This window comes from Alteromonas australica (assembly GCF_000730385.1).
GTDB lineage: Bacteria > Pseudomonadota > Gammaproteobacteria > Enterobacterales > Alteromonadaceae > Alteromonas > Alteromonas australica.
Genome location: NZ_CP008849.1, coordinates 2,649,513 through 2,707,183 on the forward strand (window position 1 = coordinate 2,649,513; position 57,671 = coordinate 2,707,183).

The 57,671-nt window shown below is 45.7% G+C and carries 51 protein-coding genes (2 of these 51 cut by a window edge); 15 read left to right on the forward strand and 36 right to left on the reverse strand.

The features are described from left to right. Together EP13_RS11695 and EP13_RS11700 are read right to left on the reverse strand one after the other, a co-directional pair. Positions 1-363 carry the start of an aspartate-semialdehyde dehydrogenase gene (locus tag EP13_RS11695; RefSeq protein ID WP_044057444.1) on the reverse strand. 654 nt of this gene lie to the left of the window's left edge, so only the first 363 of its 1,017 coding nucleotides appear in the window; its start codon is at positions 361-363; the stop codon falls past the left edge of the window. Between the two features lie 35 nt (positions 364-398). Beyond that, a complete protein-coding gene (locus EP13_RS11700; protein WP_044057445.1) occupies positions 399-1,601 on the reverse strand; it encodes a 4-phosphoerythronate dehydrogenase in 1,203 nt (400 codons plus the stop codon). Between the two features lie 127 nt (positions 1,602-1,728). Here EP13_RS11700 and EP13_RS11705 point away from each other — a divergent pair, with 127 nt between their 5' ends. Next, complete coding sequence (locus EP13_RS11705) at positions 1,729-2,421, forward strand: Crp/Fnr family transcriptional regulator (RefSeq protein ID WP_044057446.1); 693 nt, start codon at positions 1,729-1,731, stop codon at positions 2,419-2,421. Between the two features lie 67 nt (positions 2,422-2,488). Here EP13_RS11705 and fabB read toward each other — a convergent pair whose 3' ends face one another. Further along, positions 2,489-3,703, reverse strand: a complete 1,215-nt coding sequence (fabB, locus tag EP13_RS11710; protein WP_044057447.1) for a beta-ketoacyl-ACP synthase I — start codon at positions 3,701-3,703, stop codon at positions 2,489-2,491. A gap of 309 nt (positions 3,704-4,012) precedes the next feature. Between fabB and mnmC the strand changes: the two genes are divergently transcribed. Further along, positions 4,013-6,049, forward strand: a complete 2,037-nt coding sequence (gene mnmC, locus EP13_RS11715; protein WP_044057448.1) for a bifunctional tRNA (5-methylaminomethyl-2-thiouridine)(34)-methyltransferase MnmD/FAD-dependent 5-carboxymethylaminomethyl-2-thiouridine(34) oxidoreductase MnmC — start codon at positions 4,013-4,015, stop codon at positions 6,047-6,049. On the opposite strand, the gene EP13_RS11720 is transcribed toward mnmC, so the two are convergent. The 3 genes from EP13_RS11720 to EP13_RS11730 are packed head-to-tail and all read right to left on the reverse strand — an operon-like array spanning position 6,046 to position 8,150. After that, positions 6,046-6,768, reverse strand: coding sequence for a FlgO family outer membrane protein (locus EP13_RS11720; RefSeq protein WP_044057449.1), 723 nt, complete (start codon positions 6,766-6,768; stop codon positions 6,046-6,048). The genes mnmC and EP13_RS11720 overlap by 4 nt on opposite strands. 1 nt (position 6,769) lies before the next feature. Then, positions 6,770-7,531 carry a FlgO family outer membrane protein gene (locus EP13_RS11725; RefSeq protein WP_044057450.1) on the reverse strand — a complete coding sequence of 254 codons (762 nt, stop codon included), beginning with the start codon at positions 7,529-7,531 and terminating at the stop codon, positions 6,770-6,772. 4 nt (positions 7,532-7,535) lie between these two features. After that, positions 7,536-8,150, reverse strand: a complete 615-nt coding sequence (locus EP13_RS11730; RefSeq protein WP_052364379.1) for a FlgO family outer membrane protein — start codon at positions 8,148-8,150, stop codon at positions 7,536-7,538. 372 nt (positions 8,151-8,522) lie between these two features. On the opposite strand from EP13_RS11730, the gene EP13_RS11735 reads away from it, so the two are divergent. Continuing rightward, positions 8,523-10,685: a winged helix-turn-helix domain-containing protein gene (locus tag EP13_RS11735; protein WP_044057451.1), complete on the forward strand. Its 2,163-nt coding sequence runs from the start codon at positions 8,523-8,525 to the stop codon at positions 10,683-10,685. A 12-nt stretch (positions 10,686-10,697) separates the two neighbouring features. Here EP13_RS11735 and EP13_RS11740 read toward each other — a convergent pair whose 3' ends face one another. The 5 genes from EP13_RS11740 to EP13_RS11760 all read right to left on the reverse strand — a co-directional run bounded on the left by EP13_RS11740 (position 10,698) and on the right by EP13_RS11760 (position 17,985). Beyond that, positions 10,698-11,510: a mechanosensitive ion channel family protein gene (locus EP13_RS11740; RefSeq protein ID WP_081869575.1), complete on the reverse strand. Its 813-nt coding sequence runs from the start codon at positions 11,508-11,510 to the stop codon at positions 10,698-10,700. 134 nt (positions 11,511-11,644) lie between these two features. Further along, positions 11,645-15,778: a hybrid sensor histidine kinase/response regulator gene (locus tag EP13_RS11745; protein WP_231497858.1), complete on the reverse strand. Its 4,134-nt coding sequence runs from the start codon at positions 15,776-15,778 to the stop codon at positions 11,645-11,647. A gap of 179 nt (positions 15,779-15,957) precedes the next feature. Then, the gene (locus EP13_RS11750) at positions 15,958-16,257 is read right to left on the reverse strand and encodes a YfcL family protein (RefSeq protein WP_044057453.1); all 300 of its coding nucleotides are present in this window, start codon (positions 16,255-16,257) and stop codon (positions 15,958-15,960) included. Between the two features lie 52 nt (positions 16,258-16,309). After that, a complete protein-coding gene (locus tag EP13_RS11755; RefSeq protein WP_044057454.1) occupies positions 16,310-17,440 on the reverse strand; it encodes an ATP-NAD kinase family protein in 1,131 nt (376 codons plus the stop codon). Next, positions 17,437-17,985: an elongation factor P hydroxylase gene (locus EP13_RS11760; protein ID WP_052364380.1), complete on the reverse strand. Its 549-nt coding sequence runs from the start codon at positions 17,983-17,985 to the stop codon at positions 17,437-17,439. The genes EP13_RS11755 and EP13_RS11760 overlap by 4 nt, the downstream gene beginning before the upstream one ends. 161 nt (positions 17,986-18,146) lie before the next feature. Between EP13_RS11760 and EP13_RS11765 the strand changes: the two genes are divergently transcribed. From EP13_RS11765 to EP13_RS11775, 3 genes are all read left to right on the forward strand, one after another. Beyond that, on the forward strand, positions 18,147-18,857 hold the full coding sequence (locus EP13_RS11765; RefSeq protein WP_044057455.1) for an FFLEELY motif protein: 711 nt from the start codon (positions 18,147-18,149) through the stop codon (positions 18,855-18,857). A gap of 62 nt (positions 18,858-18,919) precedes the next feature. Beyond that, entirely contained in the window at positions 18,920-19,360 is a 441-nt protein-coding gene (locus tag EP13_RS11770) for an acyl-CoA thioesterase (RefSeq protein ID WP_408605305.1), read from the forward strand. A gap of 4 nt (positions 19,361-19,364) precedes the next feature. After that, positions 19,365-20,558: a retropepsin-like aspartic protease family protein gene (locus tag EP13_RS11775; protein ID WP_052364381.1), complete on the forward strand. Its 1,194-nt coding sequence runs from the start codon at positions 19,365-19,367 to the stop codon at positions 20,556-20,558. A 47-nt stretch (positions 20,559-20,605) separates the two neighbouring features. Here EP13_RS11775 and EP13_RS11780 read toward each other — a convergent pair whose 3' ends face one another. Together EP13_RS11780 and EP13_RS11785 are read right to left on the reverse strand one after the other, a co-directional pair. Next, a complete protein-coding gene (locus tag EP13_RS11780) occupies positions 20,606-22,648 on the reverse strand; it encodes an NADPH-dependent 2,4-dienoyl-CoA reductase (RefSeq protein ID WP_044057457.1) in 2,043 nt (680 codons plus the stop codon). Positions 22,649-22,752: 104 nt separating this feature from the next. Beyond that, on the reverse strand, positions 22,753-23,592 hold the full coding sequence (locus EP13_RS11785) for a crotonase/enoyl-CoA hydratase family protein (RefSeq protein ID WP_044057458.1): 840 nt from the start codon (positions 23,590-23,592) through the stop codon (positions 22,753-22,755). Between the two features lie 137 nt (positions 23,593-23,729). Between EP13_RS11785 and EP13_RS11790 the strand changes: the two genes are divergently transcribed. Continuing rightward, positions 23,730-24,335, forward strand: coding sequence for a TetR/AcrR family transcriptional regulator (locus EP13_RS11790; protein ID WP_044057459.1), 606 nt, complete (start codon positions 23,730-23,732; stop codon positions 24,333-24,335). Between the two features lie 9 nt (positions 24,336-24,344). Here the strand turns inward: EP13_RS11790 and EP13_RS11795 are convergent, their stop codons facing one another. Then, positions 24,345-25,970 (reverse strand): GMC family oxidoreductase, encoded by a 1,626-nt coding sequence (locus tag EP13_RS11795; protein WP_044057460.1) that lies wholly within the window; start codon positions 25,968-25,970, stop codon positions 24,345-24,347. A gap of 235 nt (positions 25,971-26,205) precedes the next feature. Here EP13_RS11795 and EP13_RS11800 point away from each other — a divergent pair, with 235 nt between their 5' ends. Beyond that, on the forward strand, positions 26,206-26,940 hold the full coding sequence (locus tag EP13_RS11800) for a DUF1439 domain-containing protein (protein ID WP_231497859.1): 735 nt from the start codon (positions 26,206-26,208) through the stop codon (positions 26,938-26,940). Between the two features lie 25 nt (positions 26,941-26,965). Here EP13_RS11800 and EP13_RS11805 read toward each other — a convergent pair whose 3' ends face one another. The 3 genes from EP13_RS11805 to EP13_RS11815 are packed head-to-tail and all read right to left on the reverse strand — an operon-like array spanning position 26,966 to position 30,292. After that, positions 26,966-28,405, reverse strand: a complete 1,440-nt coding sequence (locus EP13_RS11805) for a wax ester/triacylglycerol synthase domain-containing protein (protein WP_044057461.1) — start codon at positions 28,403-28,405, stop codon at positions 26,966-26,968. Positions 28,406-28,416: 11 nt separating this feature from the next. Continuing rightward, the gene (locus tag EP13_RS11810) at positions 28,417-29,082 is read right to left on the reverse strand and encodes a TetR/AcrR family transcriptional regulator (RefSeq protein ID WP_044057462.1); all 666 of its coding nucleotides are present in this window, start codon (positions 29,080-29,082) and stop codon (positions 28,417-28,419) included. A gap of 1 nt (position 29,083) precedes the next feature. Further along, the gene (locus EP13_RS11815; RefSeq protein WP_044057463.1) at positions 29,084-30,292 is read right to left on the reverse strand and encodes a DUF445 domain-containing protein; all 1,209 of its coding nucleotides are present in this window, start codon (positions 30,290-30,292) and stop codon (positions 29,084-29,086) included. Between the two features lie 184 nt (positions 30,293-30,476). On the opposite strand from EP13_RS11815, the gene EP13_RS11820 reads away from it, so the two are divergent. Then, a complete protein-coding gene (locus EP13_RS11820; RefSeq protein ID WP_044057464.1) occupies positions 30,477-31,934 on the forward strand; it encodes a DUF3336 domain-containing protein in 1,458 nt (485 codons plus the stop codon). A 57-nt stretch (positions 31,935-31,991) separates the two neighbouring features. Further along, the gene (locus tag EP13_RS11825) at positions 31,992-33,425 is read left to right on the forward strand and encodes a hypothetical protein (RefSeq protein ID WP_044057465.1); all 1,434 of its coding nucleotides are present in this window, start codon (positions 31,992-31,994) and stop codon (positions 33,423-33,425) included. Between the two features lie 23 nt (positions 33,426-33,448). Here EP13_RS11825 and EP13_RS11830 read toward each other — a convergent pair whose 3' ends face one another. From EP13_RS11830 to fadR, 4 genes are all read right to left on the reverse strand, one after another. Then, positions 33,449-34,150 carry a hypothetical protein gene (locus EP13_RS11830; RefSeq protein WP_052364382.1) on the reverse strand — a complete coding sequence of 234 codons (702 nt, stop codon included), beginning with the start codon at positions 34,148-34,150 and terminating at the stop codon, positions 33,449-33,451. A gap of 71 nt (positions 34,151-34,221) precedes the next feature. After that, the gene (locus EP13_RS11835; RefSeq protein ID WP_044057466.1) at positions 34,222-34,581 is read right to left on the reverse strand and encodes a phasin-related domain-containing protein; all 360 of its coding nucleotides are present in this window, start codon (positions 34,579-34,581) and stop codon (positions 34,222-34,224) included. A gap of 164 nt (positions 34,582-34,745) precedes the next feature. Next, positions 34,746-36,923 (reverse strand): S9 family peptidase, encoded by a 2,178-nt coding sequence (locus EP13_RS11840; RefSeq protein ID WP_044057467.1) that lies wholly within the window; start codon positions 36,921-36,923, stop codon positions 34,746-34,748. Between the two features lie 181 nt (positions 36,924-37,104). Further along, entirely contained in the window at positions 37,105-37,815 is a 711-nt protein-coding gene (fadR, locus tag EP13_RS11845; RefSeq protein ID WP_044057468.1) for a fatty acid metabolism transcriptional regulator FadR, read from the reverse strand. A gap of 390 nt (positions 37,816-38,205) precedes the next feature. Here fadR and nhaB point away from each other — a divergent pair, with 390 nt between their 5' ends. Genes nhaB through EP13_RS11860 form a run of 3 tightly spaced genes read left to right on the forward strand, consistent with a single transcriptional unit; the run spans position 38,206 to position 40,870 of the window. Then, the gene (gene nhaB / locus EP13_RS11850; RefSeq protein WP_044057469.1) at positions 38,206-39,789 is read left to right on the forward strand and encodes a sodium/proton antiporter NhaB; all 1,584 of its coding nucleotides are present in this window, start codon (positions 38,206-38,208) and stop codon (positions 39,787-39,789) included. A 20-nt stretch (positions 39,790-39,809) separates the two neighbouring features. Continuing rightward, the gene (dsbB, locus tag EP13_RS11855) at positions 39,810-40,325 is read left to right on the forward strand and encodes a disulfide bond formation protein DsbB (RefSeq protein ID WP_044058954.1); all 516 of its coding nucleotides are present in this window, start codon (positions 39,810-39,812) and stop codon (positions 40,323-40,325) included. Then, positions 40,322-40,870: a GNAT family N-acetyltransferase gene (locus tag EP13_RS11860; RefSeq protein ID WP_044057470.1), complete on the forward strand. Its 549-nt coding sequence runs from the start codon at positions 40,322-40,324 to the stop codon at positions 40,868-40,870. Before dsbB ends, EP13_RS11860 begins: the two co-directional genes overlap by 4 nt. A 55-nt stretch (positions 40,871-40,925) precedes the next feature. Here the strand turns inward: EP13_RS11860 and EP13_RS11865 are convergent, their stop codons facing one another. The 13 genes from EP13_RS11865 to EP13_RS11925 all read right to left on the reverse strand — a co-directional run bounded on the left by EP13_RS11865 (position 40,926) and on the right by EP13_RS11925 (position 53,297). After that, positions 40,926-41,420, reverse strand: coding sequence for a YcgN family cysteine cluster protein (locus tag EP13_RS11865; RefSeq protein ID WP_044057471.1), 495 nt, complete (start codon positions 41,418-41,420; stop codon positions 40,926-40,928). Continuing rightward, on the reverse strand, positions 41,420-42,082 hold the full coding sequence (locus tag EP13_RS11870) for a fumarylacetoacetate hydrolase family protein (RefSeq protein WP_044057472.1): 663 nt from the start codon (positions 42,080-42,082) through the stop codon (positions 41,420-41,422). The genes EP13_RS11865 and EP13_RS11870 overlap by 1 nt, the downstream gene beginning before the upstream one ends. Before the next feature lies 1 nt (position 42,083). Beyond that, positions 42,084-43,070, reverse strand: a complete 987-nt coding sequence (locus EP13_RS11875) for a lytic murein transglycosylase (protein WP_156026816.1) — start codon at positions 43,068-43,070, stop codon at positions 42,084-42,086. After that, entirely contained in the window at positions 43,070-43,363 is a 294-nt protein-coding gene (locus EP13_RS11880) for a YcgL domain-containing protein (protein ID WP_044057474.1), read from the reverse strand. Before EP13_RS11880 ends, EP13_RS11875 begins: the two co-directional genes overlap by 1 nt. Before the next feature lie 70 nt (positions 43,364-43,433). Then, positions 43,434-44,594 (reverse strand): ribonuclease D, encoded by a 1,161-nt coding sequence (gene rnd, locus EP13_RS11885; RefSeq protein WP_044057475.1) that lies wholly within the window; start codon positions 44,592-44,594, stop codon positions 43,434-43,436. Positions 44,595-44,645: 51 nt separating this feature from the next. Further along, positions 44,646-46,298, reverse strand: a complete 1,653-nt coding sequence (gene fadD / locus EP13_RS11890) for a long-chain-fatty-acid--CoA ligase FadD (protein WP_044057476.1) — start codon at positions 46,296-46,298, stop codon at positions 44,646-44,648. A gap of 129 nt (positions 46,299-46,427) precedes the next feature. Continuing rightward, on the reverse strand, positions 46,428-47,261 hold the full coding sequence (locus EP13_RS11895; protein WP_044057477.1) for an alpha/beta fold hydrolase: 834 nt from the start codon (positions 47,259-47,261) through the stop codon (positions 46,428-46,430). 123 nt (positions 47,262-47,384) lie between these two features. After that, positions 47,385-48,065: a Slp family lipoprotein gene (locus EP13_RS11900; protein ID WP_044447908.1), complete on the reverse strand. Its 681-nt coding sequence runs from the start codon at positions 48,063-48,065 to the stop codon at positions 47,385-47,387. A 255-nt stretch (positions 48,066-48,320) separates the two neighbouring features. Continuing rightward, positions 48,321-48,626, reverse strand: coding sequence for a hypothetical protein (locus tag EP13_RS11905; RefSeq protein ID WP_044057478.1), 306 nt, complete (start codon positions 48,624-48,626; stop codon positions 48,321-48,323). 172 nt (positions 48,627-48,798) lie between these two features. Next, positions 48,799-49,500: a tRNA (adenosine(37)-N6)-threonylcarbamoyltransferase complex dimerization subunit type 1 TsaB gene (gene tsaB / locus EP13_RS11910; RefSeq protein WP_044057479.1), complete on the reverse strand. Its 702-nt coding sequence runs from the start codon at positions 49,498-49,500 to the stop codon at positions 48,799-48,801. A 7-nt stretch (positions 49,501-49,507) separates the two neighbouring features. After that, positions 49,508-51,427, reverse strand: a complete 1,920-nt coding sequence (locus tag EP13_RS11915) for an ATP-dependent DNA helicase (protein ID WP_044057480.1) — start codon at positions 51,425-51,427, stop codon at positions 49,508-49,510. Positions 51,428-51,539: 112 nt separating this feature from the next. Further along, the gene (locus EP13_RS11920) at positions 51,540-51,872 is read right to left on the reverse strand and encodes a hypothetical protein (RefSeq protein ID WP_044057481.1); all 333 of its coding nucleotides are present in this window, start codon (positions 51,870-51,872) and stop codon (positions 51,540-51,542) included. Positions 51,873-51,992: 120 nt separating this feature from the next. Beyond that, a complete protein-coding gene (locus tag EP13_RS11925) occupies positions 51,993-53,297 on the reverse strand; it encodes an alpha-amylase family glycosyl hydrolase (RefSeq protein WP_044057482.1) in 1,305 nt (434 codons plus the stop codon). Positions 53,298-53,548: 251 nt separating this feature from the next. Between EP13_RS11925 and EP13_RS11930 the strand changes: the two genes are divergently transcribed. Together EP13_RS11930 and EP13_RS11935 are read left to right on the forward strand one after the other, a co-directional pair. Beyond that, complete coding sequence (locus tag EP13_RS11930; RefSeq protein ID WP_044057483.1) at positions 53,549-54,409, forward strand: TraB/GumN family protein; 861 nt, start codon at positions 53,549-53,551, stop codon at positions 54,407-54,409. Positions 54,410-54,525: 116 nt separating this feature from the next. Continuing rightward, positions 54,526-55,098 carry a lipid-binding SYLF domain-containing protein gene (locus EP13_RS11935; protein WP_044057484.1) on the forward strand — a complete coding sequence of 191 codons (573 nt, stop codon included), beginning with the start codon at positions 54,526-54,528 and terminating at the stop codon, positions 55,096-55,098. Between the two features lie 38 nt (positions 55,099-55,136). On the opposite strand, the gene EP13_RS11940 is transcribed toward EP13_RS11935, so the two are convergent. Together EP13_RS11940 and EP13_RS11945 are read right to left on the reverse strand one after the other, a co-directional pair. After that, on the reverse strand, positions 55,137-56,204 hold the full coding sequence (locus tag EP13_RS11940; protein ID WP_231497860.1) for an MBL fold metallo-hydrolase: 1,068 nt from the start codon (positions 56,202-56,204) through the stop codon (positions 55,137-55,139). After that, a protein-coding gene (locus tag EP13_RS11945) for a TonB-dependent receptor domain-containing protein (RefSeq protein ID WP_044057486.1) crosses the window boundary here: on the reverse strand, positions 56,192-57,671 show its 3' portion. Its footprint extends 431 nt past the window's final position; 1,480 of the gene's 1,911 nt are visible here — the last part of the coding sequence; its start codon lies off the right edge, out of view; its stop codon occupies positions 56,192-56,194. The genes EP13_RS11940 and EP13_RS11945 overlap by 13 nt, the downstream gene beginning before the upstream one ends.

The window sequence follows — 57,671 nt, forward strand, 5'->3', positions numbered from 1 at the left end:
AAAATCGGCCAATGCGTGTGCATTCACTTCAGGTACAACTAACGGAATATCATAGTCGTAACGGTAGTGAGAGGTATTGTCGATAACAATACAGCCCGACTCGGCAGCTAAGGGGGCAAACTTAGCAGAGATATCACCACCCGCTGAAAAGAAACCAAATTGTACCAGGCTCCAATCGAAGGTATCTGCGTTTAACACTTCAATATCTTCGCCTTTAAACGTCACTGTGGTGCCTGCAGAACGTTCACTTGCCAATGGGTACAAACGGCCTATCGGAAAGCCTCGTTCGGCTAAAAGCTCTATCATGGTCTGCCCAACGAGACCTGTCGCTCCTAATACGGCAACATCAAAGGCTTGTGACATAGTGGTATAACTCCTAACTGGTTTACGTCTTTAATTTATTGATGTATCGCGAAACCCAATGCCATTAGCTGCTGCTTAATGCCATTGCTTGTGCCTTCCGGCAAAATGAGGGTATAAGCGCTGCATTCTCGGCGCACGCGATACTGCTTTCTCAGTGTTGAAAATTGGCTTGCTAGTGCAGGTGCTGGGTCATCGGTAGCTCCGCGAGTGTCATTTGACAGTGTAGAAAGCGGGCTAAGTGCATCACGCATGGCGGCGTCGTCTATTTTCACGTCGTACACCGATAAAAATAACGCCGTCAAGTCTTCCGTAGTAAGCGAATCTGCATCTTTGTTTGTCAATGCCACCGTTGTAGGTGCAAGAACCTCCAACACATCGCTCAGCTTTTTCTGTACGGGCTTGCCCGCTATAGCGCAAATTTGTTCGTAAATAATTTGGGTACCGCGCACCTTCCCTTCAACCGAGTGCCCCGCAATGTGCGGCGTTACCTGCCAGCACAGTGCTAACAGCTCCCTATTTATGTTTGGCTCATTAGCAAATACGTCAAGCGCTACGGTAGGTGGGTTTTCTTGGCTTAAGCGAGCGATAAGGGCAGCTTCGTCTACCACTTCCCCTCGACATGCGTTGATAAACAATTGCGATGACGACATTTGAGCTAACGCGTCGGCGTCAATGAGATGCTCCGTTGCAAAAGGCCCTGACTTCACAAATGGCACATGTAGCGAAATCACGTCACAGGTTAGAATATCTTGAAGCTTATAAAACTCGCGACTATCACCTTGAGCTTCCAGAGGCGGATCGCACAATTTATAGTGTATGTTAAGTGCATCTAGTAGGTTGCTTAACGCCGTGCCCACATGGCCTGCACCTACAATACCTACGGTACACTGTTCAATATTGATGATATTGGCTTTGTGCGCTTGCAACACGGTGCTCACCACATATTCAGCCACAGCCACGGCGTTGCAGCCTCCAGCCGAGCCCCACGTTATCCCCTGTGAGTCTAACCAATCAGTATCCATATGATTGGTGCCAGCCGTGGCTGTGGTCACAAAGTTAAGTTGAGGGCAAGGGGCAATAGATTGCTGGTTAATTTGCGTGGTAGAACGAATGGCCATAATGTCGGCCTGCTTTATCGCGTCTTTACTGAGCGTTTGCCAAGCGTAAGTTGTTACCTCTCCTAATGGGGCAAGGTATTCACATCCAAATGGGATCGTGTCTTCAAGAAGTATTTTCATGGGCGTAAGTTTAACGCAAACGCAATGAATAGTAACCTTGGCAAAGCAATTTCTTAGCGGGAAATATTTCTCTACCCCAATAAGATATTTGTCGCTACACTGCCATAAAAATCGCCTTGTAAGCAATATGTTAAAAGAAGAATATAAACGTCGATTATCACGGGCAACCTGGTTCGCGTCCATCCCGGTTGAATTGCAAACTGTGGTGTTTGAAAATATGCGTTGCAGACATTTTGACGCTGGCCATTTATTGCACGGAAAAGGCGATGAAGGTGTGGGGTTTTACGGCGTTTGTGAAGGAAGGATTCGGGTAATGAATACCAGCAACGACGGTAAAGCCCTTCTTCTTGCCCTATTGGGCCCGGGTACCTGGTTTGGTGAAATATCTTTGTTTGATGATTTACCCCGTACCCATGACAGTTATTGTGATGTAGACACTTGGGTAGGCATTATTCCTAAAACCGCGTTTAAGCGTATGTTGGAAAGCCACCCTCAACTTTACCCGCACTTTACCCGCTTACTGTGCTCCCGCGTGCGCAGTGCATTTCAGTTTATTGATTCCAGTGCAGGGTTAAGTTTGAAGCAACAATTGGTGAAACGGTTACTTATGCTGTCTACCAGTTTTGGGCAATATCAACCTACCCAAAACAGCGTTGTATTGCGGTTGTCTCAGGAATCGCTAGCGCAAATGATTAATAGTAGTCGCCAAACGGTGAATCAATTGCTTCAAGGTTTACAAGCTGAAGGAGTGGTTCGTGTCCACTACGGACAAATTACCGTAATGGACATGAATGGAATGTTTGCCCTACTTAACGAGTAAGCACAGCGCCTATGGCTTAGCGCTGTGTTTTTTTTCGTAGCGCTGCGCTATTTCTCGTAGCGCTGCACTATTTCTCGTAGCGCTGCATTACCAAGGTCGCATTGGTGCCGCCGAAACCGAAGCTGTTAGACATGACGGTATTTAGCGTGGCTTGGCGGGTCTCAGTAACGATATCAAGCCCTGCTGCAGCCTCATCAAGTGTATCTATGTTAATAGACGGCGCAATAAAGTCGTTTTCTAGCATTAACAAACTATAAATCGCTTCATTGACACCCGCTGCACCTAGGGCATGCCCGGTCAATGACTTTGTCGCGCTAATAGGCACACCCGATTGACCAAAGACTTCCTGAATCGCTGCCAGCTCTTTCACGTCACCCACCGGTGTTGAAGTGCCATGCGTGTTAAGGTAGTCAATAGGGGCGTCAACGTTTTGCATGGCCATCTTCATGCATCGAATGGCGCCTTCACCTGATGGTGCAACCATGTCAAATCCATCAGAGGTCGCGCCATAGCCAACCACTTCACCATAAATTTTTGCACCACGGGCTAAGGCATGCTCCAGTTCCTCAACCACCACCATGCCACCGCCACCAGAGCTAACAAAACCATCTCGTGCGGCATCATAGGTACGAGACGCTACAGCTGGATTGTCGTTGTATTTAGAGCTGAGTGCACCCATGGCGTCAAATTGACTGGATAGCGACCAATGTAGCTCTTCGCCACCACCGGCGAATACAACATCTTGCTTGCCAAGTTGAATAAGCTCTAATGCATTACCAATACAGTGAGCACTGGTGGCACACGCAGAAGCAATCGAGTAATTAACACCACGAATTTTAAATGGCGTAGCCAAACATGCTGATACCGTTGATGCCATACAACGAGGAACCATATAAGGCCCTACGCGTTTTACACCTTTTTCACGAAGAATATCTGCAGACAATACCTGGTTTTCAGAAGATGCACCGCCAGAACCGGCAATAATACCTGTGCGATCATTTGAAATATCTTTTTCTTCAAGACCCGAGTCTTCAATCGCTTGCTGCATTGCAACATACGCGTAGGCCGCTGCATCGCCCATAAAGCGCATTGCTTTGCGGTCGATATGTGCTTTAAGGTCAATATCAATATTGCCCCAAACTTGGCTTCTAAGGCCCATTTCGGCAAATTGTTCTGAAAACGTAATGCCAGATTTTCCTGCTTGCAAAGAAGCAAGCACTTCTTGTTTATTGACGCCGATACTTGAAACAATGCCAAGCCCGGTGATTACTGCTCTCTTCATAGTTTACCCTTTGCGTTGATGCGGCCTATGGTAACGATTTTACGTCATGAAGTGGTCTGCTTTGCGCCACTACACACCCCAAACATACCGCTTCGCTATTATTGATAGTTATATTTGCGCATTTTGTAGAATACTTTAGCCAATGTATCACGAAACAAATAGTGTATTGGCACCAGAATGTGCGAACTTCATAAAATCTTCACAGGTAACCTGTAGCAAAAATTCTGTTTTTCACTCAAGCACTCTTGGTGGGTTTTTAGTAAAATGCGCTCAGCGTATCCATTTGAATGTACAGAGTAGTGTAAAAACGTGAAATCTAAGCAGGCAGAAGTTCATTTTAACGACAAAGGCACCCCTATTGCGTCACACTTTGATGATGTTTACTTTTCAAATGATAGTGGTGTTGATGAAACCCTGCACGTTTTTGTGGCTGGAAATGACTTACTCACCCGATGGGAAAACTGGCAAGCCCCCTATTTTGTGATTGCTGAGACCGGATTTGGTACTGGCCTTAATTTCTTAGTGGCCATGAAGGTATTTAGCGAGTTTCGTCAAAATAACCCATCGCACCCACTGAAGCATCTGTATTTTCTCAGTACCGAAAAATACCCGCTGCCGCTACCGGATATGCAAAAAGCCCTTGACGCCTTCCCTACACTTCAGGCTCAAGCTAATGCACTTAAAACAGCCTATCCTCTAGGTTTAGAAGGCTGTCATCGCAGGCACTTTGAGGCCTTTTCAACCACCTTAGATTTGTGGATAGGTGATGTTCATGAACGCTTACCGCAATGGTCTTCCCCTATTTCTGGCTTGGTAGACGCTTGGTTCTTAGATGGGTTTGCGCCGAGTAAAAACCCCGAAATGTGGACCGACGATTTGTTTCGCCAAATGGCAAGGCTGTCCAAACAAGGCGCCACGTTTGGCACCTTTACAGCAGCGGGCATCGTCAAACGCGGTTTAGCGAATGTGGGCTTTACTATTCAAAAACGGAATGGCTTCGGGCGTAAGCGCGATATGCTCACCGGTACTTACAGTGAGGAAAAAGCACAAGGCCGCGACTTTGAAGGCCCTTATTATCGCTATAATAGACGCAAGTTATCGCCGGGTGACGAGGTTATTGTGGTGGGGTCTGGACTTGCCGCGGCTACCGCCACGTTAGCCTTGGCGAAGCAAGGCTTGAAGGTGACTGTGTGCTTTGATGATGAGAATTTAGCCTCAGGCGCGTCTGGTAACCCCCAAGGTGGATTTTACCCGCAGCTTCATGCTCAAGAAAGCATTGCCAGCCGCTTACAAGCCCATAGTTTTTTGTTTTCCCGCGCATATTACAACCAGGTGATTGCAAGCCAAGAAGGGCAACGTATTGCGCATAATTTCTGTGGCGTTGTACAGCTAAACTTTAACGAAAAAGTTGCCGAGCGCCAGCGCAAATTAATTGAAAATGATGTATGGCCTTCGGCACTTGTCCATGCTGCCACACCCGAGTTTATTAGTGAGCGCGCGAAAATCCCCTTGCCATTTGATGGGCTGTTTATTCCTCTTGGAGGCTGGATTTCGCCGCCTGACTTAGTGACAGCTCTGCTAACCTTAGCCCAAAATTACGGCCAGGTTACCCTAAAACCTCACCACCGATACGGCGACCATGAGGTTATGCAATCATCACAAGGAATGAAAACGGTTCGCGTGAATTTTGACACAGGTGAAACATTAACAGCGAAGCACCTGATACTCGCGTTAGGTGCGGGGGCAGTTAACTTGCCCGCGTTTGCTTCACTTCCACTTCGCCCCGTAAGAGGCCAAGTTGAAGCCATACCTAGCCAATCGCCGCTAAAGCCACTTGCCACTGTACTTTGCCATAAGGGTTATATGACACCCGCGCATCTGGGTCGTCATGCACTTGGCTCAACGTACGGTAAAGACGATTTAAACACAGATGTAAATACACAAGACACTGAACAAAACTTACAAACCCATAAAAAGGCCATGTTAGGTGCACAACTGGTAGAACAACTGCATCACGATGGTACTGCCCGTGCTGCAACGCGTTTAGGCTCACCGGATCACCAGCCTGTGTGTGGTGTACTCACGCACTTTACCAATTTGAAGCCCCATTACGTCGATTTATCACTGGGCAAACCTATCAGTCAGGCATCACCCATTGAGAACATTCCGGTGAGTACATTATGCTGTTTGGGATCTCGCGGGTTAACCACGGCGCCTTTAGCCGCTGAATTGCTCGCAAGCGAGCTTACTCACAGCCCGCTTCCTTTAACCAAAGATTTGTGTCACGCACTGCACCCAGCGCGATTTATGGTAAGAGAGTGCATAAGAGGAATATTAGAAGATTAATTTGCCAGCGCCGTGGTAGAAACGATTTTATTTAAATCCATTACAATAAATGCAGGAATATAAACATTCGCACTGGCCACCACGTGTTTATTTTGCATTGACACAATACGGGCGTTAACACGCACGCCACGGTCATCTTCAATGATGGTGCCGGTTACCACATGATCGATAGCCACCTGCTTTGCCAACGCATTCGCTTTGCGCGAGAGTACAAAATCGCCGTAGGGCGTAACTGTCACCCCACCGGCTAATTTAAAATCCACAATGGCCAAGCCAAAATCTTGTAATTCAGCTATAAGGTACTCAGAAAGCTGATTACCCAGCACGGTTCCATCTTCTAACGATTGATTAAGCCTAACAAAACTGGTGATACCCACCCTGTCTTCTAAGGTTAATCGCGTGGCATTTTCCATAAGGTTCATGGCCAACTGAGAGGCGTAATCGTTCAGGCGTTTATGGGTTTGTGAAGGGAAAAAGCCGTGATGCAAAGGGTCTCGGTAGCCTGGCTCAACCGTCACATACTGCTGATATTCGCGGTCTCTAGAATCAGGTGTATAGACCAGCCCCGAACCACGAGGCACAGGTACGGGTTTTTCGTCGTGGGAAATTTCACCATCGTCACCTAGCCAAAACGACCCCATGGATTCGGTGCTAGTGCAGCCGGCGAGTGTGAAAGCCAGTAAGACAAACATCACCGCCCAAAGACGCTTATTTTCCATGTTAACCTCGGCTTAATCTTACGCCATCGCGCATGCCATTTTGCTGGCTACCATCACTAGGAATAAGTGCATCTACCACGTAAAACGGCACCAGCATTTGTGCGCTGGCCACCACTGCGCGAGACTCTATGCCTAAAATTCGCGCGTTCACGAGTACACCACCTTGGTGTTTCGCCATGGTGCCTGTTAGCACATACTCAATGGGTAAACTACTGCTTAACTCTAGGTAGTCTCGACTTAATACGAAGTCGCCATCAGTGGTAATTCGAATGTAATCTGTGGCTTTAAAATCGATAACAGGAACACGAAATTTATGCAATTCATGTACAAAAGATTCGGCCATTTGCCTACCGAGTAAATCCGTAGTTTGTAGGTCGGTATCAATTAATGCGAAGTGCGTTACACCAATGGGCGTTTTTTCGTTCACATACTCCATGTTAGCAATAAGGTCTTGGGTCATGTTTTTCACATAATCGCCAATATGCTTAGTGAGTGGTCGGCCCTTGTAAGCGCCTTGCACGCTTGAATAGAGTGGCGGTTGGCCAATGGCACCATAGGCATCCATACCTTGACTTGCGCTTTCATCATCATCGTCTGGCTCCACCGGAGCACGGTCGATGGCCGTAATATCGATGACATTCATAGGTTGACTAACAGGCTCGGCTTGCGCCGTTTCGTCATCACCTTTCATCATAGAACAGCCACTTAGGGAAACTGCTATCCCTGCTACCATTAAGGCTATTCGCTTGTTAAATGCACTCATCCCGTTACCTCGTACTCTCGGTTCTGTACAAACGCCCATTGCGGCTGGTTACCTGCTCGGTTTCCCAAAATAATTCTGAAGGGAAAAAGCGCGTCGCAGCGGCCACCACGTCTTTGTTTCTTGCATTAATAATGCGCGCGTTAACCATAGCGCCCGCCTGTTGATATACAAGGGTGCCCGTTATATAAAAGTCTACGCGTTCAATGTCTGACAACTGTTCAATATCTCTTGTTAGTATTCTGTCACTGTTGTCGTTTAACATTATATCGTTCGATAACTTAAATTCTTGAGTAGTAAAACCTCTTTTTGACGCTTCGGTAATCATACCTTGCTCTAATTGGTGGCCTAAAAGCATAAGTGGATGCTGATTGTCAGGGTTATATTTCATGGTGTCGGCGGGAACAAAACCTACCACGGCGTAACGGGTTTGCCGTGAAGGACGCACGCCCGCAAAAAGCTCATTGGCTAGAATATAAGTGTGGTATTCAACATTACCCAACGCCGGCACATTAGGGGTTTCTGCTTGAGACATTGATTGTTGCTGTTCGGATGAACTGCAGCCCACTTGCATTAATGCAATAACAACCCATGCCAGCAATGGCTTTTTGATAGCAATCATAAAATAACCTAAATCTAGCGAAACAAGAGATTTGCACAATTCATGCAACGTCTACCGCAGGTCTGCAATCTTCGCACCACCTAACTAAACTTCAAGTGTATTTTTAACAAACCCCAATAAAATCTGTGCATTAGACAAATACACGCTGGATAGATTACAGGCAATATACGCGAACTCATCCCAAAATGCGGAAGCCCTTTGCCGTTTACTATTGCCGCTTGCCTTGTGCTGCTAAACCGTAACAAAGATGATGAAAAGGTGATATTTCACAAAAGCAGCAAAGATTGCACAGGCAACTATTTGTTCTTTATGTAAATATTCCCTTACTGTATAGTTGAATGCTACTTGTACTTTGCGTCAATGCAGTAGGCTATGATTTATATTGGCAGTCACATATTCGACATTGAGAAGCGACAGCTTCTGCTTAATCAGGGCGAAAGCATTGTTCACCTTGAGCCCAAAATATTCGATCTGTTACTGCTATTTACCGAACAACCTAATCGCATACTTACAAGAGACGATCTGCTAGCCCATTTATGGCCTGGTACCTTGGTTACCGATAATGCGGTGAACAAGCTAATAGGCAACCTTCGCAAAATATTAGGCGACGACGCTAAAAGCCCCCGCTATATTCAAACTATCCCTAAGCAGGGCTATAGGTTTGTTTGTTCCCTATCTGCGGTAGAAAAAGAAGCAGTTGTCCCCTCCATAGGTTCGTCTGTAAGTGCCTCAAAACTACCATCAACAAACCTCTACGCCGCCGGTGGTGGAGCCCTGCTACTGATAATCGCGCTGGTGGCGCTGTTTAGCTGGGGGGCGGGCAATAACGCACCTGATACAGGTACATCTGTTGCTTTAACCCGTGCGTCCGGTGTTGAGATTTCGCCGTCCGCACACCCAAACGGTGAGCATCTTTTGTTTTTGCGACAACATCAGACAGGCAAGCACTATACACTTTGGCTTAAACATCTAAAGTCGTCCGTTACCCAACAGATTGCATTGCCTACAGGCATTACTCACATTATTGATGTCACCCAAAACACCAACACATCAGCCACCCAGCTTTTTTATATCAACAAAACATCCGCAACCTGTACGGTATACGAAGGAACATTAACCTCTCTTTCTATTCGCCCGTTGCGCATTGAGCATAGCGAGAAGCACTTCGATTGCAGTAATAAAAAGTTAAAAGATATAGCGTATCACCAAGAGGAAAAGGCGTTTTATTATACCGCTCAGCCGCAAAACTATTGGCCCAATCACATCTATCGTTTCGACATAAAGCATCAAACTCACCAACTGGTCGCGCAACCCGAACCAACAGGTTGGGGACACCACAGCCTTGATATTTCTCCTGATGGAAAAAAGCTGCTTATCATGAGTACAGCTAGCGATCACAAGACGCAATTACTCGCGCTACAACTTAACAACAACAAGATGACACAGGGCATAACATTCTCTCACCCTGTGTATGAAGCAATATGGCACCATAATTCACAGCAGGTTTTCTATTTTTCTGCGCCCCCGTCAAATCAAATCATTACCAGTAATTTCGACGGCAGTCATGCCGTCACCGTGGTGAATTCTTCACAACCATTGTCGGCACATCTATCCCGCTTTCCCGAGGGAAAAAACATCCTTTTTAGCACCTATCAAGAAAATATGAGCCTTCGTTGGTTGGCCTCTTCTGATGGCTTCCAAAAGGGCAAGAGCGACCATCTCGCCTCTGTAGACAATTCAGCGGTTATGGACACCTACCCTGCACTTTTTCACACAAAAAATAAGTACTTATTTTTGTCGAAACGCAGTGGGAAAAGCCAAGTTTATCTGGCTGATGCAACCCAACCCTACGCACACATCGTGACTAACTTCCCCCAAGCACACTCACTGTCCTATTTATCCCTATCTGGCGATGACAAAAACCTACTGCTGAATGTGGAAAATGACGTTTACCTTGTGCCAACGAGTGCATTGGCCTTTGAGGCCCCCCTGTCTGCCCTTGCCCCAGAGCAACGTATATACGGCGCGGGCAACCCTATTATTGCGCTAGACTGGCTAACTGGCACTCACATTGGTATCACCGAAGTTCAAGATGGCGTACCACGCCTGCGGGTGCTATCAATCAACGGTTCGGATACGCGCAGCTTGTCTCGCCGATGGGGATTTGGGCTGCGCGATGTTGAAAACCCTCGCTATGTTTACCTTATAGAGCAACATAGCCATAAGCTTTACCGCCTTGATGGTCTTCACCTGGAAAAGAAACAACTCGACTACGCGCCATTCCTCGAAGATATGCAAATCAGGTTACCTGAGGGGTTTTATCACGTAAAAATCGATAATGGCGTTGTGTATTACGTGACCACCGTGGGAGAAAGGGAATACATAAACAGCGTCCCGATAGCTGAGAAAGGCAGTGCTGACGTGTTGCCCCTTAACGCCTTTTCTAGCTATGACGTACATCAGGGGCAGGTTTTAGTTAGCGATCTTGAAAGCCTAGAAGGCGACATTCATAGCACGGTAAATTTAGCCCACTAACATAAAGCAGGCTTAACGCATTTTCACTTCCCGTTGTGGGAAAGGTATTTCGATACTGTCGTTTTTAAGTGCTGCAAATATGGCGTTATTTAGCGCATAACGAACTTCATAATGACGGGTAGTAAGCGCCCATACCCGTACACCGAAATTAATACTGCTATCACCAAAGTTATCCACGCCAACTGCAGGCTTTTTGGTGCTATCCACGCCGTCTACCTTTGCAATGGCGTTTTCTATGAGCGCGGTGACCTGATTAACATCACTGTGATAGGCCACACCAACCTCAAGTTCAATAAGCATTTGTTCAGCAGAATTATGCAAAATTTCGCCAACAATTAACTTATTTGGAATTTGGATCTGTACGTTGTCTTCGTCAATTAATATGGTGTAAGGCAGCATGACTTTATCCACTACGCCAGACACACCGCGAACTTGAATAGTGTCACCCAAAACAAATGGACGGGTAATAATAATGGTAAAACCAGCGGCATAATTCGCCAGCATTCCCTGAATAGCCAGGCCTGCCCCCAATCCCACTGCGCCAATTGCGGCAATCAATGGCGTCACGCTAATGCCTATATTGCCAAGAGCAATAATAACGACAAGGGCAAGAATAAGGATTTTACAGGCGCCACCGGTAAAACGACTCAGCGTTATATCGATATTGCGGCCAATCATTAAGTTTTCGACCACATTGCCAATTTTACCGGCGAGCCACCACCCCACAAATAAAATGAACAAGCCGCCGACAATTTGAAAACTGTAGGCCACAGCAAATTCTATCAGGATGTCGTAAAGCGCCTGTGCTTGTTGTAGTTCGTCTATCATTTATTGTTTAATTACGCTGGAGGGGGATGTGACTGAGAGCATAAACAACGGTAAGTGCCTTATTCAAGTACAAATTCAATCTTATTGCGTTTATCATCAACAATACGCTGCTACGCCATGTGATTTTAGGCCTACTTAACCCAATGGGCGAGTTTATCAACCAGCTTCTCACGATCGACCGGCTTGGTTAAAAAGTCACTCATACCCGCTTGTAAACACTTTTCTTTGTCACCTTGCATGGCATTAGCCGTCATTGCGATGATGGGAATGTTAATATTCTCGTTACCCGCTTTTCCTTGTCGAATCTGCTTGGTCGCTTCGTAACCGTCCATTTCAGGCATCTGGCAATCCATAATAACTAAGGTAAATGCCCGGCCGCCTTCGTTGGACTTACGCAATACATCGAGCGCTTCTTTACCATTGCTCGCCACCGTAACAGCTAGGCCTATACTTTCAATAACATTCACGGCCACCATTTGATTGATGGCATTGTCTTCTACCAACAGTACCTGTACACCGTTTGGGGCGTGCGCGTCATTCATTTTGCCTTGATTTGTTGCCCCGCATTTCTCATCAAGGTGATAATTAGCCTGCCTAGGCGAATTCACCTGTTTGGCTATAAATGGCTGAAGATTTTCTTCTCCGCTTAGCATGGCCCGCATATCGTCGGTTCTAAACGGTTTAGGATAAACCGCTGACACCCCTAACTGCTGAAAATAATGAGCTTCACCCACATCTCCCAACTGGGTTAACAGTACCAGCTTAACAGCGTTGTTCACTTTATCTTCCCGTATCGCCTTTATGGTATCGGTGCCACTCATCCCTGGCATGTGCCTATCAATTATCACAATATCGCATTTATCACTGCTAGACTGTTGCTGAAGTAGCGTTAGTGCCGACGCTCCGTCTTTTGCGGTTAAAACGTGAGCGCCCATTGCACTAAGCTGCTTCTGTAATGCACATAGGTTAGCGCTGTTATCATCTATCACTAAACAACGTTTAATTTCGCCCTCAAGCACAGCGTTGAGTGGCGTGGCCGTGCTAGCGTGCTTCACTTGGCAATGCACTTTAAAGCAACTGCCCTCACCTAACTGGCTAACAACTTTAATATCACCTTGAAGTAAGTTGCAGAGCTTTTTCGTTATACTCAAGCCTAACCCTGTGCCACCGTAGCGCCGGGTGGTAGACGCATCCACTTGGGTAAAAGCATCAAACAAGTGCGCTAGCTTATGTTCAGGTATGCCAATACCGGTGTCTTTAACCGTACACTGGAATATTTGGGTTCCTTTGGGTTCAGAAGGCTGAAGACTGGCGGTAATCTTAATCTCACCGTGCTCGGTAAACTTAATGGCGTTGCTTAGCAGATTGGTTATTATTTGACGAAGTCGGTTTGGGTCTGTTTTTATCGTAGAAACACGGATGGCAGAGACATCGACGATTATCTCTATGCCTTTTTCCTGAGCAATATGCGCAACCGATTGCACGAGGTCTTCCACAAGACTTCGGATGTCAACGTCTACGCTTTCGAGTTCAAGTTTATCGGCTTCAATTTTTGAAAAGTCTAAAATATCGTTGATGAGGTTTAACAGAGCGTTGGCGCTGGTACTTGCAATATTCACCCGCTGGGCTTGCTCGTTTGTTAAGCCTGTATCTTTAAGTAGCGTTAACATGCCAATGACGCCATTCATTGGGGTTCTTATTTCGTGGCTCATGTTGGCAAGAAACTCAGATTTAAGCTTAGTCGCTTCTTCGGCTTTGCTTACCGCTTCTTTTAAATCACAGGCTTGCGCTTCTAATGAGGCAGTTTTTTCAGACACCTGCTGCTCCAAGGCAACAACAAATTGTTTTTGCTTTGTGATCTCTGTTTGATGTAGCCGAGTTCGCAGATAAATAACCAAGTAAACTAAGGCTGCCAAAAAGAGGGTATATAAGGTGTATGCCCACCAGGTTTTCCACGGCGGAGAAGAAACATGCAAGCGTAAATTGAGGATGCTACTCCCCCATTCACCTTCATGGTTCATTGCTTTTACGAGTAAGCGATAATGCCCACCGTTTAAATTAGAGAAAGAAACGCTATTCCGATTGCCTATGTCAATCCAGTTATTATCGTAGCCTTCTAACTTGTAGGCGTACCGCGCCTTACTGGGCGCCGTATAATCAAGTACAGCAAATTCAAGAGTAAAGAAGTAATCGAGATAACTTAACTCGATTTCAGAAACATAGGGAAGCGGCTTGTCTAGCGGGGTTTCTTGCCCCATCTTTGTAAACCCTGTTAATACAATATTCGATTGCGCCATTTCCGTGTCGCTTTGCACATAGCTAAAGTATTCAACCCCTCGCTGACTGCTAGCAAAAAAAGTATTATTGGCTGCTCGAAATAGGCTATTAGGGTAGTAGTTTTTGCCACTTAAATTCGTATTTAATTTATAATTCAGTGTGCTTTTATTTAGGGGGTCGTAAGAGAAGATTCCCTTATTGGTGGTTAACCAAAGCGTGCTGTCTTTGCCATCACTCACGGCGCGTATTAATGATGCGGGCAAGCCGTCATCTTCACTAAAGGGCTGAAATGAAGCGCTGTCAGGTACGTAGAGATTTAATCCCATTTGGGTCGCTACCCAAATTTTTCCATCTGCGCTTTGATGAATGTCATCAACAATGTTGCCTAAAAGGCTGCCCGAGTCCTTTTCATCGTAAACAAAGTTGATAAAGCGATCCTCACCTTTAGGCCAGATATTGACCCCTCTGCCCGTACCCACCCACATGTTACCCTTATCGTCTTTGGTAACATCGAGCACTTCAGGGTGCGACAACCCCTGGGCGTGATTGAGATGCGTAAAGGCATGATCAGTTTCGTCATACACATAAACACCATTTTTATAGGTGCCAATCCAAAGTCGATTGTCGTCATCTAGCGCCAGCGCCCTAAATTCTCTAAATTGCCTAAAGCGCTCGTCTGAATGAGGGTAAGTCACCGGGGTAGAAACGCCGGTTTCTAGATTAAATTTAACCAGAAAATCATCCTGCGCTATCCACAAATAGGCCTCACTGTCTGGCAGCACAATAGGACGCTCTATAACGCCATCGTCCACGTACCCCTCGAAAGCATTAAACACAGAGTCTGCAATTTTAGTGAGGTTTTGATTGTCGACTTGCCATCGATAAACATCGCCGCTGGCATTCACGATGATGACATCACCTTCATCATCTAACGCAATGCCATTGGGTGGTGTTAACTCATCACTGTTAATCAACTTAACTTTTTTGCGAGGCGTTAGCTTGAAAATGCCATGAACTTCGCTGGTAACCCATTTGGTATGAGTATGATCTTCAAAGATAATACGAAGGCCATTATTGTAATCAAAATCCAGTTTTTCGACGGCATGCTCATCCATGGCTTGTCGATAAATGCCGTTGGTCGTCACAAACCAAATATAACCTTCGTGATCTTCTATCATCGAATTCACTTGGCCTAACGTGGTGCCGTTCACCGTTAACTGCCGGGTGAATTCACCGGTATCGGGGTGGAAGATGAAAGGCCCTTCTTGGGTAGCCACGTAAAAGCGCCCATTAGAGGCAATGAGAATGCTCCGAATTTCGTTGGCGCCCGTTCCTGTTTTATTGTCAGGTTCAGGAAAGAAATGTGTGGCGGATAACGTGCGTTTATCTAATAGGTTGAGGCCAAAACTGGTGGCTACCCATAAGCTATGCTCATCGTTGTCTTCAATATCCCATATTCGGTTATGCGAAAGGCTATCGGCTTTACCCTCAATGGCTTGAATACGGGCGAACGAATTGCCCCCTAGGTACTTATTTAACCCTTCCGCATAAGACCCTAACCAAATATCACCACTCGCGTCATGAAATAGCGACTGAATACGATTTGACGATAACGCGTCATCTCGTGTGGCATCATGGGCAAACCGCGTAAACTCGCCGGTCGCCGGATTGTACTTGTTTGCGCCGCCGCCCCAGGTCCCCACCCAAATATTGCCGTTTTTATCGAGCATGAGATTGCCAGCATCATTATGTGATAGCCCACTGGCTGTTGATCTATCGTACTCAAACAGGGTGACGTTTCTACCATCGTACCGCATGACCCCGTTTTCAGCGGTACCAAACCATAAAAACCCCTTACGATCCTGAATAATGGAATAAATCTCTGAGGAAACGAAGCCTTCTTCTAACGTGAGTTTTTCAATGGCATATTCATTCATCAAGGTATCGCTACCAACAGCGAACGAAGAACACGCACAACAAAAAAACATAAACACCACCGCTATCAAGCGCGTGGCTATGTTCAAAGGGTTACGATGATATGCGCAATTTGCCGTCATTGAATATGAAAAACGTATAGGTAAGGAAGGGTAATGATTGAATTACCTCCTAATGTAGAGCATTTACCCGCGTATATCCATTCGACAAAAGAAGCATGAAGTCTGCGAGATTAACGACTTTCAGACATAAGCTTTGCCCACAAAGCAGAAACCCGAGCGGCGTCGTCACCTTCTAATTCATTGTTAGCGAAAGCTTGCTGAAGGCTTTCTTGCATCTTTTCATCAAGCAGCGTAATCGTGGCATTTTCTTGCATTTCTAACTGTCGTGCTTCTACGGCAAAGTGCCCTTGCAAGTAGCTGGCAATAAACAATTCATCGTCACTGCCATGGTTCACGACATCGTCTAGGGCGGATTCAATTTTTGCTATTTTTTCGACCACAGATTGTGGTGCTGCAGCAGGTGGTAACAAGACTTTCTCCTTTGTTAACTCAACGCGCGCGCCTCTTTTTTAAGGGCTAATATTAAACGGCGTTATACAATACTTTATCTTTGTATCCGGTAATAATAGTGAACGCACCACTTAGCTGGGCGTCCAAACGTTCATCGCCGGAATCTAGACGTAATGGCTTTCCGTGTAACCCACGGATTTTTTGCTTAGTGGCCACCACTATCATGTTTTGTTTGCCTACGTGGCGAATAAACTCTGGGCTAAGTTGTTGATTTCCTCGCCCTAAGAGGTGGCCTTGACCACCAATAACCGTTAACACCACCTTGCACGGCTTACCTTGGGTAAGCGCAATAAGCTGCGATGCTGTCACATCACTGGCCTCTCGTTTTCCCTGGCGAACCACGTCAACCCCTAATAAGGTGTTTTCAAGCCCCAGGTACTCCATTATCGCATCCACCGTAGAGCCTGATCCCATCACAAAATAGGTATCGGGTTCATCTTCCATCATTTCACTTACGTAGGCAGCAATATCATCAAGCACAAGGGCTTCATCTTCTTTCCCGCCCATTTTTACCGCCTGAATATACGTTAGCTCGGCGGGCACTCGCATTTCTCCGTAATGCTTGGCAATGACTTTGCCTTGTCGAAATGCATTTTCGTCAATATCCCTGACTTCGGCCTCCATTTCGCTAACTAACTCGCCGGCAATCATTTGACTCACCACCTGCCCTGCCGCCGCGGGCGAAACACAGTAAACGCCAGAATGAATTTTGCACCCAGCAGGCACGCCTAACACGGGTATCGCCGCGCCCACCACGTTGCAAATATTTCGAGCGGTACCATCCCCTCCGGCAAATAAAAGCAAATCCACATTGGCCTCAAGCATAGCCTGGGCGGCTTTTTCTGAATCTTCACCCTCGGTTTGCGTGCAACTTGGTGAGTAGATAACCTCATAGGGTAACCCCAATGATACACATACACTTTCGCCCATCTCTCCTTGGGCGGTCACAACGGTAAATTTGCCCGATAGCGCCTCTAAAATACTTAATGCTTTCGCCATTTTTTCGTTGGCTTTTTTTTCCGCGCCCATGGCTAACGCTTTTTCACGCACCTGCGCACCGTCACTGCCTTTTAGCGCCAATGCGCCGCCAATCCCGGCAAAAGGGTTAACAATAACGCCCAGTCGAAATTGAGGATTACTCATGCTGCGCTCCCCTTTGCCAGGGTTGAAAATGTTGCCGTCAATGCATCAATAAAGCGCTGAGCCCTCGGTGGAAACCCCTTTTCTTGATAACACGCCAATTGAGCCGCCACATTTTTTGTGAAGGTTTCCCTATCGGGTTCTGCCCCGTTTAAGTTATCGGTGCTCACCTGAAACTTTCTTCCTGCCGCTTCTGTGAATGCCCATTCAATGGCTTGGGGCTTTATTTCTACCTTTTCAAAATTGGCCTGCTGTTGGGCATCACGTCCATCGGGGCAATACCAGTAACCGTAGTCTTCTTGCAAACGTCGGGCTTCTCCCGCAATGCACCAATGGGCGATTTCATGCAAGGCACTTGAAAAAAAACCGTGGGCAAACACGATTTGATGATAAGGGCATTGGTCATTAGCGGGTAGGTATACGGGTTCATCCTCGCCTAGCACCAAACGGGTGTTGTAATCAGCAAAGGTGCGGTTAAACAACGTTATGAGAATAGGTACGTCTTCATCCCGTTGCTGAGGCTGGTTTTGATTACCTTCTAAATTCATACATCACTTATAGGTCAACAAACAATTAAACACGCGGGCAGGCGCGGTAATAAATCCGGTATTATATCAGTAAAACAGCCACTTCTCACTTGAAAGCTAAGCAGGGTTGGGTCACTCTATCGACTCTGCAATCCAGAAACCACAGTGATGGAGTCTTTCTATTGGCACAAGAGATTGTTAAACATATTCATCGCGTCAATGCGCTTCGCGACATGGCGAACCAACTTAATATCATGCCGCTAATTCATCAACTACAAGACTGGCAGTGCCAGCGCCTACTTGTTTCTCATGACGATTTAGCGCAGCAAAAACGCTATCAAAAGGCCATGGCATTTTTTGTTGAAGAACTTTATGGGCCGAAAGATTTCAGCCAAAGGGACGCTGATTTGGTACGCGTAATACCAAAACTCGCCAAAGTTCTCCCCGATAAAGCCATGAATGCGATGGACGATGCCCTTTCTCTTAACGCCCTCTCATTCGATTTAGACATGGCTATGGCGCAATACATGGATGCGAACTACCCCGGCGAACCCATTCATCGTGATAGCTACGCGCAAGCCTACCGACATATTGGTAGAGCAGAAGACAGAGCACATCAAATAGCGATTATTTCTCATTTAGGTGACCAACTGGCGGATGTCATCAAAATTCGCGGTATAGGTATGTTAATTTCATTGTCTCGTCGCCCTGCCAAACTGGCTGGCCTACTCGCGCTGCACGAATTTTTAGAACGTGGATTTAATGCCTTTAAAGCCATTGGCGATGTACAAAGCTTCATTCAGCCGGTTCTTATGCGAGAGAAGGCGCTTATGCAGACCTTGCTCGACGATACCGTGAAGTTACCCGAGCAAAACCCGCTGCCAGTAGTGTGAAATCGCGTCTAAGCAATGAAATAAGTTGAGGAAAAACATTGAGCGAGCCTGTGATATCGTGGATGTACCCACAGCCATTTGTTCAGCAGTGGCAAATTGATGAAACCCATATTGACCACTACCAGCACGTAAATAATGTGGCGTATTTGTCGCAATTAGAAAGCCTGGCCTGGGCGCATTCGAACGCGCTTGGCTTACAATTTGCCGATTATCAGTCACTAAACCGGGGCATGGTGATTAAGCGCCATGAGCTCAACTATCATCTTCCCACCCATTTAGGTGACACGCTTGCGTGCGCTACATGGATTGTATTTTGCGACTTCAAGCTCACACTAAAACGCCAGTTTCAGTTCATATGCCCCAAGCGCAATAAACCTGTTTTTGATGCTATTACCACCTTTGTGTGCGTTAGCCTTGATACCGGCGCTCCTAAGCGAATGCCTTCGCGCTTTACCGAGATTTACGGTGGTGCGTGTGTTTTTCCGCAAGCCACCACGAGGTGATCCGATGAACCGTGTGTTAGTGTATTTTCTTCTTGGATTGTTAGTGGCTTCCATCGGTATTAATGGCTACTTATGGCTTCGCCTTGAAAAAGTGAATCAAAATGCCATCAGCCATGAAAGCGCTTATCAACAAAGGTTAACCGGAGATAGCTCGGCAGTGTTACAGCCGAATGGCGGTCATTCTGCCACTCAAGGCGCACGTTACAACGGCGATGTTCCCTACTCAGACGAAAATATAGCGAATGCAGTACGAGATCTGCGCAAAATGCTGGAGGCGGGCCACTATGACAAATTAGCGGAACAACTCAATCGTTACCTTAAAGATGCGCCTAACAATGAAGCTTTACTGCTCATTGAAGCCGAATTGATTAAGTTAACTCAACCACTTTCTACTGCACTTATTCATTATTACGACTTAGCCGATTCATCCCTTTCAACTTCAGCGCGAAATAATGTTAACGCTGAAATATCCACCCTTTATCAACAAGCGCAGCGTCAGCTACGCCAAGCACAGCAATGGGAGTTGGTGGCGCAACTTAACGAAGCGTTATACCAGCGTGTACCCGACGAGCACGCCTATATTCTTAACCTTGCTGAAGCTTACGCCCATCAGCAAAAATTGACGTTAATGGAAGATGTATTGGCGGCGCTGCCCTTTAACCATAGTAAAGCACAAGCCATTCGGGGGTTTGCATACCAAGAAGAAGCGTCTTCCATCGTCGACAACCCCGCTAATCCCTCTAGCCTTAGAGAAAATAGCGAGAGTGCCATAACCGCTGAGGGGTACGTTAGAGAAGTGTACGTGCCGTTACGAAGGTATGGCGATCAATATCGCGTAGATGCTATTACACTTGATGAAGATGCCGACATGATATTGGATACAGGTGCCACTATTTCAGCTATCTCCTATTCATTATTTAGGCGAATGGGAGGCTACAGTACCTTACCATTTGTGGGAAATTTTCAAGTATATACTGCGTCTGGCAGCATAGAAGCGGCACTCGTAAAAATCCCCCTTTTTAAATTCGCCGGTTATGAAATCAGCAACATATCAGCCATCGTTTTACCCGAAGACGCTTTACCTGAGTCTGATGGGCTACTTGGCATGAATATATTGGGCAAATTCGACTTTTCTATTCTGCCGCAGGAAAATCAGCTACTGTTGCAGGAAAGAAAAAAGCCCCTTAATGCAGATTAAGGGGCTTTTGAAGCAGTATCGAAACATCGAATAACGATGAAAGTGCGCTACACTGCCGCGCACACCCGTGTGCCTTGGTCGATGGCGCGTTTAGCATCTAGCTCCAATGCTTCATCGGCACCACCAATAAGGTGATATGGCATGTTCAAACCTTCGACGATGTCACGCATTGGCTCTTGGCCTGCACAAATAATGATGTTGTCTACCGGCAATACTTGGCTATTGCCGTCTACCGTAATATGTAGACCTTCATCGTCAATTTTATCGTAGCTAACACCTGGGATCATAGTCACCCCTTTGGCCAGCAAGCCTACCCGGTGCGCCCACCCTGTGGTTTTTCCTAAACCTGCGCCCACTTTTGTGGTCTTGCGTTGCAGTAAGAAAATCTCTCTTGGCGATGGTTCAGGCTGTGGCTTAACGCCTTCAATACCCGCGCGGGCCGAGAAGGTCATATCAATACCCCACTCTTTCATGAATGCAGGTATGTCTTGGCTTGGTGTTTCCTTGCCATGAGACAGGTATTCCGCGGTATCAAAACCAATGCCGCCAGCACCGATAATGGCCACTTTATTACCAACAGGCTTTTTCTCTTTCAACACGTCGATGTAGGTCAGTACTTTCTCGTGCTCAATACCTTCAATGGCAGGGGTTCTAGGCTTAATACCTGTGGCTACCATAACTTCATCAAAGCCTTCGTCATTTAATTGAGCGGCATCAACATAAGTATTCAGTTTAACCGTAATATTTTTATGAAGCTCAATCTGGCGTTTGAAATAACGCAACGTTTCGTAAAACTCTTCTTTGCCAGGGATTTGTTTAGCAATATTAAATTGGCCACCAATTTCGCTAGACGCATCGTAAATTACAACGTCGTGACCGCGCTGGGCAGACGTCACGGCTGCAGCTAATCCCGCTGGGCCTGCGCCAACCACTGCAACACGCTTTTTAGTCTCAGCTGGTTTTACGTTAATTTCCAACTCGTGACAGGCACGAGGGTTGACCAAACAGCTGGTCATTTTGCCGTTAAATACGTGATCAAGACAGGCTTGGTTACAGCCTATACACGTATTAATTTCATCGGCTTTATTTTGCTGCGCTTTACGCACAAAGTCGGGGTCGGCCAAGAATGGACGCGCCATCGACACCATATCTGCATCACCGCGAGATAGCACTTCTTCCGCTACGTCAGGCGTGTTGATACGGTTAGATGTAATAACAGGAATTGAAAGCGCTTCGCGAAATTTCGCGGTTACCCAAGTGAACGCTGCGCGCGGAACCTTGGTGGCAATGGTTGGAATACGCGCTTCGTGCCAGCCGATACCGGTATTAATGATAGTTGCACCGGCTTTCTCAATCTCTTTGCCCAGCTGCACCACTTCATCGTACGTTGAACCACCTTCAACAAGGTCAAGCATCGACAGGCGGTAAATAATGATGAAGTGCTTACCTACGGCCTCGCGCACGCGGCGGACTACTTCAATAGGCAAGCGGATGCGGTTTTCGTACTCGCCACCCCACTCGTCGTCACGATGGTTAGTGCGTTTTGCAATAAATTGGTTTAAGAAATAGCCTTCAGACCCCATGATTTCAACGCCATCGTACCCTGCGCGCTGGGCTTGAGTCGCTGCAGTAATGAAATCTTGTATTTGCTTTTCAATCTCTTCAGCTTCAAGTGCTTTTGGCTTAAACGGGTTAATCGGCGCTTGTACCGCAGAAGGTGCAACAAGTTTAGGGCTATACGCATAGCGCCCTGTATGCAAAATTTGCATACAAATTTTGCCACCCGCGATATGAACGGCGTCTGTCACTTCTTTGTGATTGTTCACCGCTTCATCGGTGTCTAAACGAAAAGTGGAAGGATGCGTTGCCCCTTCTTCGTTGGGGCCAATGCCCCCTGTTACAATAAGCCCAACGCCGCCTCTGGCGCGTTCGCCATAGAAAGCCGCCATACGTTTATGGCCGTCAGGCAACTCTTCTAAGCCCGTGTGCATAGAGCCCATAAGCACACGGTTTTTAAGCGTAGTAAAGCCTAAGTCTAGCGGGCGAAATAGATGGGGGTAAACGGGATGATCGGTAACGGTCTGATTCATGATACATTCCTGAAAGTCGTTTCGGCTTGATAAAAGCCGTTAAAATGCCTGTTAACTATTTTTTATAATGCGCGCTTTGTTTAAAAACGCGCTCATACATAAACTTACGAATTCATTTTTTTAATCGCTGGGTGCAGCGGCGGATACTCCGGCAGTGTTTTTGTTTTCTGTGCTTCCATGGCTTTGAACACGTCTTCCATTTGGAACATACCCGCTTGCCACGTAGCCATATAGGTTAAGCTTTCTGCTACCGTGTGTTCTACCGCGTAGTTAATCATCGTCTTGGTGCCTGATACCGCTAGCGGCGAATTCATTGCAATCTGCTGGGCTATTTTCATTACCGCTTCGAGCATTGATGCTTGGTCGTCAAATACTTGATTCACAAAGCCGAGCTGCTGCGCTTCTGCGGCACCAAAGTTGCGCCCGGTGTAAGCCAGCTCTTTCACAACACCAATAGGAATAAGCTTAGGCAATCGTTGAAGGGTACCCACATCGGCCGTCATGCCTAATTGGGTTTCTTTTATAGTAAAGAAAGCATCTTGGGTGCAGTAGCGCATGTCGCATGCACTTAGTAGGTCTACCGCGCCACCGATGGCTCCACCTTGAACGGCACCTATAACCGGCACCCGTGCTTGCTCAATGGCAGTAAAGCTGTCTTGCAGCAGCATCACCATGCGGCGCATGCGTTCAGCCCTGCGCGACGGGTCGCCCTTAAAGTCTTCTTTCATGTTCAAGAACACAGATAAATCCATACCGGCAGAGAAATGCTTACCTGTAGATGAAATAACAATGACGCGAGCTTTAGCTTCGTCATCTATTTCACGAATGGCCGCCGGCAGTTCTGTCCAAAATTCTGGGATCATACTGTTCATTGCATCAGGGCGGTTAAGTACTACGTGGGCAATATGACCCTCTTGTTTTACTTCTAATGTAGAGTACTTCATGGTTTGCGCTGTCTCCTTGGGCTGTTCCTGTTAACAAATTTGCAAACTAGACAGCGTCAAGATAAAAGGCTATGTTGACAGTGTCAAGATAAAACGCTATCTATTCGGCTTAATTTGAAAACGGACACATTTGATATATGGCTAATGCAGTACAAAGCTATCATCACGGTGACTTACGCAGCGCGCTGATTGAAGCAGCTAGCGCGCGTTTGTCTGAGCACGGCGTTGATAGTTTATCTCTTAGAAAACTGGCAGAGGATGCTGGCGTATCTCGTACTGCGCCCTATCATCATTTTAAAGATAAAAGCGCCTTGCTAAGCGCCATCGCGGCAAAAGGGTTTAGCGATTGGCACACCACAGCTAAACGCATATTTGAGCAAGAAGATAAAACACCCCAGGCACGATTTCGCGAGTTTGTTCACGAGTATATTGGCTATGCCGCCGATAACCCGGAGATGTACGAACTGATGTTCGGTCGCACCATTTGGCAGAACCAAGCTGCGACAAGCGACCTTAAAGAAGTGGCGTTTCCGTGTTTTCAGTTTCAGGTAACCATGACGCGCTATTGGCAAGACAAAGGGCTGCTTCCGAACAACCAGGATGCGCTGAGACTAGCGCAGGTTACTTGGGGTACGTTACATGGGATTGCACGATTGCTCATTGACGGTATATACGCTGACAGCAGTCATATTGAAGAAATGTGCGATTGTGCAGCGGATTTATTTATGCAGGTGTCTTCGTGATGTCGGCAATCATAACGCCGCCTGATGCAACTCGGCTTTAATAAAATCTACTGCGCGCTCGGCAATCATAATCGTGGGCGCATTAGTGTTGCCACCCACTAAGCTTGGCATAACCGACGCATCCACCACTCGCAGGTTTTCAATACCAAGTACTTTCAGTTTGTTGTTTACCACCGCCATAGGGTCGCTTTCTTTTCCCATTTTACAGGTGCCGATGGGATGATAAATGGTTTCGGCTCGCTCCCGTAAAAAAGCGGTTAAATCTTCATCGGTCTGCGCGTCTTCACCTGGGTGACGCTCTTTCCCTTCAAAGGGAGCAAAGCTGGGCGCGGCTAATAGGGTTCGCGCGAGCTTAATGCCGTCAATCATCACTTTAATATCATCTGGATGAGTCAGGTATTTGGGGTCGATAAGTGGATGATCGGCGGGATGATTACTCTGTAAACGGATTGTACCGCGACTTTTTGGGTACAAACAGCATACATGAACGCCATAGCCATACCCGAAAGCCAGTTGCCGACCATGATCTTCTAAGATGGCTGGTAAAAAGTGAAATTGAATATCCGGATAGTCATCGGCAATGGACGAACGCACGAAACCGCCTGCTTCGGCAATATTGGACGAAAAAATCCCCTTTCGTTTAAACAAGTATTCCACACTTGCTTTGGCGTATTTCGGGAACATACCTGCAGCCACTGCATAGCCTTCTTTGGCTTTACAGGTATTTTGCACAATAGCATCCAGATGGTCTTGAAGGTTTTCACCCACGCCGGGTAAGTCTAGATGAACGTAAATACCCATATTTTCAAGCTGTCTGCGTGGCCCCACGCCAGACAGCATAAGCAGGTGTGGCGAGTTTATTGCACCACCGCACAAAATCACTTCTTGGCGAGCAGCATACCGCTTAACGTTTCCTTTTTCTCTGGCCTGCACGCCTATGGCGCACTTATTTTTTATAAGTACTTTTTCTACCGCAACTTTCGTCAGTATGACTAAGTTGCCTCTGTGTTTAGCCTGAGATAGATAGCCTTTGGCGGTAGAACAGCGTTGACCATTAACTTGGGTGACATGGTAGTACCCCAGACCCTCTCGCACATCCCGATTAAAATCATCTAGCACGGCTAAGTCGGCCGCCGGTGCTGCCGCTAAAAATGCATCGGATAAGCGACTGGTATCTGTAAGGGGGGAAACATGTAAAGGCCCCCCTACACCGTGATAGTCATCTTCACCTTGATAATAGTTTTCCGAACGTTTGAAGTAGGGTAAGACCTCATCAAAGCCCCAACCTTCTGCCCCTTCTTGCGCCCAGCGGTCGTAGTCCTCTTTTTGACCCCGAATGTAACACATGGCATTGACCGAACTACTGCCACCCAGTGTTTTCCCTCTAGGCCAAAACAATTCGCGATCGTGCAGTTCACCCTGCACTGTCGTGTGATAACCCCAACCTATCCCCTCAAACCGGCTAAGAATAGACAAACCGAAGGGAATATGAATAAAAGGGTTGCTATCTTTACTTCCTGCTTCAATAAGCAATACACGCAAAGCGGGATCTTCGGAGAGACGCGCGGCCATCACGCCACCAGCCGACCCGGCGCCGACAATAATATAATCAAATTGTGTATTGCTATCGCTCATGGCTCTCTCCAATAATTCGTCCCGTGACGACATTGAATTCAATCGTGTACATTCATCGCATCACAGTAGCGCTAATAATGTATACAAATTACCCTGGTAAGACCACATCGTTGTGATGATTTCCAACTATTGACGAATCACTAGGTAAATATAGCCTAGCCTAACGGCATTAATTGAATGCTGACTGTGAAATATTGATGAATTTATGCGAGTATAAATTCACTCTACGCTGCTCATGACTTTCTCTACTACGCCTATGTCGCTAACTTTTAAGGCTCGTTGCAAATACCTATTTGCCCGCTTACTGATTAAGCTTGGTAAATTGAAACACGATGACTTCACCAAAGAAGAGCTAGAATCAAGCCTGAATACGTCACTTCCCCACGGGTTTAACTTTGATATTCCCGTAGGCATTGCCAAGGTATCCTTGCTAGAAGGCGCGGTGAATTTAGATGAATCACACCAAGCCATCAATGCCCAGTTTCTTGCCAGCATTGTGATTGAATCGGCCGGCACTACGCTTTACCGCGCTCATTTTATTGTGGTATTAGGCGCCACACCATTTTATGACAAAGGTACAAAGTCGGTGTGCCTTCAGGCAATTACCTTCGACCATATTACCTTGATAAATGATGATTACGCGCTTATTGGCGACACCCAATCACTGCTGTCTGCTTTTCTTCCTGGCAACCTCAATACTCTTTTAGGCAAAACCGTTCAAAGCGCACTTAGCCTTGTGACAGCAGGCACCTCAGCAAAAGTACAAAATTACTTAACCCTCTTTTTGGCCGGTTCCAAACAAACTATATTGGATTATCACACCCCTCAAATACGGGCGGCGGTGCTAAAAGAAATTGCCAAGCAACCTACCCATTTTCAATTAAGGCAAGACGTTTGGCGAGAAGCGCTATTTTCCCGCTACGGTGAACGAGTAGGTATTGAAGACAACCGCTTACGCTTTTACTTTTAATCACCACTTGCACGCTAAATCAACACTAGTGCTCACTTACAATGGACACCGGCATGGTATGGATATGTTCGCCCACGTCCTCAATTTTCAGCCTTGGGTTGTCGACACTGGCCTCTAGCATGTCAAACGCTTCCGTGACATAACGTGATAAAACCTGTAAAGACTTTACGTTCTTATTGCAGCACACCATGCCAATATTCGCGGTGCCTGAATACGTCATCAGGGTAATATTCACGCCGCCACCAGGTGTCATGGTTGATATGGGGTAACAGGCCAGTAGCTCACTGTCTTTTAGATAGCGCCTGTCTTTTGGCCCAGGCACATTCGAGACCAATATATTCGCAATGGGCTTCACCCAATTAGATATCCGCAACCATTCAAATACCAAGGCTAATGACTGAATGGCAATGGTGTACCCACTAAAAGCAGCGGGGCGCGCATGTTGCGCCGCATGTTTTACAATTCGGTGATTGATGATGATTTGCCGTAAACGAAGGTAAGGGTCTTGCTCGCCGTGCGCTAACTGGACAGGCACAATAGCAATTTTATTGCCCGTGGTTTTTTCTCCAGGTTTGCGCAAATTAATCGGCATGTTGGAAAACAAGGCTTTGGGAAAGGTTTGCCCGTGATCTTGCAATAAGCGATGCACGCCAATATCAAACGCACACAGTAAGACTTCATTTGCCGTAGATCGTGTTCGCCGTGCAAGCTGTTTAATTCGCTTAAAGTCCAAATCCATGGTGGCTACTGCCCTGCCGGGTTCGACTTGACCGGTAAGAATGGTTTTCGTGCCCGTGAAGGGGATTGGCATGTAATGGGGATTGACCCGCAGCACTTTCATAAAAATGCGTAAAAAGATAACGGCTAAATCCAAACTGGTTTTAAGTGCGTGGCCGACGGCAATCAAGCGTTTGTATCCACTTTGCATTTCACGCCGCTTATGCCTTAGCCGTTTAAGCGCCCATACTGGCGTAAATGTGCTGCCATTGGGGCGAGAAACATAGCCCGATTGGAACCAGCGCACTAAAGTTGCGCCATCTCCGTACATATGGTGGACTCGGGCATAAATAGCAAAGGTTCCAGATTTGCCATCGTAAATAAAATGATATTGCCAAAGCGGCTTATCTGGGTCCAGCCGTGAACCATGAAGTTTAGCAATAAACCCATCCAGCGCTTCTCGGTCGTTAACGTCATCAATGCGATGCAGCTGAACGTGATAATTCATGTCGAGCTTTTTTACCGGCACTAAGGCAATGGGATAGCCAAGCACCGTTTTAACATAGCAGTTAAACGGCGATGTGCCCCGCGCAAACCCTTTTATTTCATCGAATAAGGCCGGTACATAGTGGTCCTTGTCGGCATGTTCAGGCATGGCTAACAATTGTAAGCAAGCAACATGCTTTGGGTTTGCATCAGACTCCGTAATCCAAAAAGATTTATCCAGAAAGCTTAATGTTTTCCCCATATGTAATCCCTTTACTCGAAAAGTTCGTTTGTTTTTACCTGCGACATGTTGGTATATGCATGTGAGTCGAGGGCTTGACGGATAATGTCCCTTTGTTGCTCAGATATCGCAAGCCTAGGCAATAGGCTCACCATGATAAGCGACAGTGCATGATATCGCTGAGATGTTTCATCCATGTGGCTGTTGAGTTCATCAAATTGACAAGATTGAAAAATAACTAAACTGAGCAATTCAACCAGCAGTGCACGATCAGTGGCCGAGGCACTAAATAACGCTCGCTTTTCTAATTGCGTGAAAAGCAACGTTAGTTGCCTTTGAATGCTACGTAAAATAGCGGTGCGTTGTCTCGCAATAGACGGATACTTTTCTGCTAAATCAGCCGGGCTGCGATAGAAAAACCGAAAGACGTGTAAGCTGTCTATTAATAAATAAAAATAGTACATCACATCTTCAGCATTCAATGCGTCGAGTTTATCTGCCACTAGCACTCGCTGGATATGTTTTTCGTGCATACGCATTAGTGCCACTACCATGCTCTCTTTCCCTTTAAAATGGTAGTATAGATTTCCTGGGCTTATATCTAGCTCAAGGGCAATATCTACGCTGGTGACCGCGTTTTCACCGTGTTTATTAAACAGGGTTAGTGCGGTTAACAAAATACGTTCCCGTGTTTTCATTTTACATGAACACCAAATAAAGCTGGGCAAACCCCGCTAGCATGCCCAGCACCGCGCCGGTGAGGATGAGTTTCCATTCATCCTGTTGGTAGGCCGGTCGCAATACACCTTCAAATTCAGTCGCAGAAAGTGACTGCATTCGCGAACATAAATCTTCACCCACATTCAGCGCCCCGTTGGCATAGTCGTATGCATATAAGAGGTACTTATCTGAGTTTTCAAATATTTGCTTAACAGCCAATGCTTTCATTTGATGGTAGTTTTCTGAACCTACGCCAATGGCAAAGTAGGGTTGAGCGATGGCTACATAGCGTTCTATTGCATCGTTTACATGCAGTTCAATAAGCTCAAGCAGTTGTGCCGAACCTGAACCATGTAAAATGACGTGAGTGATATTTTGTGGGGTAATGAGTTTTTGCTCGATAATGGATGCATACACTTCAGACACTTCTTTCTGACGCTTTAAAAACATACCCTGAAACGTGAAAGGCCCTATTTTACGAGGTCTCTTTGGCTCAAAAATGATTTTAATCGCAATCCAATTGGTAGCGTACCCTACCAGTAAACCGCCTAACGGTAAAATCCACCACGCTTGAAAAACATACCAAAGAAACATAGTGGGCAAGCCAAATAGAAAACCGAAATAAAAACCAGAACGCACAATAAAAGGGAATTCTTTGCTTCCCGCGGTGAGAAAAATTTCATTAATAAGCGAAGGAGAATTCACCAGTTGTTCAACCACCAGTTCTTTAATATCTAATATCTCGCCTACATTGTGTTGGAAATCATCAACGAGTTTATGCACCACATGAGGAATATCGTTTTCAATGCGCTGGTAAACGAGATTTTTACCTTGTACAGGCAACGCCGCCCAAAGCTGGGGGGCAGACTGTGCCATCACATCGTTAACCACTTTACGAATGACTTGTTTCAAGCGCCGCTCTATGGCCTTGGTTAATTCATCAGGGTCTAGTCGTTGCGCTAATTCTTCAACACTCAGTAATTTGCCTAAAACCAGTTCAACTTCGATTTCGGCCATTTGTCGGCGCTTAGCTGGAATTAACCCTTGCCAACCAAAAAACGGTTTAATCCCCACAAACTCAATGGGGTAGAACATCATTTTTACCGCAAGGTAGTTAGTGAGCCAGCCTACTAACGCACTAATCACGGGAATTGAAAGCAAGCTAAATGTTTCTAGGTTCCATTCCATAGGGCAACATGGTGTCCAGTGTTTTTATTGTTCTAACTCAGGCTACTGAGTGCATGGGACTTGGTCAATAATTAATACGAAAAGCAGCGGAGAAATACGTTAAAAATCTTCTTTTTTTGATCTAGGTAGTGAATTCTAATTTACTCCAGTAGGCTTTTGATAAGGGTCAAAAAGGGTGCTGTAGATGATCACATTCGATTTACGACTAAAAAAGCTGGAACAAGACATTCAACATGCCACCAGTTACGCCGCGTTTAAGGAAGCGAGCCTGCTTCACGATGAACTATCAGGGGCTAACGAGTGGAAGGCGACCGATACGTCGAACGATTACGACTACAAACTCATCAGAAAACGCGTACAACGCTTGCAAATAGCCCGGGGTAAAAACGACAGCCACGGGCTTATGTCCATTTTGCATGAAGGGCTCCATGGCAATTTGGGTAATATCGCCAATCCCGCGATGCGAACTGGGTGTAAAATTGGCACCAAAGTGCTTATCGAACAATTTATACAAGAAGTAGACCTCGCTTTACAGCACATATACAACGCAGATGAGCGACATGTCGATTTTTACGAAAAGCTGTCGTTTTTCGAAGAAACCGCCCACGCGTTTGGCCGCAGTTGTCTTATGTTATCGGGTGGCGCTGGTCTCGGTTTTTTTCACTGCGGTGTGGTTAAATCGCTAAACGAACACCAGCTTTTGCCCACGGTTATTTCCGGCGCAAGTGCCGGCTCTATCATTGCGGCTCTGGTAGGTACTCGCACACACGAAGAGCTATTGGACTCTTTGCGACCTGAAAGTATCTATAATGCATTTAAAAGCTGGCGACAGTGGCAAGGGTTAGGCAAACAAAGCTTATTTGATAGCACCGTGCTAGAGAATGCCCTCATAGAGTTGTTCGATTTAATGACATTTGAAGAGGCTTATAAGAAAACCCATCGCCACATCACAATTACCGTTTCACCCGCCGATTTACATCAGCATTCTCGCCTCTTAAATGCTAAAACCTCCCCTAATGCCATTATCACCCAGGCTGTGCGCGCATCCTGTGCAGTGCCTGTGGTATTTAGCCCTGTTCAGTTGAAGGCCAAAGCGGCCAATGGTGACATTTTGCCCTATATACCGAACCGTCGTTTTGCTGATGGCTCGTTAATGGCCGACCTTCCCTTCGAGCGATTGGCAAGGTTATATGGTGTCAATCACAGTATCGTTAGCCAAACCAACCCCCTCGCCGTGCCTTTTATTGCTGCAAGCCGCATAGACGCGACCAATCTTTGGGACATAACTGCCCGTCATATTGGGCAACTAGCAAAAACAAACAGTATTTTTGCAATTGATATTATCGAGCGTTTAACCTCAAATAAGAATGCAAAACTGGCTATACATAAAGTTAGATCTATTATTGACCAGCAATATGTTGGTAACATTAATATCTTACCGGAGCGCCAATTGCGCAATTTAGCGCAAGTATTATCTAACCCTACGTTGGAAAGTATCACCACATTGATAGAAAGTGGTGAGAAAGCGACTTGGCCTCAACTCGATGTTATTGAAAGAAATACCAAAATCAGTGAAAATCTCAGGTATTATTTAAGCCAACTTAAACTAAGAGAAGCAAAAGAGCTCGGCCACGCGAGTTAAAATAGGCTTCCCATCGCGCTATTCCATGCGGTGTTATAACAATGATAAAGGATAACGGTGAGCGCGCAGAGTCAAAGCCCCGACAGCATCTACACGCAGCAAGTTAAAGAGCTCATAAACATGGTTTACCCTAAAGAGGTAGGCTATGGCTCTGTATTTGAAGATGCGAGACACTTTTTTACTTTAACGCCAGATTTAGAAAAGCATGCTGACGACGTAAAAGCACAATTGGCGAAAGTAGACAATATCCCCAAAAAGGAGGCGCTGGCTGAACAGCTAAAAAAGCAGCTAAAGTCTGCCAATCGTAAATTAGAAGAAGAGCGATTGGCCCGACTAGCGCGCCTTGAGAAAGTCAGCGACAAGATTATTTCCCTTTGCGAAGGCGATAACTGGCAGGAAACTCAGCAACTTAGTGCAAAGTTTTTGGGCACCCTCATGCTGCTAACGCGTGGTGCAGAAGGCAATTTCGCGCGCATTCATCAGCGCTTTAAACCACTATACAAAGCGGTATTGACCCTACGCCTTGTAGACAGGCTAATGGAGCAAGACACCATAGCCCATACCTATTTATCGAAATACCGTGACTCTCTTTCTCGGTTCAGAGGCAATCGGTATTGGCGTGAAAAATGGCGGGTTGAATTAGGCATTCCTCTTATTACCGTTGCGCTACTTCAAGATATTGGCTTACAAAGCCCTGCTGCACTTACCTTGCTTAAAGGTGAGAATAACGATTTGGATGAATTTAGGTTACTTGAAGAAAGCCAACGAAAAGACCTACTCAAGCTTAATTACCATTTCACAATGAAGTACGTTTCTGAGGGCCTGGGCATTCCAGCGTATATTGGTAACGTTCGTGAAGAACGCGATAGATTTATTCAAACCCATAAAGATGCCAGTAGTTTCATTCAAGCTCTAATGAAAGATGCATTTTTGTCAAAAACCGGACTTGGTGAAATTGTAAAAATTCCACAGATTTACACGTCTATCGTGTTTTCAACGAAAACAGACTACAGCAGAAAGTCGCTGCCAAAAGGCTACCTTCTTATTGAACAGCTAGCGAAAAAAGGCGCGTTAAATAAAAAACTGGCTGAAGACTTTATCAACTTGGTGGGCTACTTTCCTCAGGGCTTCGGCATTACCTACATTCCCCTTAACGAAAACGGCCAGGAAAAAGAGCAATATGAGTGCGCGATTGTGGTGGGGTTAAACCCGCAAAAACCTGCTGAACCCATTTGTAAAATAGTGACGCGCAATCAAAAGTACATTACGGGCGGCCAACAAGAAGTGATCGTCAAGTCGCAAAACCTCTACTTCCCAGCCAATCGAAAACGATTAATGCGTGTCGGCAAAGAGCGTCTAACTGAAATTATGAGCCAGCTATCTAGCAACTTTACCCCAGACGCGATTGATGACCTCATACCCAGTTTCTGGGAGCCCTACGACTTCTTTGGCTATAAGAAGCATCAGAACTTGTGGAGTAAAAACAACTAGTGCCTTAACGGCACTAATTATTGTTAGTCGTTCGTTTCTGTAGGTGCTTTAGGCGTCGCCCCATTCTTGCCTGCTGCACTCGCTGTGTTCGACGCGGTAGTGGCCTGAGCAGCGGTGGCTTTCTTCGCGGCTGGCTGAGTGCTTGTTGTGCTGGCAGTCGCCTTGGTTTTAGTGGCGTTTGAGGCACCGGTTCGTTTCACTGCGGTGGTTTTCGAGGCACTGGTTTTCGATGCTGCCGTGCTTCCCCTCTTGGCAGTGGTGCTCTTTGTCGCGGCGCTTTTGCTCCCTGCCGTGGTTTTAGCAGGTGAAGACGCTTTAGATGCACTGGTTTTCCGTGGGCTTTTCGCCGTCTCGGCTTTGGCTTTTTCAGCAGCCTGTTTAGCCGCCAGTATTGCCACCTGCTCTACCAGTAAGTCGACTTTAGCCGACAACGCATCAAGTTGCAGTTCGCGATTTGTCTGACGCTTATTACCAAATAGCATTGATACTACAGGTAACGTTGACACCAGTTGCTGAGCACTGTCTATCACAGTAGCAGGATGCCAAGTTTGTTTTAATTCAGTTTCAACTTGTTTCCCTTTAACTTGCATGCTTTCAAATGCTTCGTGGGTATCATCTAAGCGTTGACTTACCGTGTTCGCCGCAGACTCTAATTGTGCTGTGATCAAATCTGCGCCAGCCGTTAACCAGCCAAAAAATGGGGATGATTTGTATTTGTCAGACATATAACCTCCAACCTAAGAGGTGAGTGAAAACGAGGTGGCACTCACCTACCTCGTTTAATGAAATGGCTCGACTATTTGTTCGCTGCTAACTTAGCTACAGCTTCAGTGAGCGCATCAATTTTTGCCGATAACTCGTCAATACGCTGATCGGCGGGCTCTGCATCTAAGCCGAGTTTTTTACGCACATCTGAGACGCGGTTTTCTACGTCGTTAGTTGTCGACTTAAACTTACTACGTGCATCGTCTTCAAGGGTTTCACCTTTTGTCACTAGCTCGTCGAACATTTTTGACGCTTCTTCGCTGAGCTTTTCGTAACGGCCTTGTGCTTCTTCAACACTTTTACCGTATGCGCCTAAGCCCGCTAGCCAAATTTTTCTCGCCATGTCTTCAGCTTCGTTAATTTTGCCTTTTATTGTGTCTGTAGTCGTCATCGTCAGCTCCTATGGGTGTGCAATTACTTCTTGAATACCTACTCACTATATTGATTACAATTAGAAACCGCATACTAAAAACAAAAAAAGACACAATGTGCCTTTTTTAATTACCCTTTACGCCCTGAAACAACGCCCGGACGGGCGCGTATGTTCAGATTTTGTTAGTTCATCTTTTTCTCGAGCTTACCCGCTAAATACAATACAAATGCATACTCTAACGCTTTAGATTCGTAGCGCTTAAAGCGCCCTGATGCACCACCGTGACCGGCCTCCATGTCGGTTTGAAACAACAATAAATTATCGTCAGTTTTTAGCTCTCTTAACTTAGCGACCCATTTCATGGGCTCAAAGTATTGTACCTGTGAGTCGTGCAAACCTGTGGTAACAAGCATATTAGGGTAAGCCTGAGCTTTCACTTGATCGTAGGGCGAATAAGACAGCATATAATCAAATTCGTCTTTATTAGCAGGGTTGCCCCACTCTGTGTATTCGCCGGTAGTCAGTGGAATAGATGCATCGCTCATGGTAGTCACTACATCCACAAAGGGAACATGTGCGCTTACCCCTTTGTATAGCTCGGGTGCCATATTCACGATAGCGCCCATCAGCAGACCGCCAGCACTGCCTCCCATCGCGAAGACATTGTCTCCATCCGCATAATTCATTGCCACCAACCCTTTGCTAACATCTATAAAGTCGGTGAACGTATTTGTCTTAGCGTGCATTTTGCCATCTTCATACCACGCTCTCCCTAGCATTTGCCCGCCACGAACATGGGCAATAGCCACAACAAACCCTCTGTCTAATAAAGACACCCAAGAGGTTGAAAACGTGGGCTCTACCGTTGAACCGTAGGAACCATAGGCATATTGATACAGCGGATTAGTGCCATCTTTAGCAAAGGTACTTTTCTTATAAACCAGTGATACGGGCACTTTTTTGCCATCACGCGCAGGTATCATTACTCGCTCGGAACGATACTGACTGGCATCAAAGTCTTCAGACACCTTATTTTGCTTCATCACCTTTGTGTCTAACGTCACTAAGTTAATATCTAAAGTACTCGGCGGCGTCGTTAATGAGCTGTAATAAATGCGGAGGGTGTCTGTGTTTGTTTGCGTATTTCCTGTGAAGTAAACCCCAAAAATAGGGTCTTCCATCGGTATAGTTTTTACTACATTGGTGTTTAAATTGTGCGCCACTAAGCGTTGTTCGCCGTTTTCCTTTTCTTTAAGCACCAAAAAGTCGCCCACTACCTCCATGTCTTGGATAAAGACGTCGGGGTTATGAGCCACCACTTCTTCCCATTGACTTACGTCGTCAGTGGCTGAGGCCGGTGCGCGCATTACCTTAAAGTTTTGTGCGTCTTTATTCGTTAGCACGAAATAGCTGTCACCTGATTTCGCAATATCGTACTCAACCCCATGCTCTATGGGTAAAAATATCCTTGTGGGTTTCGTCGGGGCATTGGCGTCGATCAGCGTCGTCCCTGTCATATCGGTGTTGCTATGAAACACATAGATAACGTCATCATCTTTACTCTTACCTAAATAGGTATAAAAGGTGTCATCATCTTCTTCATACACTAATACATCGTCGGCTTGGGTCGTGCCAATTTTATGCCGATAGACTTGATAACCTAGCAAGGTTTGAGGGTCTTTTTTTACATAGAAAAAATGGGTGTTATCGTTTGCCCAGACAATGCCGCCTGACGTCTCGCTAATGGTGTCTGAGTAATATTCGCCGGTGTCAATATTACGCAACTTGATAGTGTATAAACGACGGCTTACGGTATCTTCTGAGTAGGCCAAAATAGCATTATTGCGACTCACAGCCACAGTACCCACTGAGAAGTAATCATGGCCTTTTGCCAATTCGTTTACATCCAGTAACGTTTCATCTTCTGCGTCTAACGTCGGCTTTCTTATAAAAATAGGGTACTCGTTGTCGCCAGAATATTGCGTGTAATACCAATACCCATTATCCAGAACCGGCACGGTAGAATCGTCTTTAGGTACTCGAGAAACCAGTTCTTCATATAATGACTCTCGCGTATCGGCCAAAGGCGCCAGTACATTTTCTAAATACGCGTTTTCTTTCTCGAGATGCGCCAAAACTTCGCTGTTTTTTCGCTCATCGTCGCGCATCCAGTAATAGTTGTCTGTACGTGTTATTCCGTGAGCGGTTAGTGGGTGTGGAACTTTCTTGGCCTGTGGGGCGGGTGTTTCTAAATTCAATTTCATTGTATCTTCTGCTAATGACTCGGATTGTTGCTGGTTGGGCTCGCTACACCCCATGATAATCATGCTACTTAACAAGGCGATTACTATTACTTTCATTCATATTTCCCTATTCTTCTGCGAAATTTAACAGCTTAAATTGAATTTCGAGTATATAGCGATGATAGCAAGATACCAACTTTCCACTCAGTATGGATAAATCCATCATAAAATGGCAGGAACGAAAAAGCCCCCATCGTATGATGAGGGCTTAGACAATATGAGCACCGTGGGGAAAAAATTAATCGACTAAGTCGTTTGGCATGCTGTCTCTAACTTCTTGCCAAACTTTGCCACTTTCTATTCCGTAGTTTCTCACAATCACTGGCACGCTGTCGTACTCGCCTTTTTCAGCGGCTTCAAGCAAATTGGCATAATAGGCCTTAGCCACATTGCGAGCTTGTGGATGAGAAAAGTAGAAACCACCGATTCTTGAGTATAGGCCTCTAAACCCATTCATCATCAAAACAAACACGTTATTGTTTGATGCTAGCGCAAGGTCGTGGGTCATTTGATAATCAAACTGTGCGAAGGCCATGCCATCTTCTTCCACTTCTTTGTAGCGGGCAATAATGGTGGCAGATTCTTCAGGGTTATGTCTAATGGCCCCGCGGATGAATACCGCACTTAAATTTGTTCTTGCAGCAAGAAGGTTATCTACCAGTTCAGGTATGCCTTCTTGGTCAAGTCGCGCGAGTGTTTCAAGGATGTTTAATCCGCACGACTCCCAAAAATTGTTAACTTTGGTTGGCTTACCATGCTGAATCGTTAACCAGCCATCACGGGCAAGGCGCTGTAGCACTTCACGTAATGTGGTTCTCGTTACACCAATTAGCTCAGAAAGTTCTCGTTCTGCAGGCAAAATAGTGCCTGGAGGAAACCGTCCACTCCAAATCGATTCAACAATATATTCTTCGGCAAATCCTGCTGGACTTTGAGCCTTATAAATCATAACTAATCGCCTGCACGTTATTGTTATTTTACAACTGATTGTACCAGATGCCGTTTTATTATCACAATGAAATATACCACGTCTAGCAAAGTGTACTGTTAGGTTTTCTGCTGTGCACCATTCCACTGCCCGCAAACCTGGTTAATAATCGGTCAAACCGTGAGAATACCTGAGCAACTTTCGTAAGGTGGGGTCTGTGATTTGCTTTCTCAAGGTTGTAATATCGTGTACGCTTGAATTCGGACTATAATGACAGCAGCAAAACTGTCCCAATATCGATAACTTGGCTTCGATTTTATGGCTGTTTATGTTTGCAATAACCGATAACTCTTTTCGTACAGTGGCAAAAATGCCCTATTAGCGACTTTGTTGTAAAAGGAACAGGAACCCATGCAAACCTCAATGATCTCGGCGATCTATAAGAACTTTCTTGGGCACGCCCCAGATTGGTATAAAAAAACCATTATCGCCTTTCTGATTATCAATCCGGTGCTATTTAGTATTGACCCTTATATTGCAGGTTGGACACTCGTTATCGAGTTCATCTTCACCCTTGCTATGGCGTTAAAATGTTACCCATTACAGCCCGGTGGATTATTACTCATTGAAGCTATGTTTATCGGCATGACATCGCCTAGCCACATGATGCACGAGATAGAAGTCAACCTTGAAGTGCTCTTGCTGCTGGTGTTTATGGTTGCAGGCATTTACTTTATGAAAGACTTGCTCATGTTCTTGTTTACCAAGCTGGTGATTAAAGTCAAAAATAAGCTCATTCTTTCGTTGTCATTTATTTTTGCCTCAGCGTTTCTTTCTGCGTTCCTTGATGCACTCACGGTTGTTGCGGTGATAATAAGTGTTGGTCTTGGCTTTTATTCTATTTATCACAAAGTGGCGTCGGGAAAAGAATTTCACTCAGACCACGACCATACCAGTGACGATGGTGTTCACGACTTAGGCAGAAACGACCTAGAAGATTTTCGCGCTTTCCTTCGCAACCTTATGATGCATTCAGCGGTGGGTACTGCGTTAGGTGGTGTAATGACGATGGTAGGAGAACCACAAAACCTTATTATTGCCGACAAAGCGGGCTGGGATTTTGTTGAATTCTTCATCCGTATGGCACCGGTCACTCTGCCAGTGTTTGTATTTGGGTTGCTAACGACTGTGGTGCTAGAGAAAACCGGGTGGTTCACTTACGGCGCACAACTCCCCAATTCGGTGAGAGGGATATTGAGCGAGTACAACGAACATATGGATAAAGGCCGCAGTAAACGTGAAACTGCAAAGCTTATTGTGCAAGCATTAATTGGCGTATGGCTAATCGTAGGCCTGGCTACCCACATGGCCTCAGTAGGATTAATTGGCCTTTCTGTTATTGTGTTGGCTACCTCTATGAGTGGCGTCATCGAAGAACATGCCCTTGGTAAAGCATTTGAAGAAGCACTTCCTTTTACCGCCTTACTTTGTGTCTTTTTTGGTGTGGTAGCGGTTATTATTGACCAAGGCTTATTCCAACCGGTAATCCAGTGGGTACTAAGTTACGAAGGTGAAACCCAAATGGTCATGTTCTACTTAGCCAACGGCGTGCTTTCTATGGTAAGTGATAACGTATTTGTGGGCTCTGTGTATATCACGGAAGTGACTGCTGCATTACAAGATGGCCAAATCACCCGTGACCAGTACGATATGCTTGCTGTAGCCATTAACACAGGCACTAACCTGCCAAGCGTTGCAACGCCTAATGGACAAGCAGCCTTCCTGTTCATGCTGACCTCTGCCATCGCGCCTTTACTAAGGCTGTCTTATGGCCGCATGGTAATGATGGCACTTCCTTACACCATTGTGCTTACCATTGTGGGCTTGGTTGCCACCTACGTTGGACTGGCTGACATGACCCAATGGTTATACGATATGCATCTGATTGAACACCACACAGTGACTGATGCTGTGGGTGGCGCTGTTGCGCACTAAAAAGGCATAAATAGGGAATGATGAGTAAATTAAGTCAATGGGCTGAGCACAAATCGTCGTGGTTTGTGCTTTTCGCCACCTCACTGGGGCTGCAGATAGCTGCGCTGTATTTTCAATATGGAATGGGTCTTCAACCTTGCATAATGTGCATCTATCAACGCACAGCCATGTACGGCATCGTTATTTCTGCCCTAGTGGTATTAATTAAAAATAATGGCTTTACACGGATGTTAGGGTTTGCCGGTTGGGCTGTCTCATCGGCATGGGGCTTTTTAATTGCAAAAGAACATCTCACGATTCTTAATGCATCCAACCCCTTCTTTGCGAGCTGCGAAATTGTACCCAACTTCCCATCGTGGCTACCTTTGCATGAATGGATACCTGCTATCTTTGCAGCTAAGGGCGATTGTTTAGAAGACAGTTGGCAGTTTATGTCCATGGGGATGGCAGAATGGATGCAAATTCTCTTTGCCGCCTATTTTATCGTGTTTGCCATTGTATTTAGTTGTCGATTACTGGATAAGAAACCCTTTTGATAGACTTATCGATTCTTCCTTCAAGGTTACCCCCTATTCACACGGAACAAGGCCCGGTAACCATTGAACGCATTCATGCGAAGCATATTCACCCATTGTGCGAAGCGTCTCAGCAAGCCATCCACCATGTTAAACCCTGGCTTGGCAGTACTTTGTGTCCCGTAACGCCGGCACTGGCTAAACAATGTGTAAACGACATGGAAGCGGCGAGAGAAGCTGGCTATGGGCTCACCTATTTGCTTATGCACGACGAAAAATGCCTTGGCATGGGTATTATTAATTACATTCACCATACCCATCTCACGGCTAATTTGGGGTATTGGCTAACCCCACAAGCCTGCGGAAAAGGCTTGGCCACTGCTATTTGCGAATCGCTAAAGAAATTAGCGTTCACCCAAATGAATCTGTACCGTCTGGAATGCCTTATTGAACAAAATAATAAGGCCAGTTTGCGTGTGGCAGAGCGCATTGGTGCATCAAAAGAAGGGGTATGCAGAAAACGGATATTCGGTCGCGACGCCCTGCTCTACAGCATTACTGTTTAAAGGCTAAAAGCAAGGCTCTGCAATAGTGTGCGTGTATTTACGCAGAGGTGGCAAATTAATCCAGGTCCTCTAGCGGCCACAAGGCAATATAGTTTTCAAACGCATCTAAATCCACGTCGGTTTCGAATACGGTTTTGTTTCTCACTGACATGCCTTGCTTATGCATGGCGTGTTTCTTCCCCTTGTTTAACAAAGGGTGCCAAGACGGTAACCCTCGCCCTTCGTACAAACGCCGATAGCTACAACTGGTTGGCATAAAAAAGATATCTTTTAAATTTGCTTTGGTTAACTGCACGCACTCTGGCACTAAATGAGTTCGTTTGGCGTATTGGGTACACTCACACGACTTCGTATTAAGTAACGAACATACAATATTGGTGTAATGAATTTGCTCGTTTGCATTGATGTAATCAGTGGTTTCGGCTTCATCTTTAGCATCATCATCAATAAACTTATGCAGACAACACTTTGCACAGCCGTCACATAGAGATTCCCACTCTGACTGCGTCATCTCTTCTAATGATTTAGTTTCCCAATATGGTGCCGTCATTAGCCCACCACCTGCGTGTTAATCTCAATGATCTTCTCTAGTGACGCCCTGACTTTATCGCCGGGCACAAGAGGGCCAACGCCTTTAGGCGTGCCTGTTAATATGACATCACCGGCATCTAAACTAAAAAACGCTGACATATGTGCAATAAGCGGAATAATTTTATGGAGCATCAGGGCACTATGGCCACGTTGCCTTAACTCACCGTTTATATGTAGGGAAAAGTGAATATCTTGTAGCGCTGGAAATTCGCTGGCAGGCACAAAACCTGACACTGGGCAGCTATTGTCGAAAGACTTCGCTCGCTCCCAAGGTTGCCCTTGGTTTTTTAGTGTTTTTTGTACCTCTCTCAATGTGAGATCTAGCCCTAATCCCACGCCCCAAATGGCAGCTCTAGCATCACTTTCGCTGGCCTTAGTGAGTGGTTTATCAAGCAAAATAGCAATTTCAAGTTCGTTGTGGCATTCACCTTGATCGGTAGGAACAACTAAAGGTGCATGCATGCTACATAGGGCCGCTTTCGGTTTCAAAAACAGCAATGGGGAGGTAGGGACTGCTGAATTCATTTCATCAATATGATCGAGATAGTTTCTACCAATGCACACCACTTTCCCTACAGGCATAGGTAATACATTGCCTAAATAATCTGAATGTTGGTACACCCTAATAGCCCCTTTTTATACGTTCTGATAAATACCCCACGGCCACGCCGAAATAACTTGAGCGATTCCATTTCATGAGGGTATGAAAATTATTGTAGACCAAATAAATGCGCCCTTCTTCACCGTCGGGCATTATAAGAGACGCATTAATTTCGACGGTGGGAAGTGCTCGACCATCGAAACGCCTCACCCCCATGTCTTGCCATGCGTGCAATGGGTGCATTTTGGATTTACTTAAGCCAAACTGGCTAATGGGTTTCGTGAGTTTCACTTGCCGCCCCCATGTCCCCGCGTCATCCCAGCCTTCTTTAGCCAAGTAATTGGCAATAGAAGCGAACACATCGGCGGGCGTGTGCCAAATATCTTTTTTCCCATCGCCATCATAGTCTACGGCATAGTTTAGGAAAGACATGGGCATAAATTGGCTTTGCCCCATAGCCCCTGCCCACGAGCCTTTTAGAGCATCACGGCTGACGTGACCCTCCTGCAAAATCTTGAGCGCTGCAAATAGGTTATCTTTGAATAACTTCTCTCTACGCCCTTCATAAGCCAAGGAAGCTAATGCAGAAAGCACATCAAAATTGCCCTGAATTTTACCAAAATTTGACTCGTTACCCCAAAGCGCAACAATGAATCTAGGTTGCACTCCATATTGTTTACCAATTTTTTCGAGTAACACCTTATGGGTTTGATAGGCTTCTAACGCCTGCTTCACCTTCCAATCAGGCACACGGGTCGCTAAATAATCATCAAGGGTAATCTTTTTTTCTGGCTGGTTTTTGTCTGACTTGATCACCGTGGGGCGAAATTTGATGTTAGCGAAAGTAGTATTAATCCACGGCTGCGTAAAACCATGGCTAAGCGCTTCACTTTTTAGTTTCTGTACATAGGATTCAAACCCAGCTTGCGTTTTTTCCTCAGCCTGTATACTCGCGCTAACAAGGGCTAACCATAAAAGGCTAGCTAACTTTATACCAACTCCCCTCATCATTTCTTATCCGAAATCTCAGAGAGTCCCAGCGACTTTCGGTGTGCCACCAACAAGTCTTCTTCTTTTGGAGGCATTTGCAAATAGTAGCCTTCGTCAGTTAATGCGGTAACTAACTTTTGCTTATCTACATTGGCGAGTTTGTCGTGTTTATCTAACGCCAATATGGTCACTAATTCCCCAGAACCGAACATATTCATGAGCTCTTCGGGTACATCATCAAAGTGGCCTTTTTTGGGAACGTATAAATACATTCCCTGTTTCTTACGGGTTTTATAAATTGCACACAGCATTGTTTATCTCTTTTCAATAGGCAAATCGTGCGTTGGTTTTTTGAAAGGCAACGAAAACCAACGCAAAACATTATGGGTTAACGGGAGGTTGACCAAGCAGCGCTTCAACGTGAGGCTGGAACAAAGGTTGTCGCCAACCACTTAATACTTCAGGTTTAAGGCCCAATACACGGGTGTCATCGGTGGAAAACCAGTACCATTTTAGCAATTGATTTAGCTGTTTTTTAGACGCAATGACTTCGGTGGTAACCTCATTATCCTTAGCGATACGCTCACTTGTGTCTTTTAACGACGCTAACATTTTCTTGTAATGAGGTACATCTATTAGGCGCTTAACCACAGGAAGCTTTAAAGAATCAGGCGTTGCCTTGTAACGCTCTCTGGCTTCCTCAACCAAGGCGATAATTGTTTCACCATACCGCCTTACACTTTGAGGGCTTAAGCCATGCATGCGTGATAGGCCCGCTTTACTGGTTGGCATTAACTGCGCGGCTTCAAAAAGGTGCAGTTCTTTAAACACAAAATTTAACGCCATGTCTTTTTCTCGTGCGCGAGCAAGTCGCCACGCCGCGAGAGATTGCAAGACAGTGAGCTGTTCGCTGTTTAAACGCCAGTTATTCTTAATTTGGAGATAAGCAAAATCTTCTGGCATTTGGCTACGCTTTTTCTGCCCCAGTAATTCAACTTCCTGATATACCCAATGTAACTTACCTGCCTGATTTATTTTTTCAACGAGTTGTTGATAGCAAGGCAAAAGGTAAAGAACATCGTTAGCAGCGTAACTCAATTGCGCTTCTCGCAGAGGCCTTGCTAACCAGTCTGTGCGCGACTCACCTTTGTCTAAACTGACTTCACACAGCAATTCAACCAGTTTGGCATAGCCAAGCGTGGCACCTAAGCCAAGTACACTAGCAGCGAACTGTGTATCAAAAACAGGGGTTGGTATGGTATCAAACGCTGATAAGAAGGTTTCTAAATCTTCAGAACAAGAATGCAGTACTTTCACCACATTTTCGTTTTCCATTAGTGCCACAAAAGGAGAAAGATCTTCAATTTCTATGGGATCGATAAGCACCAGTTGTTCGCCATCAAACAACTGAATAAGGCCTAAGTGCGGTGACAAGGTGCGCGTACGAACAAACTCGGTATCAAGGGCAACAGCAGGTTGAGTTTGCGCTATTGCACAAACGTTTTCTAGTTGCTCAAAGGTAGTAATTAGTTGATATTGCATAATAAAAAGCCGACTTACGTCGGCTTCATAATATATCAGCGTAAATAAACACTAATCACGAAGTTCCCGACGTAGAATTTTCCCTACATTGGTTTTTGGTAAATCTTCTTTGAAGACGACCTGTTTAGGCACTTTATAGCCGGTTAAATGACTACGGCAATGTGCAATAACAGCCTCAGGCGTTAGCGAGTCGTCGTTGCGAACAACAAACAACTTCACAACTTCGCCGCTCACTTCATGGGGGACGCCCACGGCAGCTGCTTCCACCACATTGTCGTGCATTGCTGCCACTTCTTCAATTTCGTTAGGAAACACATTGAATCCAGAAACAAGGATCATATCCTTTTTACGGTCAACAATATAGAAATAACCTTCATCATCTACCGTTGCAATATCACCGGTAGCAAGCCAACCGTCTTTGAGAATTTCTTCTGTGGCTTCTGGGCGATTTAAATAGCCCTTCATCACTTGTGGGCCTTTTACCCAAAGTTCGCCCGCTTCGCCTTTCGCCACCTCATTGCCGTCATCGTCAAGCAATTTAATGTCGGTAGAAGGTACTGGCATACCAATGGCGCCTTTATAGGCTTCAATTTGTGGTGGATTGACCGCAACAACAGGTGAACATTCTGTTAAGCCATAGCCTTCCAACAATACGGTTCCGGTAATTTTTTCCCACTTTTCAGCCACAGGGCGTTGAACCGCCATACCACCACCTAAGCCGAATTTAAAATTACTGAAATCCAGCTCATTGAACCCAGGCGTGTTTAATAGGCCATTAAACAAGGTATTGACACCCGGCAAAATGGTGAATGGGTATTTTCCTAATTCGCTGACGAAAGCTGGCATATCACGAGGGTTGGTAATAAGCAGGTTTTTACACCCATACTTCACAAACATTAAGCAGTTCGCAAGCAAGGCAAAGATATGATAAAGCGGCAAGGCCGTAACAACGAAGTCTTTCCCTTCTTCAATCACCGTTTCTAAAATGCCAGAAACCTGTTCCAGGTTCGCCACCATATTTCTGTGGGTTAGCATTGCACCTTTAGACACACCTGTGGTTCCACCTGTGTACTGAAGAAACGCCAAGTCACCGTTTTTAATATCAGGGCGGGTATAAGTAAGTGATTGCCCTTTTTTTACGGCTGACATAAAAGACGTGGTTTCTTCTAAATGATAAGAAGGCACCAACTTTTTCACGTATTTAACCACGGCATTCACTACCCAACGCTTAGGCGCAGGGAGCATGTCGCCAAGTGACGTAAGAAACACTTCTTGCAGGTTCGTTTCTTTAATCACTTTTTCTAAAGTGCACGCAAAGTTTTCAACAATAACGATAGCTTTCGCATTGGCGTCGTTTAACTGATGCTTAAGTTCTCTTGCGGTATAAAGTGGATTCACATTCACCACCACCATACCTGCGCGTAAAATACCAAACATGGCTACAGGGTACTGCAGTAAATTAGGCATCATAATGGCAACGGCATCGCCACGCTGTAATCCGCTTGCTTGTAAATACGCCGCAAATTGTGCTGATAAAGTATCAAGCTCACCAAAGGTCATCGCTTGACCCATGTTAATAAAGGCTTCTTTATCTTTAAACTTCTTTACCGACTGTTCGAAAATATCAACGACTGAGTCATAACGATCGGCGTCGATTTCTGCAGATACGCGAGGGTCGTAATGTTTGAGCCAGGTTTTTTCCACCAAAACCTCCTTCACTTATTATTATATTGCCAAAAAGATGCGTCTATTTTTCACGCACCACTGCAACTGGTCTGATAACTTGCGAATAGTATAGGATGTGTAAAAAAAAATAAACGGTGTAGTTTACATTTACTCAACAAATTGTTGAATTAATAAACCAATTTCATCAGTTTTTTCCATATGGATATGATGTCCACCTTCAAATCCTACATATTGCGCATTTTTAAACCAATTCTTTCTTGCGTCAAAAACACTCTCGACATGCTTAAAACTGTTGGATGCTCCGATAAATAAGATGGGGCACGCTATCGAGGCCATCAGTGTTTTAGCTTGGCCTTCGGTAAGCCGCAAAATAGATTTCGTCCGCACACGAGGGTCGCTGGACCAGAAACAATGCCCCCCCGCATCTTGCGTTAAATTGCGCGACAAAATGGCCCGCGCATGTTCTTCCGGAATATCAGAAACGCGACATCGCGCGGATACAGCATCGTCTAAGTCTACCAATTGTAATCTGTTGCGCTGCTTTAACTTGCGGCTAATTAACGCCTCTCGCATTTGCGTCTGAGCCGAATCGTCCTCAAGCGTAAGTGGGCCACAAGCATCAATACTGATGACAGCAGATACATGCTCCGGGAATAAACCAGCGTACAAGCTTGCTAAAATTCCCCCCATCGAATGGCCCACTAGTATAACCTGTTCCCAGCCTTGGGTTTCAATTAACCCATGTAAATCTTGTAAATAATCAGCTTGATTATAGTGAGCGCCCTTAGGCCGGTGCTCTGAGCGTCCATGCCCCGCTAAATCAAGGGCGTAAAAGCGGAAATTATGAAAATAAGGCGCTAACAACCGCAAGCTTTCTGCGTTGTCTAAAAAGCCATGTAAACCTAGTACCACAGGGCCACTGCCTTGATTATCGAGTGCGGTTAACACGATGTGACCAGCGTTCAATTCGGTTTCAATCATACAACTTCCCTATATGTTATGGCGGCAACACATTGCCGCAAGTTGGCATTATGGTTCCTCGAAAAACAAAAAAGGCGGCAATTGACTGCCACCCTTCTTTTACTTGTTAATCAGCTATTTCGTTTATTCTACACCCGGTTTACTGCCCGGCTTTTTGGGGTTGCCATCACGACCACGCACATTCACGTCTCGGCTAGTGGTAGGTGTACTAGGTGGTTTAATCGTGCCTTTGTAATTGCTATTGTCGTATTTAATAACACGTATACGGCTATGCCCGAAGCCCGGCCCCCACTGATTATAGCGGCCATAAAATGGCGAGAACCACCCTGTTCGATAGTTAAAATGGTACATGGTGACGTCATAAATTTCCTGCTTACGCCACATGTGGTAGTCGTCCACTAGCAGCGTTGGGTAAATATAAGGTTGCTCGCCTACCATGCCAGCGGTGGGCGCCACTAGCTTTCCTAAAAACGTAATAAGGCGACCTTCTTCGAATACGATAGGATCGACGAAACCATCAATTTGTGCTTTGAATCGCCCGGTTGTTTCAGCGCCCCGATTGGGTTTGCCGTAATTATTAAGAGGAAAATGAACAATTTCCACAAAGGTTTTATCTGGCTTATTTTCTACCCCTACGATAAGGCCGCCCCATCGTGCCGTTTGCCCCTGAGCGTTCGCCCCTGACGTCACAGCTTTTGTGTAGGAAATAAGAGAAGTTCCTTCAGGCACTTCAAGGCTATCTGGCACAATAGCACACCCGGAAAATAGTAATACACTAAAGATAAGTATATGTTTAATTTGCATAAAGCCTCCCGCCAGCATGCATTGCAATACGGCAAAATATAAACTGCAATAAGTTTAAGTCTAATGATGAAATATCCATTTATCTACCACTAAAACACTAGCACTTATACGGTATAAAAACCATAAGAGGATTACTTGGTTAGAAATATTTTAACTATACAAGCAACAACATAGATGCGTTGTGGAAGGGGAGGTGTTATCGCGATAACTGTAAAGTGTGGGTATGTATGTTTGGCTTTCACCCTCTTTCACCGTTTAGGCGTAAACGTCTACACCAAACATACTTTCTACTGATTCTCGCTGACTTTGCTTTTCAAAGCTGGTGTATGATGCAATCGCGTTTTTTGAATAACTATTATTGTCTTCGCGAATGAAGTCCTGGTAGGCCTTAGCGTTATCTGTACCCTCTTTATTAGGCGCAATAACAATGGCCTGATCAGTTTTCTGACCTTGCCTTGAATTGCCCTGTTCGGCATCTTTGTTTACCGGCGCAACTCGCTCTTGTACATTTTGCTGCGAATTGCGCTGTGAAGGTATAATAAACTGGTTATTAACGTCCATCTTCTTACATTATGAATAACGCTTATTTTACTTAGCACGCAAGTACAATAAATGACTCCGATAAAAGTAAATAGGGTTTAAATAATTACTTCAAAGAAAAAAACCAGCAAAAAACATACCTACTCTAACGTTAAACCACAAAGACAAACAATGGCACCCTGTTCGCTGAAGTTTACTCGCGGCCTGGAAGCTTTTTCCAAGTGACCTTATCTCTTAAATAAACAGGCGCGACCTCCGCTGCCACCTTCACCTCGCCGCTAGCATAAAGCGACGAAGCCAAATCCATCATGAAAGCGGCATTCGGATAAAGCACTGTTATCTCATTATCAGAAGGCAATAGCGCACCAAGCACTTCATAGGCTTGCCAGCCTGTACCTGCGGGAACGAAAGTATAGGGATGCTGATTAACATAGTCGGTTAACAAACGTGCGGCAACATCGGGTGGGCATACCTGCTCCTCAATCACTTGCTGGCAACTGCCCTCTTTTACTTGATAAACTGCAAAGTACACTTCGCCCATACGCGCATCTGTGGCACAGGCAATAAGCGTATTTTGACTGATGCTAGCGGCTTCAACTGCCATTGCTGCTAGGGTACTTACGCCCGCCACTTTTAACCCCGTGCCTAAAGCTAATCCTTGTATCATACCTGTGGCAATACGAACGCCTGTAAAGCTGCCTGGCCCCCGGCCAAAGGCCAGTAAGTCCAAATCGCTTAAGCTCATCTTCGCCTGCTTTAACACACTATCGACCATAGGCAGCAATCGTTGGCTGTGTTGTTGAGGGCAAATCTCAAACTCTTGAAATTGCTCAGTGCCATTGTTTAATGCGACAGAACACGCTTCTGTGGCTGTGTCTATTGCTAGTATCTTCATGAACTTCTTACTCTTCATCAATGTTGGCTAAGAAAGCTTCTACTTCATCTAAGCTTCTTGTGCGTTTCATGTCTGGTAAACTTCCAATGAAAGTTTTTGCATAAGGTTTGGTAACAAGGCGATTATCACAAATAACCAAAACCCCTTTATCCAACGGGTCGCGAATTAACCTTCCTGCGCCTTGCTTTAATGCAATCACCGCTTGGGGTATTTGAATAACTGCAAACGGATTAGCGCCCCGTTTTTTGACATCTTCCATTCTTGCTTGTAGCAAAGGATCATCAGGAGAAGCAAAGGGAAGTTTATCTATCATCACACAAACCAGATCGTTCCCCCTTACGTCTACCCCTTCCCAGAATGCGCCCGTACCAAGTAACACGGCTTTCTCATCTGCAATATAGGCATCCAATAACGCTTGTTTAGTGGTGGTGCCTTGCACCAGCAATGGATTGTCTATCTCATCTTCTAACTTACCGGCAATTTCTCGCAACATGGCGTGGCTGGTAAAGAGCAGAAAACATCGTCCTTTGCTTGCCTTTATCAAACGCTTGGCCGTATTTAACAAGGTTTCACGCATAGAGAAGCTATTAGGTTCGGGTAAATATCTGGGTACACACAGCATGGCCTGTTCAGGGTAGTTGAACGGACTATCTAGCCCAAGGGTATGTGCATCTTCCAAGCCCATTCTGCGCTGAAAATGTTCAAAACCGCCGTTAACCATAAGGGTGGCCGACGTAAACACCCAACCTCTGGGGGGCGAAGTAACGAATCGTCTAAACTTGGCCGCGATTGAAAGTGGCGTTAAATGCATAATGAGATGACGATTTGTGGTTTCGTACCACAGACTCACATTCTCTTGCTTGTCATTACTCAGGGCATCTAACTGCTCTCTCGCTGCCACTACCCGTTCGTAAAGGTTATCAAGATCTTTGTCGCGGCCAATATGAAGTTTGCACACCTCATGCAATACTCCAAGCGCTTCTGCCAGCTTCCCCACCTGTAACCGGACATCATCACGCGTAAGCGCTTCCGCCCAATTTCCTCTTTGCGGTGTATCGGGGAAAAGCAAACGTAAATCCGCAGCAATCATTCGACACTTGTCTGCGGCTTTATCTAATTGCGCTGCATCTTTCAAAACCGTGCGAAAAATGAGCGTAATATCTTTCGCTAAGTCTTGAATTTGCCGGGTAGACAGAGATTCACCAAAATAGTCACTGGCAATATCGGGAATTTGGTGGGCTTCATCGAAAATAATGGCGTCAGCTTCAGGGATTAATTCACCAAACCCTGTATCTTTCAGCGCCATATCGGCAAAAAACAGATGGTGATTGACCACAATAATATCGGCATCCAAGGCTTTGCGTCTTGCTTTAACCAAGTAGCATTCTTCGTAGTCAGGGCAGTCTCTACCCAAACAGTTATCTACTGTGGATGTGACAAGCGGTAGTACTTTGGCGTCTTCAGGCAACGACTTAAGCTCGCCCATATCACCGGATTTCGTTTCACTCGCCCAGCGTCTTACCTCTGACAGTTGACCTAACACCTCTTTTTCCACCAAGGTGCTGTTGCCGCTATGCTGCGCCACTCTATGCAAACACAAATAGTTTGCTCTGCCTTTTAAAAGCGCGGTTTTGCGCTTACTGCCCAATGCCTTTTTTACTAGCGGTAAATCTCTATGGTACAGCTGTTCTTGCAAGTTTTTTGTGCCCGTTGACACAATGGCCTTGCCTTCAGACATCAGGACAGGCGCCAAATAAGCAAAGGTTTTCCCCGTCCCCGTGCCGGCCTCAACCACCAAGCTGCTTTGTGTATCTATGGCCTTCTTCACTGCGTTCGCCATGTCAGTTTGTGCTTCACGAGGAACAAAGCCCTTTATGGCACTCGCGAGACGTCCGTCTGAGGAAAATACATTATTTATCGTGGGCATGGTTTAAGCGCTGTGATTACTTTTCTACGTTAGGCCGCGCATTATGCCAAAAAGCATATTGAATGCCCATTAAAGCTTTTAACTGTCGCAAAGCGTAGTTTACTCCCGTGGGCTAGCGTTCAAAAAAACCATCGACTAAATCCGCCAACGCCTCTTCTAGCTCTTCTTCAAACACATCAAGCTCAATGTCAAAACTGGCCAAGTACTTAGCGGCATTGTCACGGGACACTATGGCGTTTTTCATCTGAAACTCTAATTCAGGCAACGATTTATCGTAACGTGGTTTAATGGCCCACCTTAAACAGTGACCATGTTGGTCTTTTAGTTTCTGCTTGGCGAAGACACAAAACTCCTCGACGTAATCCGTTCCCTGGGGCCCTAGGCAACCAGGTTCAATGCGATACATCACCAACAGCTTTTTGTACAGGGGGAGTCTATTTTCCATTATGTCTTTGCGTAAGCTAAAGAATTGATTATGGGAAAATTTTGATCAATTTGCCAGTAGAGCATGCCTTCATGCCTATTTAACTGCCCTCTCCTTCTCCTCGCTTTTTGAATAAGCGATTTAACTCACCCACACCTCAAACTGCCACGGAGAAAGCTTGCGAGTGGTATCAGAGGAAAACACACGAGATTCTTTGCTGCTCCAATGGGTATAGTTAGCCTCAAATAGTGGCGGTTCAAACGATACCGATACCGCTTCACTGGAAAAATTAATAATAACAAACACTTTTTCCTCTTTATTGTGGCGGACAAAACTGAATACCTTGTCCATTTTAGTATTCGGTATTTGCGTCATTCTGGCTCCGTAGTTGCCATTACCTAACACGGATTTTGATTTTTTAAGCAAAATAAGTTTGCGATACAAATCGCCAATGCTGTGCGTTTGCCAATGGATAGGGTCACGCTCAAAGAAAGCTAGCCGTTTGCTTTCTCCGGCTTCTTGCCCATTGTGAATAAGCGGCACGCCTTCACCTAGAACAGACAACGCAATACAAGCTTCAAGGGCGTCGCCAAATTGTTCTCGCTGTGTACCATCCCAGGCGTTTTTATCGTGATTGCTAACAAACGTCATTCTCAAGGCTGATTTAGGCCATGCCCGTTCGTTCCAAGAATAGTACTTGCGAAGCCTGTCTAGCGAACATCGACCGTGGGCTAACTCGTGCAATGTCTCATTCCAGCTCCACCCATAGGTCATATTAAAGGCCTGTTCGTGGAGGTCGCGGCTTTCCCATTCGGCTAACAGGAATACAGGCTTGATTGCATCAAGTGCTTGCCTCGCCTGAACCCAAAAGTCATTGGGTACGTAACCTGCTACGTCGCACCGAAACCCATCGATATCGAAGGCGTTCACCCAGTAACACATGGCCTTAATCATGTACTCTCTTAATCCTACTTGGTCATAGTCAAATTCAACAATGTCTGACCAATCCCACCATGGTGAAGGTCTAAAGTCGCCTTTATAGTCCTTTGCATACCATTGGGGATGCAGATCGACTAAATGGCAATCCCAAGCACTGTGATTGGGCACCCAGTCGATAATGACCTTCAGATGACGCAAATGGGCTTCATCAACCAGCTTTTTAAAGTCATTTTTATTGCCAAACTCAGGGTTAATTTCGAGATAATCTTTCACGGCATAAGGGCTACCCAACTTCCCTTTTCGATTCACTTCTCCAATGGGATGAATGGGCATTATCCAAAGGGTAGTCACCCCTAAGGCGGCTAAGCGGTCTAAGTGTTCGATAACGCCATTAAAATCACCAGAACGGGAAAACTGGCGGGTATTTATCTGATAAATAACGCCATATTGAGTCCACTTCGGTTGCTCGACCTTATACAAGTGTTGAGGTTGGTAATTTGATGTCAAAGGGTTCCCCTCCTTATGCGATAAGAATGTCACGGGAGTGCACGTCGTTCTCTCGCGAATAACTGGCGGTTAAAAAGAATTACGCGCCTAACCTAAAAACAGCACACTCGATTTAACCCCCGCCGTGTATTCGTTCTTGCATGGTTTATTCAACGTTTTTAATTTTGTTTCTATTTACAAGCGCTTGCTAAAGTTGCTTGCCTCAAAGATAGCCGCTACAGTGAGGCTCAAACGACTCATTAGGATCCTTCATGCGCCTTGCTGTATTACTGTTTTTATTTAGCCTCATTGCTCAAACAACCTGTTTCGCGGCCTCTGTGTTTAAAGTGTCTAAAGGAGAAGATTATCTCTACGTGGGTGGAACACTGCATTTACTGAGCGAGTCTGATTACCCCCTTCCAACTCAGTATAGTCAAGCCTATGAGCAATCAGATTTGGTGGTATTTGAGACCGATTTAGCAGCCCTTGATAGCCCGGAGTTTTTACAGCATATGCTATCAGCCCTCACCTATCAAAAGGGTGAACGCCTTACAGATGCACTGAGTCAAACCACCATAACGTCATTAACCGCACATCTTGAAAAAAGAGGCCTGACACTACAACAGTTTAATCACTTTAAACCCGCCATGATGAGTATGACCTTAAGCATGGTGGAGTTGCAGAGGATGGGGTTGACCAGCGAAGGTGTAGACAAGCACTTTCATCATAAGGCCTCGTTGGAAGGAAAACCCATTGCATGGCTAGAGACCCCGGAACAACAGATTGCATTTATCGCACAAATGGGCCAAGGGGATCCCGATGCATTCATGCAATACACATTAAAAGATTTAGCGCAGTTACCTGAACTACTGCCCGAACTTAAAAGTAGTTGGAGTTCAGGTGACTTAGATAAAATGTATAACGAGAGTTTGGCTGATTTTGCGAAGCAATACCCCAATGTATTTGACACCTTAATCACGCAAAGAAACAACGCCTGGATGCGAGATTTAAACCATTATCTCGCTTCCCCTGAAGTGGAATTTGTATTAGTGGGCGCACTGCATTTACCGGGCAATGTGGGCGTGTTAAACCAGCTCAGAGAGCAAGGTTACGAGGTTGAAAAGGTCAAGTAGTGTAAAGATTACGGTGGCAGTTATCTTTTTGCATACATTTTGCGTAGACACACATAGTTAAAACTCGAAAAAACAAATAAATGGTGTTTTTTTATTTTGAATCTGGAGTAAATACTATGATTTTTAATGTGTTACGTAACGTTTTATTGGTAGGCGCACTGTCTGCTCTTACCGTTGGGTGTGCGTCTATGGGTGATGGTTCTGTCGCTGAAAAGCGACAAGCTATATTAGATATGCAACAAAATGCCCTTGCCCGCTTATACACAGAAAAACCTGACACACGCTCTCAAATTCGCGACGCGGCGGGTTATGCCGTATTTACCAATGCAAATGTGAATGTCATCTTTTTTGCTGCCGGCACCGGTTATGGAGTGGTGAACAATAATGTGACCGGCGCGAAAACCTATATGAATATGGCGGAAGGCGGTGTTGGCCTTGGACTTGGTGCGAAAGATTACCGAGTCGTGATGGTTTTCCACACACAAAAAGCCATGAACTACTTCATCGAAAATGGGTGGACCGTTGGCGGTAACGCTGACGCAGCCGCCAAAGCCGGTAATAAAGGCGCGTCTGCCGAGGGAGAAGGCTATCTCGGCAACGTGACGGTTTACACGATGACAGAGAGCGGTTTAGCCCTACAAGCAACCGTTAAAGGCACTAAGTTTTGGGTAGATAAAGCGCTTAACTAAGTGGTGTATGTACGCCAGCGACAATCAAAAGGAGGCGCTTAGCTTCCTTTTGATTTGTTCTCCACAATGTTCATCCACTGCGCTCGCGTACAGTTTTCCAATAATTCAAATGCTTCTTTTACAATGTTTTTCCCTTGAACAAAAGCATGCTTTTCCGCTGCGTTATCAAGACGTGAGGCGAGAAGCTTTTCTCTGCTGCCATCTCGCCCGGGGTGGTTTGATAAAAAGACATCAATATTCTGCGCCTCAACGTACCCTTTCATGATTTGCGCCGATTCAGTGTACGACTGAATGCGCTGCACATCTGAGCCATAATTAAGACCCGTCCCACCCCACAACACCGCGCGATGAGGTTCATCACCATCATACACGGGGAAAACCAGCGACAATGTACCCGGCGTGTGACCAGGCGTGACATGGAAAGTAAGCGTTGTACCATCAATGTTAAGGGTATCACCATCGTTGACGGCCATATCTTTTTTTGGCTTTGCGCCCCAACGCCGACTGACAAAACTGTCATGCTCCAGTAATTCCCACTCTAATTCACTCATGACGATACGAGGGTTAAAGCGTTTCACAACCGCGTTAAAACCGCCGTAATGATCGCCATGGCCATGAGAGATAATCAAGTGGGAGACAGGTTTATCTTCTAGGCCAAGCGTTTTAAGCCCCGCAAAGATGTATTTTTCCGCTTGTTCGTCGCTATTAAGCGCATCGACCAATACGATGGTTTTACCGGTATCGATGGCCCAACTTGCTACATTCCCCGCCCCAACGTAATAAAGGTTGTCGAACACCTTTTGTGGCGGAATGTGCCGGCGAGCGCGTCTATTCGTATTTCCCTTACTCGCTTTTCTTTGTTCAGTCAGTGATGGGGTGTCAGCAGTCCGGCGCTCGGGACGCGTGTCTTTACTTACGCCGGATTGAAACATATTGCGTGGTTCACGGCTGATATCACACAGGCTGGCCAGGCCCGGAAAGAAGGTAGCGCTTTCCAGCCCCTTTTCAGCATAGTCTTGTGCTGTTAACCCATCACTTTTGGCGCTATTGCTCAACAGCACAGTTGCCGTGAGCAATAACGGTACTGTTGCCTTTAAAATGTCCAATTCACCCCTAACCATAACCTTCTGCCATCCTCAACATATCCATACTCTGCATAGCGCATGGTTTTATCAAACGCATTGTACAGACCTGTCTGTAGTTTTACATTACGGGTAAGCTTGGTGTTGTAACCGATGTCGAACAATCCAATACCTGGCGATAATACCGAACGGGAAGAAACCGAAGTCAACGCCGCTTCCTCCCCTCTTACTGTCCATCTTGACCAGAGTTCGCCTGTATCTGAAAGGCGGTAGGTCGAATTTAAGGTAAAGAGATGCTTGGGCTGCTGAACCAACGGAAGGCCTTCATTATCCCCCGTGATTTGCTCTGAACGCGTGTAACTATACGCACCGTTAAAAGACCAGTTTCCTACGCTATATTTAGCGGCCAATTCCGCACCGTAAGACTCCGCTTCGTCAATATTAATATTGTAGCGGTCTGTATCATCTAAACAGTTCTCAAGCTCGCAGGACGTCACGGCTATTTTATCGTCAAAATCATTGTGAAAAGCAGTAACACTATATTCAAGGCCGTTGTCACCTAGGTAGTAAATCGCCACTTCTTTGTTCAACGTTGTTTCTGGTGCAAGTGCTGGATTGCCGTAAATATCACCACCACGGCTCTCTTGAACCCAACCTTCTGCCATTTCACGAAGCTCAGGTGTACGGTACCCTGTGGAAACACCGCCTTTTACTACCCAGTTATCGTTTATATTATAAACGGCGTAGGCACGTGGGCTAACTTGAGAGTCAAACTGTTGATTGTCGTCTAGGCGGATGCCTAAGGTAATGGCAAGGTTTTCATTCACACGCCATTCATCTTCACCATAAACCGCCCATTGACTGTTTTCAATATGGGTAGCGTCAGCGCCATTCGTATCAAAATCGTCTAAAGATTCTTCTAGAAATTCAGCTCCCGCCGTAAGCATATGTTGACTATTTAACACGAAGGTCCACTGAGAGTTAACCACTAAATTATCAATAGTAATATCACGGCCCACGTTTTCCACAGACTCTTGCTGTATATAACTTCTGACCGTTGTATCTTCGTATTTACCCTCGTGAGTCAGTGCATAGGAATGCCTGTCACTGTTCGTTTCAGAGAGCGAACTGGTGTCGGGCAACGACTTACCCGGCGTTGAGGTTCGCGTTTGATCTTGCACTATATATTCAAATGTTAGCGTATCTGAGGTGTTTGGTGTGAGGTGAAACGCCGTTCTTAAATTGCGTAACGATTTTTCCGCATAGCCGCGCTCAATCTCATCTTCTTCGCGCTTTTGATATAAACCACTGGCGGAAACACTGAGCAAGTTTTCAATTAAAGGGCCTGAAAACGCTAGCTGAACTTGGCTATCAGCGCCGCTATCTGAATTTTCCTGAATTTTCGTTTCCGCACGTAGGTTTCCACTCCACTTGCGATAGTTCTTTCGCGTGATGATATTGATAACACCGCCCATGGCGTCTGAACCGTAT

Bases quoted from the DNA above. Each gene is read 5' to 3' on its own strand.
- EP13_RS11700 (WP_044057445.1), bottom strand. From the start codon at position 1,601: ATGAAAATACTTCTTGAAGACACGATCCCATTTGGATGTGAATACCTT.
- EP13_RS11705 (WP_044057446.1), top strand. From the start codon at position 1,729: ATGTTAAAAGAAGAATATAAACGTCGATTATCACGGGCAACCTGGTTC.
- fabB (WP_044057447.1), bottom strand. From the start codon at position 3,703: ATGAAGAGAGCAGTAATCACCGGGCTTGGCATTGTTTCAAGTATCGGC.
- EP13_RS11720 (WP_044057449.1), bottom strand. From the start codon at position 6,768: ATGGAAAATAAGCGTCTTTGGGCGGTGATGTTTGTCTTACTGGCTTTC.
- EP13_RS11725 (WP_044057450.1), bottom strand. From the start codon at position 7,531: ATGAGTGCATTTAACAAGCGAATAGCCTTAATGGTAGCAGGGATAGCA.
- EP13_RS11730 (WP_052364379.1), bottom strand. From the start codon at position 8,150: ATGATTGCTATCAAAAAGCCATTGCTGGCATGGGTTGTTATTGCATTA.
- EP13_RS11735 (WP_044057451.1), top strand. From the start codon at position 8,523: ATGATTTATATTGGCAGTCACATATTCGACATTGAGAAGCGACAGCTT.
- EP13_RS11745 (WP_231497858.1), bottom strand. From the start codon at position 15,778: ATGTTTTTTTGTTGTGCGTGTTCTTCGTTCGCTGTTGGTAGCGATACC.
- EP13_RS11755 (WP_044057454.1), bottom strand. From the start codon at position 17,440: ATGAGTAATCCTCAATTTCGACTGGGCGTTATTGTTAACCCTTTTGCC.
- EP13_RS11760 (WP_052364380.1), bottom strand. From the start codon at position 17,985: ATGAATTTAGAAGGTAATCAAAACCAGCCTCAGCAACGGGATGAAGAC.
- EP13_RS11770 (WP_408605305.1), top strand. From the start codon at position 18,920: ATGTACCCACAGCCATTTGTTCAGCAGTGGCAAATTGATGAAACCCAT.
- EP13_RS11775 (WP_052364381.1), top strand. From the start codon at position 19,365: ATGAACCGTGTGTTAGTGTATTTTCTTCTTGGATTGTTAGTGGCTTCC.
- EP13_RS11780 (WP_044057457.1), bottom strand. From the start codon at position 22,648: ATGAATCAGACCGTTACCGATCATCCCGTTTACCCCCATCTATTTCGC.
- EP13_RS11785 (WP_044057458.1), bottom strand. From the start codon at position 23,592: ATGAAGTACTCTACATTAGAAGTAAAACAAGAGGGTCATATTGCCCAC.
- EP13_RS11790 (WP_044057459.1), top strand. From the start codon at position 23,730: ATGGCTAATGCAGTACAAAGCTATCATCACGGTGACTTACGCAGCGCG.
- EP13_RS11795 (WP_044057460.1), bottom strand. From the start codon at position 25,970: ATGAGCGATAGCAATACACAATTTGATTATATTATTGTCGGCGCCGGG.
- EP13_RS11800 (WP_231497859.1), top strand. From the start codon at position 26,206: ATGACTTTCTCTACTACGCCTATGTCGCTAACTTTTAAGGCTCGTTGC.
- EP13_RS11805 (WP_044057461.1), bottom strand. From the start codon at position 28,405: ATGGGGAAAACATTAAGCTTTCTGGATAAATCTTTTTGGATTACGGAG.
- EP13_RS11810 (WP_044057462.1), bottom strand. From the start codon at position 29,082: ATGAAAACACGGGAACGTATTTTGTTAACCGCACTAACCCTGTTTAAT.
- EP13_RS11815 (WP_044057463.1), bottom strand. From the start codon at position 30,292: ATGGAATGGAACCTAGAAACATTTAGCTTGCTTTCAATTCCCGTGATT.
- EP13_RS11820 (WP_044057464.1), top strand. From the start codon at position 30,477: ATGATCACATTCGATTTACGACTAAAAAAGCTGGAACAAGACATTCAA.
- EP13_RS11830 (WP_052364382.1), bottom strand. From the start codon at position 34,150: ATGTCTGACAAATACAAATCATCCCCATTTTTTGGCTGGTTAACGGCT.
- EP13_RS11835 (WP_044057466.1), bottom strand. From the start codon at position 34,581: ATGACGACTACAGACACAATAAAAGGCAAAATTAACGAAGCTGAAGAC.
- EP13_RS11840 (WP_044057467.1), bottom strand. From the start codon at position 36,923: ATGAAAGTAATAGTAATCGCCTTGTTAAGTAGCATGATTATCATGGGG.
- fadR (WP_044057468.1), bottom strand. From the start codon at position 37,815: ATGATTTATAAGGCTCAAAGTCCAGCAGGATTTGCCGAAGAATATATT.
- nhaB (WP_044057469.1), top strand. From the start codon at position 38,206: ATGCAAACCTCAATGATCTCGGCGATCTATAAGAACTTTCTTGGGCAC.
- dsbB (WP_044058954.1), top strand. From the start codon at position 39,810: ATGAGTAAATTAAGTCAATGGGCTGAGCACAAATCGTCGTGGTTTGTG.
- EP13_RS11865 (WP_044057471.1), bottom strand. From the start codon at position 41,420: ATGACGGCACCATATTGGGAAACTAAATCATTAGAAGAGATGACGCAG.
- EP13_RS11875 (WP_156026816.1), bottom strand. From the start codon at position 43,070: ATGAGGGGAGTTGGTATAAAGTTAGCTAGCCTTTTATGGTTAGCCCTT.
- EP13_RS11880 (WP_044057474.1), bottom strand. From the start codon at position 43,363: ATGCTGTGTGCAATTTATAAAACCCGTAAGAAACAGGGAATGTATTTA.
- rnd (WP_044057475.1), bottom strand. From the start codon at position 44,594: ATGCAATATCAACTAATTACTACCTTTGAGCAACTAGAAAACGTTTGT.
- EP13_RS11895 (WP_044057477.1), bottom strand. From the start codon at position 47,261: ATGATTGAAACCGAATTGAACGCTGGTCACATCGTGTTAACCGCACTC.
- EP13_RS11900 (WP_044447908.1), bottom strand. From the start codon at position 48,065: ATGCAAATTAAACATATACTTATCTTTAGTGTATTACTATTTTCCGGG.
- EP13_RS11905 (WP_044057478.1), bottom strand. From the start codon at position 48,626: ATGGACGTTAATAACCAGTTTATTATACCTTCACAGCGCAATTCGCAG.
- tsaB (WP_044057479.1), bottom strand. From the start codon at position 49,500: ATGAAGATACTAGCAATAGACACAGCCACAGAAGCGTGTTCTGTCGCA.
- EP13_RS11915 (WP_044057480.1), bottom strand. From the start codon at position 51,427: ATGCCCACGATAAATAATGTATTTTCCTCAGACGGACGTCTCGCGAGT.
- EP13_RS11920 (WP_044057481.1), bottom strand. From the start codon at position 51,872: ATGGAAAATAGACTCCCCCTGTACAAAAAGCTGTTGGTGATGTATCGC.
- EP13_RS11930 (WP_044057483.1), top strand. From the start codon at position 53,549: ATGCGCCTTGCTGTATTACTGTTTTTATTTAGCCTCATTGCTCAAACA.
- EP13_RS11935 (WP_044057484.1), top strand. From the start codon at position 54,526: ATGATTTTTAATGTGTTACGTAACGTTTTATTGGTAGGCGCACTGTCT.